This is a genomic window from Mesorhizobium sp. RSR380A (assembly GCF_054719385.1).
In genome coordinates, this window is the sequence record NZ_JBTTIB010000001.1 from 221,372 (window position 1) to 276,619 (window position 55,248).

Below are 55,248 nucleotides of genomic sequence, written 5' to 3' on the forward strand. Positions count from 1 at the left end.
CAAAGGCCCCAGCGTCAGGTACATCCTGGCCGCCACATCGAGCGTCGCGACAAAATCCGTCGCCTTCGACTTCTGCCCGTCCTGCGCGAACTGCCTGGCATAGCTGGTCATGTCCTTGCCGTTCTTGGCGAGCAGCGGCGACAGCGAGGCGCCGAAGAGATGTTCGAGATAGGCCATGCCGGCCTTGAGCACCTCGTCGCCCCAGCCGAGGTCCACCTCCTCGACGGTGGCGCCGAGCGAGCGGAACACATCGCAGGCAGCGAGCGTGTTCTTGCGCACGTCCGCATCCACCTCGAAGGACCCGAGATCCATGGAGAATGCGATCTTCCAACCCTTGATCGGCTTGTAGTCGAGCGGCAGGCGCAGTTTCGGGCGCAGCGTGGCGATGTCGAGCGGGCTCGGCCCGGCCATGACGTTCTGCAGCAGGATCGCATCCCCGACGTTTCGGGCCAAGGGCCCGGTGTGGCAGTAAAAATCGAGATTGAACGGCGGCTCATCGGGATTGCGGCCGTAAGGCGGCTTGAAGCCGACCAGGCCGCAGGCCGAGGCAGGGATGCGGATTGAGCCCGCTATGTCCGAGCCGGTTGCGATCGACGACGTGCCGGAGGCCAGCGTTGCCGCCGAACCGCCCGACGAACCGCCCGGCGTGAAATCCGGGTTCCAGGGGTTGCGCGTGACGCCCCAGCGCTTCGACCAGGTATAACCGGCGCAGCTGAATTCGGGCGTCGCGGTGCGGGCGTGGACGATGCCGCCGGCCTTCATGACACGCTCGTTCATGGTCGAGGTATGGCCGCCAATGGCGTCCTTCGACAGCAGCGAGCCATGCGATGTCGGCTTGCCCTTGATGTAACTCTCATCCTTGATGCCGATCGGCAGGCCCTCGAGCGCGCCGGTTCTGGCGCCCTTGGTGTATTTCGCCTCGGCTTTTCCGGCGAGAGCCATCGCCTCGTCGAAATGCGTGAAGGTAAGGCAATTGATCGTCGCCTTGGTCGCCTCGGCGCGGCGGATGGTGGCCTGCATCAGTTCCACAGGCGACAGTTTCTTCGCCTTGAACAGCCGCAACGCCTCGCTGGCCGGCATGTAGCAAAGGTCGAGATCGGACATCGAAAATCTCCCGCGGCTGCTTTACGGCATCTGGCATTGGCGATGGCAGGGCCGCGATCCGCGGCCCGATGTTTGGTGGTCAGCTTCGGCTGGCGGGGCCGCTATTTCTGCAGATCGGTCCAGATCCTGGTGTAGAGCGCCTGGACGTCTGCGGGACAGGCCGGCATGAATTGGCCCTTGTCGGCAAATTCGGCCGGAACATCCACTTCGGGCGCCCCCTTCATATCGGCCGGCAGGAAGGGCTCGGAGCCCTTGATGCCGTTGGCGTAGTGCGCGAAGGCCGAGATCATCGCTGCATTCTTCGGGTCCATGATGAAATTCTGGAAGAGCTTGGCGTTCTCGACGTTCTTGGCATCCTTGAGCACCGCGACATTGTCCATCCAGATTGGAAAGCCCTCCTTGGGATAGCCGTAGACGATCTTGTCGTTCTCCAGCCGCTCGCGCAGCGATATGCCGTTCCAGTTGACGCCGGCGGCAATGTCGCCCCTGCCGAGACCGTCGACGGCAGCGTAATCGAGCGACAGCCATTTCGCTTTCGCCTCGATGAGCTTGTCATGCACCTTCTTCAAAAGCACCTTGTCGTCGGTGCAGTACTTGCCACCCTCATAGGCGATGGCGAGGAACATGATGTCTCCCATTTCGGGCACGACATTGATCTTACCCACGAGTTCCGGCGGCGGATCGAGGAAAATCGCCGAGGTGTTCGGATCGCCCGCATAGACCGATTTGTTGACCGAGATGCCGGTCGTGCCCCATTGCCACGGCACCGAATATTTGCGGCCGGGGTCGAACGGCACGTCGACCCATCTCGGATCGACGTTTCTAAAGTTCTCCATCGTGTTGGGATCGGTTTCCAAGAGCAGGCCTTCGCTGATCCAGATCGGCATCACGCTAGCCGATGGAACGACGATGTCATAGCCGGAAGCGCCCTGGCGGACCTTGGCCAGAGCCGTATCGTTGGAGTCGTAGTCGGTGACGGTAACCTTGACCTTGTAGGTTTCCTCGAACTTCTTGATCAGGTCCGGGCTGGTGTAGTTGCCCCAATGTAGATTTGGAGTTCGCCCTCGGCGCGGGCAATGCCGGTCATCGCCAGCAGCGACAGGCCGAGCGCCGTGGCGGTCGATTTCAACTGCATGCTTGTGTCTCCCATTGTTGGGACCGGCGGGATTGCGCCTCGAGTCCCTAAGTTCCCTTCGTCCTGGTGATCATTCACCGGCGAATGCCGGCTGACCAACTCGGTATCTCGGGCAACGGTATTAATTACTAAACATACAGTCAATATCTTTTAGCGACACAACTGCATCATCGGCACCGGCAGTGCGCCGGCGAAGCCGACATGATATGGTCAAGGTTGGGCCATTGATGAATTGGGGCAAGCCGTGGCGTGAGCGCCGCAGCCTGCAGGGCTTGGATCACGGTCATGCGCCTTTTTCTGGCGGTCGTGCTGCTGATGACCATGGCGCTCTTCTCCGCTGCGCGCGGCGAAGAGCGGATAGCGCTGGTTGTCGCCAATCCGGCCTCTGAGGGCTCACCGGCAATCGCCAACGCCGACCTCAGTGCCGAACTCGTTGCAGCGACACTACGATCGCTTGGCTTCACCGTCCGGCAGGTGTCGGATGGCGACCGCGCCGATGTCGCGCGCGCCATGCATGATTTCGCCCAATCCCTGGCCAATCCGGACTCCGTCGGCATCTTCTACTATGTCGGCCACACCGCGCAGGCCAACGGCAGGAACTATTTACTGACGCGCGGCACCCGGATCGATTCAAAGGAAACGGTCGACCAGACGGCATTGCCCCTCGATCTGTTCATGCAGGCGCTCGAGGCAACCCCGACATTGAAGGTGGTTCTGCTCGACAATCCCGGCGATGGCCACAACCCTACTTCCGGCGTGATGCAGGGTCTGGCGGCGGTCAATCCCCTCACCCACGCCATCGTCGCTCTGTCGGCCAAACCCGGAACCGTTGCACTGGACGAAGCCCGCCCCGTCACCGTATTTGCCGATGCGCTCACCGCTGCGCTGGTCAAGCGCGGCGCGGACATAGCCATCATCCTCGCCTCGGTCAGGCAAACCACTATCGACAAAACGTCAGGCGCCCAGTGGCCATGGATGTCATATGGCCGCTCGGCAGACGCTGCCTTTGTGCTGACGCCGGACCAAGTGGCCGGCGCGGCACCGGCGCTGCCGCTTGTGCCGGAACCGGCACCGCCGGCGATGGCGAGCGGCGGCTACATCTCCGGGAGTGGCGGTTGGGAGCCTGATGGCAGCGACTACGCCGATGGCAGCGGTCAGGAGCCCTACCCCATGGACGTTGCACCGGGCTCCGGCAGTCCCGATGCCGCGATGGGCGACAGCGCCAAGGAGGCGGCGCTCTACGAGGAATACAAACGCCAGGAACAGCAGCGCCAATTGCAGGAAGAGCAGGCTCGGCAACGATACGAAGAGGAAAAGCAACGTCTTGAAGACGCAGCTGCGGCCGCTGCCCAGAACAATCTCGGCGGGACCTATCCGCAGGATGGCGGAGCCACCGGCGCCGAACCGCCCCCCGATAAGGCAGGGATCCCCCCTGAGGACGGCATGACATCGGCCCCGCCACCCGCGACCGGCGCCGAAAGTCCGCCGGAGGCGCAGGCGCCACCGAAACCAGCGCCGCCGTCCATCGACCAGGCGCAAAGCCCTCCTTCCGGCGGCGCCCTTCCACAACCCGAGACGGGCGCTGTCGAGGTGGTGCGCCATCCAATCATCGATGCGCCGGATGAGATTGTCGCCGGCGAGACGGTGACCGTTTCGATCGCCCTTACCGAAGAGCAATTCACGCCCGAAGTGAAGGTGAAGGCAGCGCCGGGCTCGTCGGTGACGGAAGATGGCGCCCTGGCCATGGCGATGCCGGCGGGAACCGAGCAATGGCCGATCGATATCGATCTGTTCGCCTCCGGCTTCGATCTCACTGACGGCGGCAAATGGAGCCGACGGACGACGCTCTACCGCCAGGGCGACAGCGACTTCGTCCGCTTCGACGTCAAGGCGCGGCCGATCGCCAAGGACAGCAAGCCGGCCCAGTTCATCGCGCGCATCTACAGCGCCGGGAGGTTCCTGGGATCGGCATCGCGGTCGGTTATCATTCGCCGCACCGCGCCTGTCGAGGCAGCCGCTCTGAGCGCCACAGCCGAACGCTCCGCAGCACCTGCCATGCTGATGCTGGCCGCAGCGGCGCCGCAGCCGGCGGTAACTGGCAATGTGACGCTCGGCGGCGCAGCCGGCGATGACGTCCCCGATCTCGACGTGACCATCCTCTATGACGATCCGAGCGGGCTGGGTTCGGGGCAGATCATCATCCATTCGCCGCATCTGGCCGGTCCGGTGACCGATACGTTCTCGACGCCACCTGAGATGGCGGCATGGCTGGACTCCGAATACCGCCGCCTGCTGCAGCTCGGATTGAGCCTGCGCGGCGCCGTTTCGCTGCAGCAGCCTGCCGCAAGCAGCGATACGGGGGCGCAAAAGCGCTTTGTCACGCTCGCCGCCGAAGGTTTTGGCGATGCGCTCTACCGCGACTATGTGCCGAAACCGTTCAAGGACGTGTTCTGGTCGCTGCGCGGCAAAGGCGAACTCCATTCGATCCAGATCACCTCGAACAGCCCGACGCTGCCCTGGGAATTGATCCGCCCGCGCAGCGCCGACGGCGCCGTCGCCGACGGTTTTCTCGGCATGGGCTACCGGCTGGCGCGCTGGGCTCCGCGCAGCAGTGCCTCACAGGTCGACAACCCGCTCGACCGCATGACCTTCACCGGCGTCGCGGCCGTCGCGCCCTCCTATCTCGACAAGCGCTCGCTGCGCTTTCAGCAGGACGAGATCGCGGCGCTGAGCAAGCTTTACGGCTACCGCCGCTTCGATGGCGATTTCACCTCTTTCGAGAAACTGGTCGGTGAAGTCTCGACCGGTTTCATTCATTTCTCCGGTCATGGCGAGGTCAACCAGCCGAGCAGTGGCCGGCCGGTCTTTGCCATCGATCTCGTCGACCAGTCGCTCGACCCCGATACATGGGCCGCGCTGGTCGCGGCCGCGCATGGCAAGGGCAATCCGTTCTACTTTTTCAACGCCTGCGACACCGGCCGTTCGCAGATGCTCGGCGGCTTCGTGCAGGGCTGGGGTCCGGCGGTGCTGGCGGGCGGCGCTTCCGGCTTCATCGGCGGCATGTGGCCAATGACCGACCGCGCGGCAGCGGCCTTCTCGACCGATTTCTATGGCGGCATCAGCACGCGGATCAAGGACGGGCCGGTCTATCTGGCCGAGATCCTGCAGGATGTCCGCAGAGAATTCTACCGGACCGGCGATCCGACCTATCTCGCCTACACATTCTACGGCAACGCCAATCTGAGGATTGTCGGGCAGTAGGCGACGGATCGTCGTTGGCGGATTGGCTTCGCCTACAATGCGTTTTGCGGGCATGGCACGCCGGCGCCGCCGCAGCGTGAGGCCATCGGCCTGGAGCTCATGTCTTCGGACTGCCGCACAAGCTCCGCAAAGAGAAGGGCGAAACTTCCCATCACAAGGAAGACGATAATCAGGCGTGTCACCGGCAATAGACAGGTCTCGACTGGCTAGCCCCCAGCCACCCATCCTCTGTCGGCTAACATGATCGATCAGGCTTTACGAGTGCTTAAGCTCGCACTTAACCATCACATTCGCCGTTCCGGCGACATGAAGCGCGAGCCGCCGATTTCGTTTCGCCGCGGCCGCAACTGGCCCGGACGATGCCTCCCTTTGCAGATGCGCTTGCCCATGCTACCCCACGCAACCGCCGCCGACCGCCATCGGCCGACCGCCATCGGAATGTCATGAGCAAAGCCAATCTCGCCTTCGTCTCCTCCGACACTGCCGATGCCAAGGCGGCGATGGAGAGCCTGTCGGCCCGCTATGGCCAGGCATCCTTCGACGACGCCCAGGTGGTGGTGGCACTGGGTGGCGACGGCTTCCTGCTGCAGACCTTGCGCGACACGATGAGCACGGGAAAGAAGGTCTACGGCATGAACCGTGGCACCATCGGCTTCCTGATGAACGAGTACCGCGTCGGGGGCCTCACCGAGCGCATCGCGGCCGCCGTCGCCGAAACGATCCGCCCGCTGGAAATGCTGGCGTTGACGCATGAGGGCGAGACGGTTTCGGCACTCGCCATCAACGAGGTGGCGCTGTGGCGTCAGTCCTACCAGACGGCAAAGATCCGCATCACCGTCGACGAGCAGGTCCGCATCGAGGAACTGAACTGCGACGGCGTGATGATCGCGACGCCGGCCGGCTCCACCGCGTACAATCTTTCGGCGCACGGGCCGATCCTGCCGCTGGATGCGCCGTTGCTCGCGCTGACCCCGGTCAGCCCGTTCCGGCCGCGCCGTTGGCGGGGTGCCTTGTTGTCAAACAAGGCGACCGTACGCTTCGATATTCTGGAGTCGGAAAAGCGCCCGGTGAACACCGCCGCCGACCACACCGAGGTCAAGGCGGTGGCTTCCGTAACGGTCCGCGAATCGCCGACTGCGACGGCAACGCTGCTGTTTGATCCCAACCATTCGTGGAACGAACGCATTCTCGCCGAGCAGTTTCGCTATTGAGCCGGCGCAAAGAGTGACTACCTAATTAAGCATCGCGATTAAGCTTACGTTTTCACAATCGTGCCAATCCCGCCCGTTTCTGTTGACAAATCGCGGGCTTGCGCCTAATCGCAATACCAATCTTGCAGGCACGCTGTGCTTGCCGCGACGGATGCCGTTGCGCTTCCCCGAACCAGCCAAAGACAGCAACTCTTGTCCTCAGACACCACGACCGCTCTAGAAGCGTTGACCTTTTCAGACCTCGGCCTGTCGCCCAAGGTCCTTTCCGCAGTCACCGATGCGGGCTACACCGTGCCGACGCCGATCCAGGCTGGCGCCATCCCGCATGCCTTGCTCGGCAAGGATATTCTGGGCATAGCACAGACCGGCACCGGCAAGACGGCTTCCTTCGTGCTGCCGATGCTGACCCGCCTCGAAAAAGGCAGGGCCCGTGCCCGCATGCCGCGCACGCTGATCCTCGAGCCGACGCGCGAGCTCGCCGCGCAGGTCGAAGAGAATTTCATCAGATACGGCAAGAACCACAAGCTCAACATCGCGCTGCTGATCGGCGGCGTCTCCTTCGACGAGCAGGACAAGAAGCTGGAGCGCGGCGCCGACGTGCTGATCGCCACGCCCGGCCGTCTGCTCGATCACCGCGAGCGCGGCAAGCTGTTGCTCAACGGCGTCGAGATCCTCGTCATCGACGAGGCCGACCGCATGCTGGACATGGGCTTCATCCCCGACATCGAGCGCATCTGCGAGATGATCCCGTTCACCAGGCAGACGCTGTTCTTCTCAGCGACCATGCCGCCGGAGATCACCAAGCTCACCGAGAAGTTCCTGCATGCGCCGGTGCGCGTCGAGGTTTCCAAGGCGGCATCCGCTGCCACCAACATCATCCAGCGCCTGGTCAAGTCCGGCTCCAAGCCGTGGGACAAGCGCGAGACGCTTCGCAATCTGATAAAGGCCGAAGACGCCGAGCTGAAGAACGCTATCATTTTCTGCAACCGCAAGGTCGAGGTCGCGGAGCTGTTCCGCTCGCTGCTGAAGTATGATTTCGACGCCGGCGCCCTGCATGGCGACATGGACCAGCGCGCCCGCATGCAGATGCTGGCCAATTTCCGCGATGGCAAATTGCGCTATCTCGTGGCGTCCGACGTCGCCGCGCGCGGCCTCGACATTCCCGACGTCAGCCACGTCTTCAACTACGACGTGCCGATCCACGCCGAAGACTATGTCCACCGCATCGGCCGCACCGGCCGCGCCGGACGCTCGGGCAAATCCTTCACCATCGCCACCAAGTCCGACACCAAATACATCGACGCCATCGAGCGGCTGATCGGCAACAAGATCGAGTGGCATGACGGCGACCTGTCGACCGTGGTCGCCAGCGAAGGCGGCGAGGACGAAGCGCCCCGCCGTGGCCGTGGCGCTCCGCGCCGCGCCGGCCGCAAGGACGAGGACCGCAAGGCCCATGATCGCAAGGAGGGTGGCGAGCGCAAGCCGCGCGAACGCCATGCCAAGCGCAGCGACGACGCGCCAGCGGCAGATGCCGCGCGCGAGGAACAGCCGGTGGTAGCCGAGGCCGCGGTCGCCGACATCGGCGAACGGCATCAGCGCAAGGAAGCGATCCGCTCCGAAAACAGCGACCGCAAGGTCTCCGATCGCAACAACGAGAACCGCGCCCCGGAACGCGGCGACACAAGGCCGCAGCGCGCCAGCAACAGCCGCCCTGCCCGCGGCAACAACCGCGGTGAAGACAATGACGGCACCGTCGGCTTCGGCGACGACATGCCGGCCTTCATGAAGATCGTCGCCAAGGTCTGATTCCATGAGCCGCGGCGTCCCGAGGACGCGCGGCTTTCCTGGACGCGATTGGGATGCGAGATCTGGAGCCCGCTCAGGATCAATCAGCGCCATGCGCGGTAATCGCAAGACAGGCTCGATCTGCCCGATCTCTTCCGGCCTGGAGCGCTTCAAATACCCGTCGATGCTACAGGCTTTTGAGTTCCAGGCGGGATGCCAATAAATCCAGAAATGCCCGAACCTTGGCCGAAGATGACCGGCCTTCCTGCCACAAGGCATGGATCGGCACCGGTGCCGGCTCGAATTCCGTCAAAACCAGTTCGACGAGACCGTCGTCGACCAAATGTCTTATCTGCCACAGAGGCGAGAAGCCCAAACCCAGTCCGTGGATTGCGGCGGCATAGACCGAGGTCATCAGATTGGAGCGAAAAGCGCCTGCGACCTTCACGGTCCGGGGTTTCCCGTCGATCTGAAACGTCCATTCACCTGGACGCTCGTTAGCGGTTCTGATGATGCAACTGTGCTCACTCAGCTGGAAGGGATGGGCCGGCCGGTCGCACCGCGCGAAATAGGAAGGCGCGCCGAACACAACGCGCCGCAACGCTCCCAGGCGTTTGGCTTTCAAGTTGGAATCCGGCAAATCGCCGATGCGTATTGCCAGGTCGAGACCTTCGGCGCCAAGATCGGCAAATCCATCGGAAAGTTGAAGATCGACCTCGACCCGGGGAAATGTCCGCATGTATTCCGCGATGACAGGCATCAGGACGTTCGGGCCAAACAGAACCGGCGCCCCGATGCGCAGGACGCCTGCCGGCTCCGATCGTTGATTGATCGCCTGAAGTCTTGCGTCGTTTATTTCGTCGACCGCGGGTTTGATCCGGTTGAAAAAGGCTGCTCCGACTTCACTTGGTGTCGAGCGACGCGTTGTCCTGTGGATCAGCTCGACGCCGACTGATTGCTCCAGTGCCGCCAGGGACCGGCTGACCGACTGCAGCGAGCGGTTCAGCCGATGTGCGGCAGTCGTCAGACTTCCATGCTCGACGATCGCGATGAAAGCCTCGAAATCGTCCATCCGGCTCATGCATTCTCCCGACATTCGACATAATATATCGCAAAAACGGGTAATTGTAACGACAATTGCGACGTCGTACCTCTCTGCAAGTTGTCCCGCGAGGACAGGCTTGATGGAAGGAAATCGTCATGCAAGTAGCCAATCCAACTGTTCTGGTTGTTGGTGCCACAGGCCGAGTTGCGGGACTTGTCGTGCCTGAACTTGTCCGCCGCAATGCCAATGTTCGAGCGCTCGTTCGCGACCCTGCGAATGCCGAAAAGGCCCGGAAGGTGGGGGCATCCGAGGTTGCGACAGGAGATTTGCGAAATCGTCAGAGCCTCGAAAGGGCGGTCGCGGGCGTCGACGGCGTCTTTCACATTGGGCCGGCTTTTGCTCCCGATGAAGCAGCCATGGGCGTTGCCATGGTTGAGGCCGCCACGCGAGCAGGAGTTCGAAAGTTCGTCTTCTCGTCGGTGATCCAGCCTACCAATACGCGACTGAAGAACCATGCCAGCAAGGTGCCTGTCGAGGCTGCTCTCTACTCGACGACGATGGAATATACGATTCTGCACCCTGCCAATTTCATGCAGAACCTCGCAGCGGCCTGGCCGTCCGTCGTTGAACATGGTGTTTTCTCGGAACCGTTTCCAAAGACGGCGAAGCTGGCCCGCGTCGACTACCGCGATGTCGCTGAGGTGGCGGCGATCGCCCTAACCGAAGCGCGATTGTCCTACGCGACCCTCGATCTGTGCGCTGACGGCATGCACAGCCGGGAAGACATCGTTGCGATGATGAGTGAGGAACTTGGCAGACCCATCTCTTCTGGTGAGCCGACATTTGGCGAGTGGGCGGCCGAGGCACGCCTTCCCTACAATGACCGCCAAATGCAGGTGCTGGCCAAAATATACGCCCACTATGCCCACTATGGCCTTGGCGGAAACAGTCTGACATTGCGCGCCGCCCTGGGCCGCGAACCGCGTTCGTTGCGCGGCTTTATTCGAAACCTTGCCCAGCAAACGGCGCAGGCCGCCTGACTGCGCCCAGCCGCGCATACTTCCACTTTTCGAGAAGGAGATAGGTGATGCGACCGTCATCCCACAAGGTTTTGAAATCGAGGAAGCTACCGGCCTCCTACAATGCGCTGGTAATGCCATTCGTACTTTCCATCCTGATGTCGTGCATTGTTTCCGCGGTAGCGACGCTGATCAATGCGGGCTGGACAACCGGTTTCGTGGCGACCTGGCCGTATGCATGGGGAGCATCATGGCTAGTGGGCTTTCCAAGTCTGCTGCTGGTCTTGCCGATCGTGCGCCGTATCGTTGCGGCAATTGTCGATCAGCCGACCTCGTAGGCCTTGATTACGGAGTCCGACATGCCAAACAAGAACGGCCCTTGCGGGCCGCTTTTACCTTCGACTGACGGCTCGCAGCGCCATTGTCGACTTCCGCGACCAGATACCTGTCTTCATGCGGGCAGCCTTCATGCGCGCCGGCCCTCATGCCGATCGTCGTCCGAGCCTGACTCCCGAGCGCTCTCAAATGCAGCCGGCCAGCTTGCACTCTTGGCACGCTCCTATCCTGGCCCGTCCGTCACATCGGGCCGGGCATCATCTTGGTCGGGTTTTCCAGCATCGGAAACTCTGCCTTGCTGCATTTCACGTTCGGGTTGGTCGGACTGAACATGCCGTTCGGATTGTCTCTGAACAGCCAGGCATGAAGGTCGTAGTGGACGAACTCCCTCGGAATGAGCGGATAGTGCCCTTCCATCGGTCCCATGAAGGTCTGGCCAAATAGTTTTGGAGGTTCCTTGGTGTCTGGCGTCAGGGGCACCAGCCATTCCACGCCAACCAATTTCAAGCCTTTCTTGGTCGGCTCGTAGATCAGCACATTGGGGCGCATCGGATCGAGTTTCTGACCGACACTCGGGACGTTGACGAAATGGATGCCCATAGCGCCCTTCGGATAGTCCATTGCGCCCTCGATCCTGTCCCCGCTGTAATAGACGCACCCGACAGTCGACAGATAAAGGTCGCGGACGGCGACCGTGTAGTCTTCATATTTGGCGAGCGATTTCTTCAACGCTTCGATGTCGGCTTTGTTGGCGTCCTCGGCTCGAGCCGTGGCCGCCGCGCACCAAGCAGAGACCAGACCTGTCAAAATGAGGACGCCGCAACGCCCAAGACGAGCTGTTCTTGTCATGCATTCCTCCCAGATTTCCTTATCTGGCCGTGCAGGACCGGGGCCGACTAAGTGACTGCATGGCCGTTTGTATCGCCCCATCCCCTCTGGAACCGCACCAATGCTAATCCCTTCCAAGGCCTCCGGAAAGGGATTATTAGAAATCTCTAATGCGTTAGACCTTTTGGCGGACCACAGGAGCCCAAAAAGAAAGCGGCCCCTTGCGGGGGCCGCCTTCGCATTTCGATGCCGAACAATTCAGGTCAGCGGCGAAAGCTGGATCTCGACGCGCCGGTTCTGCGCACGGCCGGCCGCCGTTCCGTTGGACGCGATCGGACGGGTCTTGCCGAATCCGGTGACGGCGAAGCGGCGCGAATCGACACCTTGGCCTGAGAGATAGTTGGCGACCGCCAATGCGCGGCGCTGCGACAGATCGAAATTGTGTTCGTCGCCACCGGTCGAATCGGTATGGCCGAACACGTCGACCGTGGTCTGCTTGAACTTCTTCAGCACCAGCGCAACCGAGTTCAGCACCTGGTAGAAGCCGGGCTTCACCGCATCCTGGTCGACGTTGAAAGTAATGTCGGACGGCATGTTGAGGATGATCTGGTCGCCGGTGCGGGTGACGCTGACGCCGGTGCCTTCGAGCTGGCGGCGCAGTTCAGCCTCGTTCTGGTCCATGGTCGCGCCGATGGCGCCGCCGGCCAGCGCGCCGATACCGGCGCCGATCAGCGCGTTGCGGCGGTCATTGCCGCCGGCAAGCAGGCCGAGGCCCGCGCCCGCCAGGGCGCCAAGGCCGGCGCCGGCTGCGGTGTTCGAAACCTTCTGCTCCCCGGTGTACGGATCGGTCGTGGTGCAGGCACTCACCAGCACAGCCGTCGCAACGGCGACGAGCACAGTCTTTTTCATAAGGATCGTCCCTCTCCAAAGCGCGGCCTTTGCGGCTCGCGCATATAAGCCCTTCTCCGGTCTTGTAACATGAAATGCGGCGAAAAACCGAGCGGCGAAAGCGGCTTCTCCCCGCTCGCGCCACACTTCCGCTTCGGTGGCTGGTGCTGGCCTACCAGAGGTTCTTGCCGTCAATGACGACCACCTCGACCTTGTCGAGGTCGAAATCGTCGAACAGCCGCGAATTGACTGAGATCTTGGGATTGTCGAAGTCCGGTTTTCCGGTCGACCAGTCCGGCGTTTCGGTGAAGGTGCCGCAGCCGCAAATGGCGCAAAACCCGTGTTTGACGGTCTTCGATCCCCATTGATAGAAGGAAACGTTTTCCGGCGAGCTGGTGAGCTTGAATTGCGACGGAACGTAGTAAGCCCACAGCGAACCGCGCTTGGAGCAGAACGAGCAGGTGCATTGTGTTACCGTCTCGGGCGCCTGCGAAACCTCGAACGTCGTCGCCTTGCAATGACAGCTGGCCTTGATGGTCATGAAAAGCTTTCCTCTCCGTTGCCCGCCACCCATGCGGCAAGGCACCATAAAGGAAGGCTCCTGACAACTGTCTGTCAGCAGGCTCCGGTCGATCGAGCCGAGCGGCGCTCTGGCTGAAGCAGGCCCGTCGTCACCTCCCAATCGTCGTCACCTGCCGATATAGGCGGCCAGTTCGTCCGGCGTCCCGTTTGGGAAAGCCTGTTTCAGAAAATCCAGGAACGCCGACACGCGCGCGCTGAGCAGCCGCCGGGAGGGGTAGAGCGTCCATAGAGAAATTTCGGGGCCGTCAATATCCCCCCAATTCACCAGTGTGCCGTCAGCCAGGTCGTGGGCCACCAACGAAATGGGAAGCCGTCCTGCGCCGATGCCGGCTCGCACCGCATCCCGGACCATGATGAGCGTCGACAAGGCGAGGACCGGCTCGATTCTAAGTGTTGCCCGGCCACCTGGTGTCTTCACCTGCCATGTTTGCCGCTCGCCTGTCCCGCGCGCAACGCCAGGAGCGGCGAGCCCATCGGCCGGGCGAGGAAGGTCCGGGCTCGCCACAACGACCAGGCGGTCGCGGAGAAACGCCCGTCCGACCAGGCTTTCATCGGGATCCGGATTGACCCGGATTACCAGATCGTAGCCTTCCTCGATCATGTCGACATGCCGGTCTTCGGTGGTCACTTCAAGCCTCACCTCAGGATACCTCAGGGCAAATCCCGCGGCGATCCTCCCCATTGCAGTCTGCGAAAAATGCAAAGGCGCGCTGATCCGCAATCTGCCCTTGGGTCTCTGGCCGCCCGAGGCAATCGCCGATGCCGTCTCGTCCAGCTCGGCAAGCAACGCCCCCGTCCGCTCGAAGAGCGCCCGTCCTTCTTCGGTCAGCTTCAGGTTACGCGCACCCCGTTCGAACAGACGCAGATCGAGACTGCTTTCCAATTCGCCAACGCGCCGGGACAATGTTGCCTTGGGCCGGCCGGTGGACCTTGCCGCTTTGCCGAAGCCGCCATGGCGAGCCACGAGGTTAAAATCGGCAAGGGCTAAAAGATCCATGACTGTCCCACCAGTGAGACGACGTGTCTAAAATTGCCGTCTACTGGGCTCTTTGTGAGCCACACATATTGGGGCTGTCAAGCAACCCAACAGGAGAAATTCCATGACCATTCTCGTTACCGGCGCCACCGGCAATATCGGCCGCCAAGTCGTCGAACAGCTCGCCAAGCGCGGCGCCGATGTGCGTGCTCTCGTGCGCGATCCGTCGAAAACCAGTTTTCCGGCAGGCGTATCCGTCGTGCAAGGCGACTTTCTCGATGTCGATTCGCTGCGCAAAGCCATGTCTGGCGTTTCCACGCTGTTCCTCTTGAACGCCGTGGTGCCGGACGAATTCACCCAGGCTTTGATCGCCTTGAATGTCGCCCGATCGGCCGGCATCGAGCGGATCGTCTATCTCTCGGTGATCCACGCTGACGTCTATGTGAACGTGCCGCATTTCGCGGGCAAGTTCGGCGTGGAGCGAATGATCGAACAGATGGACTTCAAAGCTACGATCTTGCGCCCGGCCTACTTCATCCAGAACGATCTGACGGTCGAAGACGTCATCACCGGCTACGGCACCTACCCAATGCCGATCGGCCCCAAGGGTCTCGCCATGATCGATGCCCGCGATATCGCCGAGATCGCCGCTCTTGAGCTGCTGCGTCGCGAACGGTCCAAGGAGCCGCTTGCGTTCGAGAGGATCAACCTCGTCGGTCCGCAGACACTGACCGGGACGGACATTGCCGCAATCTGGTCAGACGTACTCGCCCGCCCGATCAGCTACAGCGGCGACAATACGGAGGGTTTTGAGCAAAATCTCAAGCAGTTCCTGCCCGCCTGGATGGCCTACGACATGCGCCTGATGGGCGAGCGTTTCTTTACCGACGGGATGCTGCCCGAGACCGGCGACGTCGAGCGCCTGACGGCACTTCTGGGTCGCCCACTGCGGCCGTATCGCGACTTCGCCTCAGCACTCGCTGCTTCCGTCTGACGCAAGCGCCTTCAGCACCAAGGCCGGCCTTCCGATGAGAACTGCCAACAGAACTCAGTAGGAACGCGGTGGCACGAACAGGCAGATCGTCTTGCCTGCGTCGAGGCCGGCCTGGTGCGCGCACCAGTGGAAATCGCCGTCGGGTGAGTCCTTGACCCGCTTGTCGCTCATCGGCACGACCTCCCCCGTTCCGGCGATGACATAGCCCTCCGGCTTTTCCAGCACCTCGCCGGTATGGGTGGTACGGCAGTCGTAGTTTGCGCAGCAGGCGAAGGGATAGCTCCAGCCTTGCGGCTTCGCCGCCGTAGGCTTGGCGTCATGGGCGAAGGCGGGTGCGGTCAGCACCGCAGCAAGCATCGCGATTGCAAAGATCGGGGTCACGAACAAGGAAAACAGGAGTCGGCCAGCCGGTTGAACGGCTCTGGCCGATCGGAGAGTGGCAGCAGACATGGAAGCGTTCCTTTCAAACGAGCATCAAGCGTTTCGCTTGCCCGTTCCCGGAACGTGTCTTCCCAGTGGCCGGATCGTCAGGTCGCAGATATGCCGCGTCCGGCCATAAATGCTTTTTCTCTTCCAGCCCTCGGATGCTGGGCTGATTCCTAGGCTGGCGCAAGAAGTTGCTGCGCGAGGCCGCCACATCTACGCCGCTATCTGCAACCGCTGACGAGATCCAAGGCCAGGCTCAACTCCCGGCAGACGGGCATCGAAACAACGGGATTGGCCGAATGTGGTTCCAGCCTATACTTCGCCTGGACCGGCGACCACATGCCCTTCATATTGCGGCAAGTCGTCGGCGATGGTGAACCATGGCGCTTTGGAGCCGACGAAGATGTGCGCGGTCGGCCGGATCGTCGGATCGTCGACCAGCGTGCCCATGGCGACATGGACATGGGCGCCGTCGCGGACCAGCGAATACAGCAACGAGCCGCAGCGGCTGCAATGCGCATCGTGGCCGCTGTCATCGCCGAAATGGATGAGCCCGTGATGCCCTTCGGCAAGGGCAAGTTTCTCGCGCTCGATGCCGGCGAAGGGCTTGAAGGCGGAACCTGTGGTGCGCCGGCAGTTCGAACAATGGCAGATCGCGGCATAGACGAACTCGTCCGCCACTTCATACTGAACCGTGCCGCAAAAGCATTTGCCGGTGAGCCTGCGAGTCATGGTTCCTCCTTCGCTCCCCCGCCAAGGGATGTTCTTATTCAAGAAAGTGGCGGAAGCGCAGGTATCATCCATTCGCAGGCCGGCCTCAGCTGAATATGAACATATCCTAGTCGAGGTCGGCCACGGCTTCACCGGCACCGCCCTCGATGCGCTGCGACAACGAGGCTTCCATGAAGTCGTCGAGGTCGCCGTCGAGCACGCTCGACGGGCTGGTGCTCTCGACGCCGGTGCGCAGGTCCTTCACCAACTGGTAGGGCTGCAGCACATAGGAACGAATCTGGTGACCCCAGCCGATGTCGCTCTTCGACGCTTCTGTGGCATTGGCCACCGCTTCGCGCTTCTTCAGCTCTTCCTCGTAAAGGCGCGAGCGCAGCATTTCCCAGGCCTTCGCCTTGTTCTTGTGCTGCGAGCGTTCGGCCTGGCAGGCAACCGCGATGCCGGTGGCGATATGGGTGATGCGAACCGCCGAGTCCGTGGTGTTGACGTGCTGGCCGCCCGAACCGGATGAGCGGTAGGTGTCGATGCGTACATCCGATTCCGAGACGTCGATCTCGATCCTGTCATCGACGACCGGGTAGACCCAGACGCTGGAGAAGGACGTGTGGCGGCGCGCATTGCTGTCATAGGGTGAAATGCGGACCAGGCGATGAACGCCCGACTCGGTCTTCAGCCAGCCATAGGCATTGTGGCCCTTGATCAGGAGCGTGGCGGACTTGATGCCGGCCTCTTCGCCGTCATGGACTTCCAGCACTTCGACCTTGAAACGGCGACGCTCGGCCCAGCGCGTGTACATGCGCAGAAGCATCGAGGCCCAGTCCTGGCTCTCGGTGCCGCCGGCGCCGGCATGGACTTCGAGATAGGTGTCGTTGGCGTCGGCCTCGCCCGACAGCAGCGTCTCGACCTGGCGGGCCTTGGCCTCGCCCTGCATCGAGCGGAGGGCTGCTTCCGCCTCGGCGATCACGCTCTGGTCGCCCTCTTCCTCACCCAGTTCGATCAGGCCGATATTGTCTTCCAGCGCCTGAGTCAGGCTTTTGACGCCGGCGATCCCGTCTTCGAGGCCTTGGCGCTCGCGCATCAGCTTTTGCGCTTCCAGCGGATCATTCCAGAGGCTGGAATCCTCGGCGCGCACGTTCAGGTATTCAAGCCGCTTTATAGCCTGATCCCAGTCAAAGATGCCTCCTCAGCAGGGTGATCGCCTGCCTGATCTCGTCGACAATATTCTGCGTTTCCGCGCGCATGGCTGGTTGTTCTGTCCTGTTTTCGAAGTGGCGCTTGGGTCGGCGCGATACATAGGCACGGCATTGCTGCCTGTAAAGCGAAATGGGCCGGCTCAACAAGCCAGCCCATTCGACGTAAAAAATCAGGTCGTCAGTAGAGTCCGCCGCCGGGTGCCTGGATGGCTTCCGTTGCCTGCGGCGATAGCGGTCCGCCGGCGCCGTTGGACCCGTCGGCGCCCATGCCGATCACCCAATAGCTGTCGGCTGGGCCGGTGCCAGGCTTGAAGGCTTCGATGATGGTGCCGGGATCGCCCGACGCGGCACGCATGCCGGTCTTGCGGTTGATCGCGACCAGGTTCATGCCTTCCGGCACCTTGAAGTCGACATTCGGCGTGCCGTCCAGCGCAACGCGCATGAAGTCCTTGAAGATAGGTGCCGCCAGACCGCCGCCGGTGGCGCCATGGCCGAGACCGCGCGGCGTGTCGTAACCCATGTAAAGGCCGACGACGAGGTTCGGCGTATAGCCGATGAACCAGGCGTCCTTCTCGTCATTGGTCGTTCCGGTCTTGCCGGCGATGTGGCGGCCAAGCTCGGCGATGGTGGCGCCGGTACCGCGCTGGACGACGCCTTCCATCATCGAGGTGATCTGGTAGGCGGTCATCGGATCGAGCACCTGCTCGGAATTGTCGACCAGTTCCGGTTCGGGCTGGTTGTTCCATTCGGGCGCATTGCAACCTTCGCAGCCGCGCTCGTCCTGCTTGAACACGGTCTTGCCGTAGCGGTCCTGGATGCGGTCGATGAGCGAGGGTTTGATCGACTTGCCGCCATTGGCCATGATCGAATAGGCCGACACCATGCGCATCACCGTCGTCTCGCCGGAACCCAGCGCCATCGGCAGATACGGCGCCAGATGGTCGTAGACGCCGAAACGCTCGGCATATTCCACCACCAGCTTCATTCCCATGTCGTTGGCGAGCCGCACCGTCATCAAATTGCGCGACTTTTCGATACCGGAGCGCAAGGTCGCGGGGCCGGCCACCGTGCCGTCATAGTTCTTCGGCGTCCAGGTCGTGTTGCCGCTCTGGATGGTGATCGGTCCGTCCATGATAACCGAGGCCGGCGTATAGCCATTGTCGAGCGCGGCCGAATAGACGATCGGCTTGAAGGACGATCCCGGCTGGCGCATCGCCTGCGTGGCGCGATTGAACTCCGACTGCGCATAGGAGAAGCCGCCGACCATGGCCAGCACGCGGCCGGTATGTGGATCCATGGCGATCAAGCCGCCCTCCACTTCCGGCACCTGGCGCAACGTGTAGGCGGCTTCCGACCCTTCGTTCTTCTGCACGAAGATGACGTCGCCGGGCTGCAGTACATCGGCCGGAGACTTGGCCTTCACCGTCTTGCCATCGACCACATGGCGCATGGCAAAGCTCATGTCTTCCTTGCTGACGGCGCCTTCGATGCGTTCCTTGACGATATCGCCCGAAATCTGCCGCGTCGGCTGCAGGCCGATGGAAAGGCCGGTCGCCGAGCTGTCGAGCACGACGGCAAGCGACCATTCCGGCACGTCTTCCAGCCCCTTGACGTTGCCCAGCGCCACGCCCCAGTCGCCGGAGGCATCGATGTGCGTCACCGGTCCGCGATAGCCGCGCAGCGTGTCGTATTTGAGCAAGCCGTTCTGCATCGACTTGCGGGCGATGAGCTGAATCTTCGGATCGAGCGTCGTGCGCACCGAAAGGCCGCCCTCATAGAGCGCGTTCTCGCCATAGCGCGAGATGATCTGGCGGCGCACTTCCTCGGTGAAATATTCACCCGCAAACAGATAGGAGCCGTTACGACGCGGCGTCACGCCGAGCGGCTCGGCCTTGGCCTTGTCGCCTTCCTCGCGCGTCACGTAGCCGTTCTCGACCATCTGGTCGATGACCCAGTTGCGGCGCTCGATGGCGCGGTCGGCATGCTTGAAGGGATGGTAGTTGTTGGGCCCCTTCGGCAGCGACGCCAGATAGGCGGCTTCCGCGACCGTGAGTTCGTTGACCGACTTGTCGAAATAGGTCAGTGCCGCGCCCGCAACGCCATAGGCGCCGAAGCCGAAGAAGATTTCGTTGAGATAGAGCTCAAGGATGCGGTCCTTCGAATAAGCCTGCTCGATGCGGAAGGCCAGGATCATCTCCTTGATCTTGCGCTCGTAGGTCTGGTCCGAGGACAAGAGGAAGTTCTTCGCCACCTGCTGGGTGATGGTCGAGGCGCCGACTTGGCGCCTGCCCGAACCCAGATTCTGCAGGTTGACGTAGATGGCGCGGCCAAGCCCGGTGATGTCGATGCCGGGATGGTTGTAGAAATTCTTGTCCTCGGCCGACAGGAACGCCGCCTTGACCCGGTCCGGAACCGCCTGGATCGGCAGATAGAGCCGCCGTTCGCGCGCATATTCGGCCATCAGCGAGCCGTCGGAAGCATGGATGCGGGTCGTCACCGGCGGCTCGTACTTGGCCAGGACCTCGTAGTCGGGCAGGTCTTTCGATAGATGGCTGATGTATATCGCCACGCCCGCGGCGACGATAAGCGCCAGCGTCGTGCCGATACCAAAGAAATAGCCGATAAGACGAATCATGCCCGCTCCAGTCCGAGGTCCGGGAATTTCCTAGACGAAGCCGCCTTTCGCGCAAGCCTTCGCAACTGTCCCGATCCGTGATGGAAAACCCATGTCGCCACCATGTGGGCAAAATACGGCAGTGCCCGGTTTCGGCATCCCCCACCGGAAATAAAAGCGCCTGGTGTTGTCGTCGTGCAACGCTGCCTCCGGTCGTGGGCGGCGGCGACCATCTCAGCCTCCGGTTCCCGTTCCCATCTTGGCGGAGGCAAACAGGGCGACGGCGTTGGTGATGCTCTGCGCCGCCTTGCCGCGCCAGTCGGCGTCGAGCAGTTGCGCCTCATCCTTGGCGTTCGAGAGATAGCCGAGTTCCACCAGCACCGACGGCACATCGGGCGCTTTCAGCACTTTGAAGCCGGCCGAACGCTGCGGATTGTTGATCAGGCCGACGCTGGTGGACAACTGGCCGACCAGAGTGTGGGCAAAGCTCATCGAGAAATTATGCGTCTCGCGGCGGATCAGGTCGATCAGTATGTCGGTGACTTCCTTGTTGTCGTCCTTGATCACCATGCCGGCGAACTGGTCGGAGAGGTTTTCACGGTCGGCAAGCGCTTGCGCTTGCGGATCGGACGCCTTGTCGGAGACGGTATAGACGGTGGCGCCTCTGATACCCTTGACGCTGATCGTGTCGGCATGGATCGAGATCAAAAGGTCAGCCTCGTGCTGCCGGGCGATGCGCACGCGGTCATCGAGCCGCAGGAACTCGTCGGTATCGCGCGTCATGAACACGTCGTAGTTGGCGACGGCGGCGAGCTTGTCGCGCAATTCGGTGGCGAAGGCCAGCGTCACGTTCTTCTCGATGGTGCCGTTGAGGCCTTCGGCGCCACCGTCGATGCCGCCATGGCCGGGATCGATGACGATGGTGAAGCGATGCCCGGGATTGGAGATCGGCCCTGTGCCGACCCTGGAGCCCTTGTCGGTGGAGACGGTCGAGCCAGTGGTCAGCGCCTGGTTGGCAAGGGCTTCGTCGAACTCGCGGTCGGAGGCTGCCGACATGTCGATGGCGATGCGATAGCCTGCGCCGTCCTCGTTCTTGAGCACCTCGAGCTTGTCGACCGAGAACGGCCCCTTGCCGGTCAGGATCAGCCGCGATCCCTCGCCCTGATCGCCATAACGCACCGCTTTGACCAGGCCGCGGGCCTTGGCGTCCTTCGCGCCAATGGCGAATCGGGTGCGCGGCAGGTCCACGACCAGCCGGTTGGGGCCGCGCAGCAGGAACCATTTGATGTCGGGCTCGCGGTCGAAATCGATGACGATGCGCATCTTGGTAGCGTCGCCGGCCATCTTGTAGGCGGTGGCGCCGAGTGGCGCATCGGCGGCGCGTGAAACCGGCGCAAAAGCAAGGCAAAGCGCCAGCAGCAACAGCACACCGGCAGCGCGCAGGAAACGGCCTGCACGGCCATGGCCCTTGTCTGTGATGCCCGCCAGTCCCATTTCTTTGCAGTCGCTCCCGGTTTGGCGCTTGCGCCCGCGTGGTTGGTCGAAATGCCGGTCAGGCCGCAGACTCGATTAACGATTGGTATCCAGAGAAGGTTAACCAAGCCTTTTCATTGAGGATTAAGGCCTGTGCTTCCGTTACGGCACTGCTTTTTGCCGGCATCCGAAATCGGGGTTGCCTTCCACACCGTCAAATCATAAAAGCGATGGTGGATCACTGCAATCCTGGAACCGCTTCTCCCGCAGCTTCCTGCTACAGGTCAGATGAAAGGCGGCTCCTTTCGCTCCAGCGAAAAGGCTTCAGGTGATCGCGACGAATTTCGCAGGTGTGCGCCCGTGGCGGGGGAATCGCCTGCGTGAGGAAAACGGCCGGGTTTGTTCCCGTGCCGGCTCTGTATGAGCAAACAAGCTGGTCCGGTTCGTCCGGGCTTTGGTTCAAAAGGTTCTGCTGGTGACGATGGCTTCAAGCGCAATCATGGAAAGGTCCGCATCAAACCGCGCCATTGTGGCTGCGGGCGGCACCGCCATGGCGCTCAAGCGGCGTCCGGCGGACATTCAGACATCCGGCACCCACATCCCAGACACGCAGCAGCGGGCTTTGCCTCGCAAGCTGCGGCTGACGGCTGCCGGGAGGAAACGAAATAATGCCCAACAAAATGCTGATAGACGCCTCCCACCCGGAGGAAACACGCGTTGTCGTTATCCGCGGTAACCGTATTGAAGAATTCGACTTTGAATCTCAGGACAAGAAGCAGCTCAAAGGAAACATCTATCTCGCCCGCGTAACGCGCGTCGAACCTTCCCTTCAGGCAGCCTTTGTCGAATATGGCGGCAACCGTCACGGTTTCCTCGCCTTCAGTGAAATTCACCCCGACTATTACCAGATCCCGGTCGCCGATCGTCAGGCTTTGCTGCGCGCTGAAGCGCAGGAAGCCGAGGACGAGGAGAACGAGGACAATGACGGCGACGACCGCCAGAGCCGCGATCGCGGCCGGCGCGGCCGCCGGCGCGGCGGCAAGGGTCGTGAGCGAGGCGAACACAAGCGCGACGCCGGCGCCGATGATGAAAACGGCGAACATGGCGATGCCGGCAGCGATGCCGTCTCCGAAGCGCCTGCTTCCGAGCATGCCGCGGCCAATACCGCCGGGCATGACGATCATGCCGGGCATGGCGACAGCGAAGCCTCCGACGCCGAGACATCCGCGACCGAACCGTCGGAAGGCGGCCCGACATCGATCGCGGCAAGCGTCGAAGCGGATGTGATCTCCGAAGCTGTCCCTGCGGCGGAGCCGGGTGACGAAAGGTCGTCCAGCGAGGCAAGTGGCGAAGCCACCTCCGAGGACAATGACCGCGGCATGCTGGAAGAGGTGCAGTCCTCGCATCCGGACGACCACGAGATCGAATCCGTAGGCGCCGAGGATGCGCTGGAAGAGGTGCGCAGCCGCCGCAAGCCGGTGCGCCGCCAGTACAAGATTCAGGAAGTCATCAAGCGCCGGCAGATTCTGCTGGTGCAGGTGGTCAAGGAAGAGCGCGGCAACAAGGGCGCGGCGCTCACCACCTATCTGTCGCTTGCCGGCCGCTATTCCGTGCTGATGCCCAACACCGCACGCGGCGGCGGCATTTCGCGCAAGATCACCAGTGCGGTCGACCGCAAGCGCCTCAAGGAGGTCGTTGCCGATCTCGAAGTGCCGCAGGGCATGGGCGTCATCCTGCGCACCGCCGGCGAAAGCCGCACCAAGGCGGAAATCAAGCGCGACTACGAATATCTGATGCGGCTTTGGGAAAACGTCCGCAATCTGACGCTGCAATCCACCGCCCCTGCCCTCGTCTATGAGGAAGGCAGCCTGATCAAGCGCTCGGTGCGCGACCTCTACAACAAGGATATTGACGAGATTCTTGTCTCCGGCGAGGAAGGCTACCGCGAGGCCAAGGATTTCATGCGCATGCTGATGCCGAGCCACGCCAAGGTGGTTCAGCCGTTCCGCGACACGACGCCGATCTTCGTGCGCAACGGCATCGAGGCGCAGCTCGACCGCATGCTGCAGCCGCAGGTGACGCTGAAGAGCGGCGGCTACATCATCATCAACCAGACCGAGGCGCTGGTCGCCATCGACGTCAATTCGGGCCGCTCCACCAAGGAGCACTCGATCGAGGACACCGCTCTCCACACCAACCTTGAAGCGGCGGAAGAAGTCGCCAGGCAATTGAGGCTGCGCGATCTCGCCGGCCTGATCGTCATCGACTTCATCGACATGGAGGAGAACCGCAACAACCGCTCCGTCGAGAAGCGGCTGAAGGATCACCTCAAGAACGACCGAGCTCGCATCCAGGTCGGCCGCATCTCGCATTTCGGCCTGATGGAGATGTCGCGCCAGCGCATCCGCGCCAGCGTGCTGGAATCGACCATGAAGCCCTGCCCGCATTGCGGCGGCACCGGCCATGTGCGCTCCGATTCGTCGGTGGCGCTGATGGTGGTGAGGGCGATCGAGGAATTCCTGCTCAAGGATTCGCGCAGCCACATCACGGTGCGGACCCCGGCGGCGACCGCTCTCTATGTGCTCAACCACAAGCGCGGCACGCTGGTGGAACTCGAAAGCCGCTTTGGCCTGACCATCACCGTCGAGGCCGATGATACGGTGGGTGTGCAGCACTACGCGATCTTCCGCGGCGCCATTGCCGAAAAGCCGGAAGGCTTTGTCGAAGCGCGAACCTTCCCGGCCTATGTCGAGCCGGAAGAGCCCGAGGACGAGATCGTCATCGAGGAGGAAGACGACGAGGTTGTGGTACAGGCCGAGCAGCCGCGCCAGCCGCAGCCGCAGTCGCAGCAGCAGCAGCCGAGATCGGCTGAGGACGGCGAAGGCCGCGATCGCAAGCGTCGCAAGCGCCGCAGGCGGCGCGGCGGCAAGGATCGCGAACGCGAACATGGCGATCGCGAGCATGGCGCCGAAGGTGCTTCGGTTTCGGCGGCAAGCGACGACTTTGCCGCTGAACCAGGCGGTGACGATGCAACACAGCAAGACGAAGCCCAGGTTGGCGCCGTCGAAACGGTGGAAGCATCAGATGACGCCCAGGGCAAGAAGCGCCGTCGCGGCAAGCGCGGCGGCAAGCGCAATCGTCGCGAAGACGGCACGGAGACCGAAGCCGGCGAAACCGCCTCGGTGGCCGAGGCCGCTGAAGTCGGAACGGCCGCAAGCGAGCCCGTAGCAGCCGTAGCGGTTGAAGAAGCAGCGGCTCCCGCCGCGGCGAACGACGACGCTCCAGCCGAAAAGCCGAAGAAGAAGCGCGCTTCAAGGGCAAAGAAGGCTGTGGTGGAAGTCGCCGATGAGACGGCGGCCGAGGCTGCACCGGAAGCTGCCGTCGAAGCAGCCGCCCCCGCTGCGGCCGATGCCGCCACGGAAACGACCGTCGACGACGAGCCCGCCAAGGCTCGCCCGTCACGGCGCAAAGCCGTGGCCGCGGATACCTCCGCGGTGCCGGTGGTTTCCTCCAGCGTTGCCGACGAGGCAAAGGCCGAGGAAAAGCCGAAGCGCGCCGGCTGGTGGCAGCGGAAGGGCTTTTTCTAAGCTATTCAGCCGATTAAGATAGGTTCCTGACAAAAATCCCGCGCCGTTCAAACCACGGCGCGGGATTTTTTCATGCGCGAATGGCGGAAAGCATCAGGGGGCGAAAATCGACCAGTTCATCATCCTGGCCAGTTTTTCCAAGGCGATCGACCCCAGCTTGGAATTGCCGTTGGCGTTCAAGCCCGGCGACCATACGGCGAGTGAAGCCACACCCGGCACGATCCCCAATATGCCGCCGCCGACGCCGCTTTTGCCGGGAATGCCGACACGGAAGGCGAAATCGCCGGAACCGTCATAGTGGCCGCAGGTCAGCATCATGGCGCCGATGCGCCGCGCCCGCTCGGCAGACACCACGGAGTGCCCGGTTGCCGGGTTTCTGCCGCCATTGGCGAGGAAGCGGCCGGCCAGCGCCAATTGCCGGCAGCTCATGGCGATGGCGCAATGGTGGAAGTACACGCCCAGCGCCAGCTCCGGTGCATGGTGGAGATTGCCGAAGGATTTCATGTAGTTGGCAAGCGCGAAGTTGCGATAGCCGGTGGCGCGTTCGGAAGCCGCGACCTCGCGGTCGATGATGATCGCTTCGTCATCGGCAAGGAACTGGATGAAGCGCAGGATTTCGCCGATCGCCTCGCGCGGCTGGTGGCCGGCAAGCAGTATGTCGGAGACGACGATGGCGCCGGCATTGATGAACGGATTGCGCGGAATGCCGTTCTCATGCTCGAGCTGCACGATCGAGTTGAACGGATTGCCCGACGGCTCGCGTCCGACACGCTGCCACAGCGCGTCGCCGACATTGCCGAGCGCCAACGTGAGCGTAAACACCTTGGAGATGGACTGGATCGAAAACGCCTGGTCGGCGTCGCCGGCGACCAGCACGCGGCCGTCATTGGTCACGGCGGCAATGCCGAATTTCTTCGGATCGACCTTGCCGAGCTGCGGAATGTAGGTGGCGACCTCGCCGCGATCGGAGCGCTCGGCCATCTCGGCGGCGATGTCGGCCAGCGTTTGTTCAAGATCCGGCATGCTCGTCCCCGCTATTTCAGCCAGCGCTCGATGCGCGCCATCGCATCGACCATGTCGTCATGGCTGCCGGCATAGGAAAAGCGCATCGTGCGGTGTCCTGCCAGCGGATCGAAATCGCGACCGGGCGTCGCCGCCACATGCGCTTCGGCCAGCATTTTGCGCGCAAAGGCCATGCTGTCATTGGTATGCCGGGTGACATCGCAGAAAGCGTAGAAGGCACCGTCCATCGGCGCCGCCAAGGGAAATCCGAGTTCCGGAAGGCGCCGCATCAACAGCTCGCGGTTCCAGGCATAGCGCGCCTTCACTGCTTCCAGCTCTTCCGCCGCCTTGAAGGCTTCGATCGCCGCGATCTGCGACAGTTCCGGCGGCGAGATGTAGAGGCTCTGGGCGATGCGTTCGATCGGCCTCACCAGAGCTTCCGGCAGCACCATCCAGCCGATGCGCCATCCGGTCATGCAATAATATTTCGAGAAGGAATTGATCACCGTCACGCCTGAGCCATGGGCCAGCGCCGTGGTGTCGGGCGCGGCATAGGCCAGCCGGTGATAAATTTCGTCCGAAATCACCGCGATGCCGAGTTCTTCGGCTGTCCTCACCAGTGCCGACAACTCGTCGACGGGAATGACCGCACCTGTCGGATTGGCCGGGCTGGCGAACAACACACCCTTCAGCGGTTTTTCCCGGTGCGCCGATTTCAAATGTTCGGCATGAAGATAGGCGTCGCTGCCGAGCTCGATCTCGACGATCTGGATACCGAGCGCGGCCATGATGTTGCGGTAGGCCGGATAGCCGGGTGCTGCGATGGCGACGCGGTCGCCGGGATCGAACATCGCCAGGAATGCCAGATTGAAGGCGGCCGACGATCCCGTGGTCACGGCGATCCGGTTCGGCGCGACATCGATCCCGTAATGGTCGCCATAATGCGTGGCGATCGCCTTGCGCAGATCCGCCAGACCGAGTGTGTCGGTATAGCCGATGCGTCCGATCCTCAGCGCATTTGCGGCTGCTTCCCTCACGCCCACGGGCGCCGGATCGGATGGCTGGCCGACGGCCATGGAGACGACAGGCACGCCCGTCGCCTTCAGCCGGTTGGCTTCGGCCAGAATGTCCATGGCGTGAAACGGCTCGACTTCACCGCGGCGCGACAGCGAAACTACCATTTGACCTCAATCTTTCCGGCCGGCCCGCCGCTCAAAGCCATCAACCGGCGGCAGCGCCGCACAAATGCCCGATTGATGTGAGGATCACAAGTTCGCCTAGTTTCGGTGCCGTGACTTTTCATCGTTCGCGCGCTCGTTTACCAGTGGACCTCATGCTGAGCCGACCCAAATCAACGATGTCCAAATCTTCCATCGGGAAGACAGCGCGCGGCTTCGCGACGCTTTTGCTTGCCGCCGCCGTCGCTGTCACCGGCTCGGTGACGGCCTTCGCGCAGGCGGTGCCGGTCGTGCGCGATGCCGAGATCGAGGCGCTGGTGCGCGACTATGCGCGGCCGATCTTCAAGGCGGCCGGTCTTGCCAATGACGGTGTCGATATCGTTCTGGTCAACGATCAGAGCTTCAACGCCTTCGTTACCGGGCGCCGGCTGTTCATCAACACCGGCGCGCTGATGCAGGCCGAAACGCCCAACGAGATCATCGGCGTCATCGCCCACGAGGCCGGCCACATCGCCGGCGGCCATCAGCAGAAATTGCGCGACCAGCTCGAGCGCGCCAAGACCATGGCCATCATCGCCACGCTGCTTGGCGCCGGCGCCATCGTTGCCGGCGCCACCACCAACAGCCGCGGCCTTGCCGGCGCCGGCATGGGCGTGGCTGCGGGCGGCGGCGAGATGGCGCAGCGCAGCATTCTTGCCTACCAGCGCACCGAAGAGTCGACCGCCGACCGCTCTGCCATCACCTATCTCAATGCCACCGGCCAGTCCGGCATGGGCATGCTGAAGACCTTCGCCCGCTTCCAGAGCGCGCTGTCGCTTTCCGGCACGCAGGTCGATCCCTACCGCATCAGCCACCCGATGCCGCAGGAGCGCATCGCCAATCTCGAAGTGCTGGTCAAGCAGAGCCCTAACGTCGACAAGGTCGATCCGCCGGCACTGCAGCAACGGCACGACATGATGCGCATCAAGATCGCCGCCTATATGGGCGGCCAGGCCGCCGCCACGCGGCTGATCCGCAAGGCCCCGGGCAGCCTCGCCTCGCGCTATGGCGAAGCGCAGATGGCCTATCTCTACGGCAATCTGGGTGCAGCACTGACCAAGGCCAATGCATTGATCAAGGAACAGCCGAAGAACCCCTACTTCCAGGAAATGCGCGGCGACATACTGATGAAGGCCAACAAGCCCAAGGACGCCGCGGACGCCTATGCCAAGGCGGTCAGCCTCGATCCGGTGAGGTCGGGCCTGTTGCCCGTTTCCCTCGGCCAGGCGCTGATGGCCATCGGCACGCCCGACTCGCTGAAGAAGGCGGTGGTGCAGATCAACAACGGTCTCGGGCGCGACAAGGAAAACACGGTCGGATACCGCTATCTCGCCCAGGCCTATGGCGAGCTTGGCAACATTCCGGCGGCGGAACTCGCCACCGCCGAGGGCCACTTTTATTCCGGCGATTACACGAATGCGAAAATTTTCGCCATGCGCGCGCAAAAAGACTTGAAGCGCGGCGAGCCCGGCTGGATTCGGGCGCAGGACATCATAAACTACAACCCTTCAGGCAAACTCAAGAAATGAACCTTCCGGTCGCCCGCGGCGACTAGGATAGACCGGAACCGGTAAAGAGGATGAGACGATGAACAAGGCAATATTGCTCGGCACGACGGGAGTGGCGGCTGCTCTTGCCATGCTCGCTTTCGGGTTCGTCGCCGGCAGTCCGCAGGTGGCCAAGGCCGGCACGGCGCAGACCGTGCAGACCGCCTCTGCCGACACCAAGATCGATCGCACCGAGGTCGAGGGCATTATCCGCGACTATCTCCTGAAGAACCCCGAAGTGCTGCTCGAAGTGCAGGAGGCGCTCGAGGCCAAGCAGAAGGAAGAGCAGCGCATAGCCAGCCTCGGCGTCATCGAGAAGGCCAAGTCCGAGATTTTCAACTCGACCTTCGACGGCGTCGTCGGCAATCCGAAGGGCAAGGTCACCATCGTCGAATTCTACGACTACAATTGCGGCTTCTGCAAACGCGCCATCGACGACATGCAGGCTCTGACAAAGGCCGATCCGGAGCTGCGCTTCGTGCTCAAGGAATTCCCGATCCTCGGGCCGGATTCGCAAAAGGCCAGCGTCGTCTCGATGGCTTTCCATCTGATGCATCCGGAGAAATACGGCGAGTTCCACAACGCCCTGCTCGGCGGCCAGGGCCGCGCCACCGAGGCGGCGGCCATCAAGGTTGCGCTGTCGCTAGGCGCCGATGAGGCGAAATTGCGCGAGAAGATGAAGGACCCGACCATCACCGAGGCCTTCTCAAAGACCTTCGACCTCGCCAACAAGCTGGCCATCACCGGAACGCCGTCCTACGTGGTCGGCAATGAAGTGGTGTTCGGGGCGCTCGGCCAGGAAGTGCTGGCTGAAAAGATCGAGGCGGCGAAAGCCGCACTCTGATCTTGCACGCGAGCCTATTTTTCACGGGCACATTTCCGCCTGTTGTGGACAGTGAAAGATCGCACTTGTGCTCTTTCCGCGGGCGGCTATGCCCATTATAGAAGGCCCTGCGCGCCGGCTTGAGGCCGGCGTCGGAAAAGGTCGGCATTTTTGAAAACGATTTTCGTCCTGAACGGCCCCAACCTGAACGCGCTCGGCAAGCGCGAGCCGGGCATCTATGGCGGCAAGACGCTTGCCTCGATCGCCGACGACTGCAAGCAGGCGGGCGCCGCGCTTGGCCTCGAGATTGATTTTCGCCAGTCGAACCATGAGGGCGACCTCGTCGACTGGATCCAGGAAGCCGGCGACAAGGCAGCCGGCATCGTCATCAATCCGGGTGCCTACAGCCACACCTCGATTGCCATTCACGACGCCATCCGCGCTGTCGCGCCGCTGCCCGTCGCCGAAGTTCACCTCTCCAACATCCACGCGCGGGAACCATTCCGCCACGTCTCCATGGTCGCGCCGGTCGCTGTCGGCATGATCTGCGGGTTCGGACCGCTTGGCTACTCGCTGGCGCTGCAGGCGCTGGCGGCACGCCTATGACCGGCCCACAAACAGAAGGCTCGAAAATGTCGATAAAGAAGACCGGTGTTGACCAGCAACTGATCCGCGATCTGGCGGGCATACTGAACGACACCAATCTCACCGAGATCGAAGTCGAGCTCGGCGACCTGAAGGTGCGCGTATCGCGCCAGGCGCCGGCCGTCCACGCCATCGCCGCCCCGCAGGCCGGTTATGCTCCGGCAGCGCAGCAGCCCGCGGCGGGCGCGGCTGCCGCACCAGCAGTGGCCGACCCGCCCAAGAACGCGGTCCCCTCGCCGATGGTCGGCACCGCCTATCTCGCGCCCTCGCCCGACGCCAAGGCCTTCATCGAAGTCGGCCAGAAGGTCAAGGAAGGCCAGACGCTGCTGATCATCGAAGCGATGAAGACGATGAACCAGATCCCTTCGCCGCGCGCCGGCACGGTGACGGCGATCCTGTTCGAGGACGGCCAGCCGGTCGAGTACGGCATGCCGCTCGTCGTGATCGAGTAGAGCGGGCCGGATGTTCCAGAAGATCCTCATCGCCAACCGCGGCGAAATCGCGCTTCGGGTGCTGCGCGCCTGCAAGGAACTCGGCATCCAGACCGTGGTCGTGCATTCGACCGCCGACGCTGACGCCATGCATGTCAGGCTCGCCGACGAAAGCGTGTGCATCGGTCCGCCGCCGTCGCGCGACAGCTATCTCAACATCCACCAGATCGTCGCAGCCTGCGAGATCACAGGCGCCGATGCCGTGCATCCGGGCTATGGCTTCCTGTCGGAAAACGCCAAGTTCGCCGACATTCTCGCCGCCCACAACATCACCTTCATCGGCCCGTCGGGCGACCATATCCGCATCATGGGCGACAAGATTGAGGCCAAGCGCACCGCAAAGCGGCTCGGCATTCCGGTTGTGCCGGGCTCCGACGGCGCCGTCACCGATCAAAAGGAAGCCAGGCGCATTGCCGCCGAGATCGGCTATCCCGTGATCATCAAGGCATCGGCAGGCGGTGGCGGGCGCGGTATGAAGGTCGCCCTTACCGAAGCCGATCTCGAGATCGCCTTGCAGACAGCGAGCACGGAAGCCGGCGCGGCCTTCGGCGACGATGCCGTCTACATCGAGAAATACTTGGAAAAGCCGCGCCACATCGAGGTGCAGGTATTCGGCGACGGCGCCGGCCGCGGCGTGCATTTCGGCGAGCGCGACTGTTCGCTGCAACGCCGCCACCAGAAAGTCTGGGAAGAGGCGCCCTCGCCGGCCCTCAACGCCGAGGAGCGCGCCCGCATCGGCAATATCTGTGCCAAGGCCATCGCCGACCTCGGCTACTCCGGCGCAGGCACCATCGAATTCCTGTACGAGAATGGCGAGTTCTACTTCATCGAGATGAACACGCGGTTGCAGGTCGAGCATCCGGTGACGGAAGCGATTACCGGCATCGATCTCGTGCACGAACAGATCCGCGTCGCCTCCGGCGGCGGGCTTTCAGTGCGCCAGGAGGACATAAAGTTCAACGGCCACGCCATCGAATGCCGCATCAATGCCGAGGATCCGCGTACCTTCACGCCTTCGCCCGGCACGATCACGCATTTCCACACGCCTGGCGGTCTCGGCATTCGCGTCGATTCCGGTGTCTATTCCGGCTACAAGATCCCGCCCTATTATGACAGCCTGATCGGCAAGCTGATCGTGCACGGCCGCAACCGCGTCGAATGCATGATGCGGCTGCGCCGGGCGCTCGACGAATTCGTCGTTGACGGCATCAAGACGACGCTGCCGCTGTTTCGCGACCTGGTCGGCAATGCCGATATCGCCAATGGCGACTACGACATCCACTGGCTGGAAAAGTATCTGGCCAAAGAGGAATAGCGCCCGAATTGCCGCTATGATGCCGCGATGACCCGCCCTTACGCACCCGGCTATCGCATTCCGACCGACCTCTTGCTCAAGGCCTATGCCTCGGGCGTCTTCCCGATGGCGGAGAGCGCTTCCGACCCGGAAGTGTTCTGGGTGCGGCCGGAGACGCGCGGCATCATCCCGCTCGACGGCTTCCACACGCCGAAGAGCCTGCGGAAGACGATCCGCAAGCACCCGTTCGACATCCGCTTCGATTTCGATTTCGAGGCGACGATCGACGGCTGCGCCGAAAAGCGCGAGGAGCGCCGCTCGACCTGGATCAACGCGCCGATCCGCGAAGCCTATATCGAGCTGCACCGTCTTGGGCACTGCCATTCGGTCGAGGCATGGCGCGAGGAACGGCTGGTCGGCGGCCTCTATGGCGTCTCGCTCGGTCGCGTGTTCTTCGGCGAAAGCATGTTCGCCCGGGAAACCGACGCGTCCAAGACCTGCCTGTATCATCTGGTCGAGCGGCTGAAGGCGCGCGGCTTTGCCCTGCTCGACACGCAATTCACCACCGAGCATCTCAAACGCTTCGGCGCGGTCGACGTGCCGCGCGTCAAATACGAGAAGATGTTGGCCGACGCGCTGAAGGGCGAAGCCGTTTTTTATCCCTGACCGGAGACCGAGCGGCCGAGCCGGCTCGACCGGTGAAAGGGGTCAGCCCTTCGCGGTTTCCATCGGCGTCTGCGAATGGAACATCATCTTCCAGCCGTTGACACGATGAACATAGCCGGTGCTGACCAACGCCGCGTAGGGCTCGCCGTTTTCTCGTGTCGCATGAGCCTCATAGGTCAGCATGATAATGTCGCTGCCGGGCTCGATGATACCCTTGAGGTCGATCTGAAGGTCGCGCCAGCGGTTGGGCTTGGTCGCGGTCTTGGCCAGATCGGCATTGTCCATTGCCTGTGCCATCTCAGGAAATGCTACCAGGCATTCTGTGTCGACATTGGCGGCGTAGTAAGCTTCGTCGCCCGTCCAGAACCCCTTTTCGAGTTCGAGCAGGTCGTCTTTGCTGGCCGTGATCCGTTTGCTGTCCGACATCAGAATATCCTCCAAGCGCATAAATGCGTCATCGTCCATGGCCCAACGCATAGTTGCCACCACGGTTCCGGAGGATCAGTTGGTGTTGGTCGCGTCAGGTTCCGTAGGGTCCGGCTGTTCGGCGGCCGGAGCAGCGGCGGGCTTTGGCTTGGACGTGTCGACCTTGGGCGTCTCGGCATTGGCCGCGTCGGGCGGCGGCACATCCGACTTCTGCTTGCAGCCCTTTAGCCAGACGTCATAGACGGCGTGCTCGACGGCGTTTAGGCCGGGGCTCTCGGCGAACATCCAGCCGGTGAAGATGCGGCGGATCTTGCGGTCGAGCGTGATTTCGTCGACTTCGACGAAGGAATCGGTCTTCGGCTCTTCATTCTCCGGCCGCGAATAGCAGATGCGCGGCGTCACCTGCAAAGCGCCGAACTGCACGGTTTCGTCGATGTAGACATCGAAGGTGATGATACGGCCGGTGATCTTGTCGATGCCGGCAAATTCGGCGACCGGATTGGTGATGCGATCGGAGATTGCGGGTGCTGCCGCAGGCGCCTGCGCCGCGGCAAACGCTGTCGGGAACATGGCGACAGCGCCAATTGCCGCCAGTCCGGCCATCGATGTCAGGCTGAAAATGTTCATGCGGAGATACCGGTGGTTTGGGCCCGGGTGATTCTGTCACGCCCAAGGCTATTCGCCGTTGTCATATCAGCAAGCAGCTAAACGCCAATTGTGGCGACAAAGGACCGGCCGGCGGTCAAGAACCAGGCGTCCACGCATCGTAGTCGCCCGTCACCTGCGGACGGTGCTGATTGGTGAGCACGGAACCCTTCGGGCGATAAGCCGCCGGTGTTCCCGTGAGGTTCGGCTCATGCGCCTTTTCCCATTCGCGCGGCCGATAGTCGTCGCTTGGCGGCGCCACATCGACGCGGTGATGCATCCAGCCGTGCCAGCCCGGAGGGATCGCCGACGCCTCCGAATAATTGGCGTAGATGATCCAGCGGCGGGTGCGGCCTTCCGAATCGACGCCGCCTTCGTAGTAGACATTGCCGGCCCCATCCTGGCCGACCTTGTTGCCGTGGCGCCAGGTGTGAAAACGGGTTCCCAGCGTCTGGCGGTTCCACCAGGTGAAAAACTGCAGAAGGAAAGTTTTCATTCAGATCCTCGCGGGCGCGCGGCGGTGGCTGTTCCCTGCTTATGGCGTCAGGCCTTGGCGAAGGCAAGGGTTTTGCGGCGCCTGCGGCACTGACGGCATGCCGAAACGCTCGGTCATTGGCCGATCCATTTCGCACCTGCGAACCGACGCTTGCCAAGCCGGCTGCGTCTTCCTAAAGCTCTCATCGCCCGGCGCTGCCGCATGACCCCGAAAATCGAAATCGATTTTCGGAAAGGATCATGCGCAAACCAAAGTGCTACAGCGTCCTTTGCGCGTCCACGGGACGCGCGGCGCTGTAGTCAACGCCGGCTGCGGGAGGTGAGGAATGGCCTTAGCTGTCGCCAGGATCAGTGCGGAGACAATACGCGCCCGCAAGGGCGGCGTGCCGGTCGTATGCCTTACCGCTTACACCTATCCCGTCGCCCGCCTGCTCGACGATCATGTCGACCTTCTCCTGGTCGGCGACAGCGTTGCCATGGTGCTGCATGGCCACAAGACCACGCTCGGCGCCTCGCTGGAGATGATGATCGCCCATGGCCAGGCCGTGATGCGCGGTTCGTCAAAGGCCTGCGTGGTGGTCGACATGCCGGCCGGCAGCTACGAGACTTCGGCCGCGCAAGCCCTTGCCTCGGCGCGCCGCATCTCTGAGGAAACCGGCTGCGAGGCGGTGAAGCTGGAAGGCGGCGTCGAAGTCGCCCTCCAGATCGCCGCAATCGTCACGGCCGGCATTCCAGTGATGGGCCATATCGGCTTGCAGCCGCAATCGGTGGAAAAGGACGGTGGCTACAAGATCAAGGGCCGCACGCCGGAGAATGTGGCCGCGCTCATGCGCGACGCCGACGCGGTCGCAAAGGCCGGCGCGTTTTCGCTGGTCATCGAAGGCACGGTCGAGACCGTTGCCGCCGACCTCACCCGGCACATTACCATTCCTACCATCGGCATCGGCGCCAGCCGCGATTGCGACGGCCAGATCCTGGTCATCGACGACATGGTCGGCCTGACGGTCGACCGGGTGCCGAAATTCGTCAAGGAATACGCCGATTTGCGCAGCGCTGTCGCCGATGCCGCGGCGCGTTATGCGGCGGAGGTGCGCAGCCGCACCTTCCCCGGGCCGGGCCACGTCTTTTCAGCCGCGAGCGACAAGGACAAGGCATGAACCGGCCCCCCATCCGCCAGCCGCTCGTCGTCGACACCGTGCCCGGCCTTCGCGCGCAGATCCGCGAATGGCGGCGCGAAGGCCTGAGCGTCGCCATGGTGCCGACCATGGGCGCTTTGCATGACGGCCATATCTCGCTGGTCGGGGCTGCGCTCGCAACGGCCGATCGCTGCGTCGTCTCCATCTTCGTCAACCCGGCCCAGTTCGCCCCCACTGAAGATCTCGACAAGTATCCGCGGCAGCTGGCCCGCGATCTCGACCGGCTGACCGAGGCCGGCGCACAGCTTGCCTTCACGCCTACGGTTTCCGAAATGTATCCGGCAGGCTTTGCGACGAAGATTTCGGTCGGCGGCCCGTCTTCTGGCCTGGAATCGGATTTCAGGCCGACCTTCTTCGAGGGCGTCGCCACGGTCGTGGCCAAGCTCTTTCTGCAAGCCCTGCCCGACTACGCCATCTTCGGCGAAAAAGACTACCAGCAGCTTTGCGTCGTCCGAAAGCTCTGCCGCGATCTTGACCTTCCGGTGGAAATCGTCGGCGCGCCAACCGTGCGCGATGCGCATGGCCTGGCAATGTCGTCGCGCAACGCCTATCTCGACGCCGCCGAGCTCGACGTCGCGCGACAGCTCAATGTCATCTTGCGCCAGACGGCGGCAGCGCTCGCGGCCGGTGCCGATGAAAACGGCGTGACCGGTAAAGCCACTGCCGCGCTTCTCGAGGCAGGCTTCGACAGCGTCGACTATGTCGCCGCGCGCGAGAGCCTGACGCTCACCTCGTGGCGGCGTGACGGCGATGGCCGCCTGCTTGCCGCGGCGTGGCTTGGCAGAACCAGGTTGATCGACAATGTGGAAGTTTACTCATTTATTCCCTGAAAAATTCCAATTCCGTTCACTTCGATTTGTATCGCAGAGCGGCCCGAGCGCTCTTAGACAACGGCTCATCAGGTACGTTCTGGCCAGCCCGTAAGCGCTCACGATACACCGAACGCCGCTGTGAGACGTTTCACAGACGTAACCAAGCCGGCTATGTTGTGTGCGACCCCAGGCAGAGACAGTGTGTGACCTGCCACTACGCTGCAATCCTTACGAGGCTCTACGTGTCTGTCCAGGCCAACATAGTCGGTCGCGCCCTGCCGCAGATCGTCGAGGCAATCTACGATTCGATTGTCGATGTCGGCCGTTGGCCATCGACGCTTGAATCAATCTGCAAATTGGCGCTCGGCCGGCTTGCCATGCTGGCGGTCGTCGATACGGCGAGAAACTCGGCCCGGTTTTCGACTTCCTGCGGCGATCCGGTTCTGCTTGAGCCGCTGCAGCGCGACTACGCCTGCGAGGTGCCCTTTTTCAAGGCGGTGCCGAAGATGGAAGTCGACATACCGTTGACCGTCGACAGCGTCTACGCCCTGCAAGGCCCTGACGCCCGCCAGAACTGGCTCGAAAGCCGCATCGTGCGCGAGTGGGTGGAACCCAACCGTCTCGACGATTTCTTCTGGGTAGCGCTGATGAAGCAGCCGGCGCGCACCGGCACGCTGATGGTGGTTACCGACAAGGACAGGCCCCAGATTTCAGCCAGGGATATCGACCTGATGTCCAGGCTCGCCCCCCATGTCCGGCGTGCGGTGACCATCGGCGACCTGTTCGAGGCCGAGCGGCGCAAGGCCGACATCTTTCGCTCGATCCTTGAGAGCCTCGACCATCCAGTGCTGATCGTCGCCGACGATATGCAGATCATTTTCGCCAATCCGGCAGCCGAAGCCCTGCTCACCGAAACCGCCTCAGTGTCCTCGGTGCGCGGCCAGCTGTCCTTCGCTTATGCCAACGCCAACACCGCCATCGGCCGCGCCGTCCAGCTCGGCACGCGCGACGAATTCGCGCTCGGACCGTCCGGCATCAACATTCCGCTGGTGAAGGCCATGTCTCCGGCGGTGGCGCATGTCATGCCTCTGGCGCGACGCGACATTTCGGCCCGCATGTCGCCGCGCGCCGCCGCGGCCATCTTCATTGCCGCCGCCGGCGCCGCATCAGTGCCGGCGCTGGAAGCGATCGCTGCGCTGTTCGGACTGACCGCAGCGGAAAAGCGTGTCGCCGGCCATGTCGCCGCCGGGCTGACACGGCGTGAAATCGCGGCTGCCAGCGGCGTCTCGGACGGCACCGTCAAATCACAGCTGGCAACCATCTTCGACAAGACCGCCACCGGCGACCAGCGAGAGCTGGAACTCCTGATGCGCGAATTGACGCCGCCGCTGCGCTCGGCCTGAAGCCATACTCGGAGCCAATCATCAAATTTTTCAACTATTTGCCGGTACGCAGGCGTAATCCACAATACCAAGCCGGCATCGTTGCAATTCGGCCAAAATCATGGTGCGGTTCTGCTCCGGTCCGGAGACGGTGCATCGTGCACGACCGGACGTGGAAAACCATTTCCTGGGCGGTCCCCGAACTTGATACCGACACGAATTGAACGGCTGCTGCCTTACCTCTTCCTGCTGGCCCTGCTTTGCATCGCGCTCGCTTTCCGTCCGCTACTGCCGGTCGACGAGACGCGTTATCTCAGCGTCGCCTGGGAGATGTATCTCGGTGGACATGTCTTCGTACCGACGATGAACTTTGCGCCCTATCTGCAGAAGCCGCCGCTGTTGTTCTGGCTCATCGATCTCGTCTGGAACATCTTCGGTGTGAGCCGCGCGGCGGCGATGCTCGTCATCTTCGCTGCCTCGTCGCTGGTCATCTGGCTGACGACACTTCTGGCCAAAACCCTGTTTCCCGAGCGCCCGGAAATCGCCAGTCGCATCCCCTGGCTGGTGGCCGGCAGCACCGTCTTTGTCATCTATTCGACCCTGATCCTGTTCGACATGCTTTTGACGGCCTGTGTGGTCGCCGCACTGCTGGCGTTGCTGGGCTTCGCCAGGACCGGCAACCGCTGGCAGGCGGTGCTGGCGGGTCTCTTCATCGGGCTCGGCGTGCTGGCCAAAGGCCCGGTCGTGCTCATTCACATCGGCGCGCCCGTCCTGCTCTATCCCCTCTGGCGTGACCGGCGAGCCGGCCTTGCCCCTTTGCAGTTCTTTGCCGGAGCCGGCCTGGCAATTCTCGCCGCCCTTGTCCCGGTCGCTATATGGCTGGCGCCCGCGACCATCCTGACCAAGGGCAGTTTCGTCTACGATCTCGTCTGGAACCAGTCGGCAGGTCGGGTTACCGGAAGCCTGCACAATTCGCATGGCCGGCCGTTTTACTTTTACCTGATGCTGTTGCCGCTCATGTTCGTGCCCTGGGCCTTTATCCCCCCGGTGTGGCGGCTGAGGCCGGTTGCCCGGATACGCAGCCTGATCGACACCAAATCCCCGGATCTGCGTGCCCTGCGCCTGCTGTCGTTCTCGTTCATTGCGGTGCTGCTGGTCTTCAGCGCCATATCCGGCAAGCAGCCGCACTATGTCGTGCCGGCACTACCGTTCGCGACCATTCTGCTGGGCTATTTCATGGCCGAGATTTCAGTCGCCAGGCTGAGGGCGACGGCCTTTGTCATGCTTGCCCTTTTCGCCATCGGCCACGCCGCCGCCTCGGCGACCGTGTTCAAACGCTACGATCTCACGCAGCTGGCGAGCTTCATCGACGAACGAAAGGACGCCGACTGGGCCGTCGCTTACGACTATCAGGGCGAGGTCGGTTTCCTTGGGCGAATAGAGAAGCCATTCGAGAACGCCGACAAGCCTGAGGAATGGCTCAAGTCTCACCCCGGCGGCTACGTCATCGAAAAGCAATCGAAAGATCCGGGCACATCCGAACAGATCGCCTTCCGGCAGCCGGTGGAACGCGGCTATCTGGTCGTGCTGAAAGGACAGCACTGAGCGTTTCGTCGGGCGCCTATCCCAGCGGTTTCTCGAAGATCAGCGCCGGCAACCCCGAACCGCCGCCGCAATCGGCGGTGCTGCCGACCGGCAAAAATCCCTTCGAACGGTAGAAGGCGATGGCCGGCACGTTGGCCTCTTCCACCTCGACGCGCAACCTGTTCGCCTCGGGAAAGCTGGCTTCGACCTCGTCCAGCAAGGCCTGGCCGATGCCTTGCCGCTGGCAGGCCGGCAGTACATAGAGCTGGTTCAGCAGCACGATCTTCGCATCCGTCGTTGCGGCGGCAAAAGCCATGCCGCCGATACGCTTGCCGTCATCGGCGACCAGGAATTCCGAGTTCGGCCTTGTCAGCCGCGCCTTGAGCGAGGCGATCGAATGCCAGTCGTAGGTAATTTCGATCACCCGCTGGGCGCCATAGATCGCGTCGTAGGTTGCGTGCCAGGTTTCGACCAGCAGCGCGCGGACAGCGGCAAGGTCACGTTCGCTGGCGGTGCGGACGAACATTGTTCTATTCGATACCGAGCTTGGCCTTGACCAGATCGTTGACCGCCTGCGGGTTGGCCTTGCCGCCGGTGGCTTTCATCACCTGGCCGACGAACCAGCCGGCCATGGTCGGCTTGGCGCGAGCCTGCTCGACCTTGTCGGGGTTGGCGGCGATCACCTCGTCGACCGCTTTCTCGATGGCGCCGGTGTCGGTGACCTGCTTCATGCCGCGGCTTTCGACCAACTGGCGCGGATCGCCGCCCTCGTTCCAGACGATCTCGAACAGATCCTTGGCGATCTTGCCGGAGATGGTGCCTTCCTTGATCAGGTCGATCACGGCACCGAGCTGCTCCGGTGTTACAGGAGCATTTTCAATGCCCTTGCCGGCCTTGTTAAGCTGGCCGAGCAGGTCATTGATGACCCAGTTGGCGGCAAGCTTGCCGTCGCGGCCCGAGGCCACCTGCTCGAAATAGTCGGCGATCGGCTTTTCCGACACCAGGATCGAGGCGTCGTATGTCGACAGGCCAAGTGAGGAGATCAGGCGCGCCTTCTTGTCGTCGGGCAGTTCCGGCAACTCCTTGGCCAGCGCGTCGACATAGGCCTGGTCGAACTCCAGCGGCAAAAGGTCGGGATCGGGGAAGTAGCGGTAGTCATGCGCCTCTTCCTTGCTGCGCATCGAGCGCGTCTCGCCTTTGACGGCGTCGAACAGCCTGGTTTCCTGGTCGATCTTGCCGCCATCCTCGAGGATGGCGATCTGGCGGCGCGCCTCGAACTCGATGGCCTGGCCGATGAAGCGGATCGAGTTGACGTTCTTGATCTCACAGCGCGTACCGAATTCGCCGCCGGGCTTGCGAACGGAGACGTTGACGTCGGCGCGCATCGAACCTTCGTCCATGTTGCCGTCGCAAGTGCCGAGATAGCGCACGATGGTGCGCAGCTTGGTGACATACGCCTTGGCCTCGTCGGCGGAGCGCATGTCGGGCTTGGAGACAATCTCCATCAGCGCCACGCCGGAGCGGTTGAGATCGACATAGGACATGGTGGGATGCTGATCGTGCATCGACTTGCCGGCGTCCTGCTCCAGGTGCAGGCGCTCGATGCCGATCTCGATATCCTCGAACTCGCCCTGCCGGTCGGGACCGACCGAAATGACGATCGTGCCTTCGCCAACGATCGGCTGCTTGAACTGCGATATCTGGTAGCCCTGCGGCAGGTCGGGATAGAAATAGTTTTTCCGGTCGAAAACCGACTTGTGGTTGATCTGCGCCTTCAATCCGAGGCCGGTGCGGATCGCCTGCTTGACGCATTCCTCATTGATGACCGGCAGCATGCCGGGCATGGCCGCGTCGACCAGGCTGACATTGGCGTTGGGCGCCGCGCCGAAAGTCGTCGACGCCCCGGAAAACAGCTTTGCTTCCGAGGTTACCTGCGCATGGACCTCGAGGCCGATGATGATCTCCCAATCGCCGGTAGCGCCGGGAATAAAACGTTTGGCATCGGGCGTGCGGGTATCGATAAGGGTCATGGTGGCCTGCGCTTTTGGCTCGCGAAAACTGCGATTTTCGCGAATTTGGGTATCGGTCTTCGCTAGTGCAAACCGCTTCGCGAGACAAGCGCCCAAAGCAGCGCAGAGCAGTGGGCTGGCCTTTTCAGCCCCTTTCGGCCGCTCGGCAACCGATAGAATGAACGCCGCCGGCCGGTATTCGGACGGCGGTTTCTTCGTCAGGTCAGGCCGTTGCGATATAGGCCCTGATTTCGTCGGCCTCGCGCTCGACATCCTCGATGCGGCGCTTGACCACGTCGCCGATCGACACGATCCCGTCGAGCAGCCCATCCTTTTCCACCGGCAGATGGCGGAAACGGCCTTTGGTCATGATCTCCATCACCTCGTTGACCGTGTGGTTCTCGTTGCAGATCTTCACTTTCGGCGTCATCGCCGAGCGTACCGTTATATCAAGTGCGGCAGCGCCTTCCCTGGCAACGACCCGCACGATGTCACGCTCGGAAAGGATGCCGACGATCTTGCGATCGCCGTTGGTGATGACCAGTGCACCGATCTTGTGGTCGGCCAGGATTCGAATGGCTTCGCTGAGCTTTACATTCGGCCCGAGCGTGAACACGTCATGGCCTTTTCTCTCGAGAATTGCCTTAACCGTCATGGCGTCCTCCTCCTCCTGCTTGGCTAGCCAGCTCCCGCCCTGACCGGCTTCACATAAGAGTGAACATCGTGCGCCGTGATCGGTTGCTTTTCAAGTGTGCCAGTGGGGTGTGCCAGTGGGGTGCGCCAATAGAGTGCGCTAGTGGGGGGTGCGCTGGTCGTCGGGGATCTCCCATTCAGGCGCCCGCCAGCGCCGGTCGAACCAGCGCAATCCGAAGAAGCCTGCGACGAGGCCGCCAATGTGCGCTTCCCAGGCGATCTGGCCGGGTTCTCCGAGCCCGAGACCGTAAAGGCCGGTGGCGAGATTGATGACCATCCAGGCGCCGAGAAAATTGACGACGCCGCGCATGCGCAAAACGACTGCGATCGGCAGCACGGGACCGGCAAAGGCCGCCCTGCCGGAGGAGCGGTCGGTACGGAACCCGAAGCGAGCCGCCGCACCCATCATGCCCGATATCGCCCCGGAAGCGCCGACCAGCGGTGCTTCGCCGTATGGATGGACCGCCCAGAACAGCACCACCGCGGCCAGCCCGGTGGCGGCGAAAAACAAGGCGAACCAGAACCAGCCGAGACGGTTGGCCAGCGGCGACCCGAAGGCGGCCAGCGCAACCATGTTGATGGCAATGTGGGCAACGCCACCATGCATGAAGGCATAGGTGAAAGGACGGGTGAAGAGGAACCAGTCGAAACCGTATTGGCCGGTGTAGAGGACCGGAATGAAGGCGCCGTCGGTGAGCAATGTTATCTGCTGCTCTTCGGTCAGCACATATTGCTGCAGCAGGAAGACGGCAACGCAGATGCCGATCACCGCCAGCACCGCCGGTGGCAGGTTGAACACCGGCTCGCGGCGCGGCGGCGGCGCCTCCGCGGTCTGTTCGGTCTCCAGGGGGCCGGCCGGTTCGCTCATATGCTCTGATCCAGGGATTTGCGTGTCGCGAGCATCTAGGCCATGCCCGGACAAATCACAAACTACGAATCACAAAGCGCGAATCACAAACCGCGAATCAAAAAGAAGCCGTCCAAGGTTTCCCTTGAACGGCTGGTCGAGCCCCCTGCTCCCCTAAAACTATTGACCGAAGTGCTGTTGGTCGTCGCGAAACGACCGCTTCTGGAGTGGTTTTGGTGTGCCATGGCAAGCCTGCGCGCGCAACGTAAACCACTTGTTAACCTTAACGCCCCCGACCCGTGAACAAGTCTTAACGACGCTGGCACGCATCCTGCTCCGGAACGCATGTAGGTCATCGGAGGGCGCCCTTTCTGTTCACCGATGGGACCATCAGACGGCAGAATGCGCGGAGTTTAATAGCATGAACCAGAACGGATCAATCGCGCTGTTCCATTATTGGAATCGCCTGCGTGGTGGACGTCCTGCCCCAAAGCGTTCGGAGATCGAACCTGCCGACATCAAGGCGCTTTTGGCCGACACCTTCATCCTGGAAAGGGATACGCGTGGCGAAGCGGTGTTCCGGCTTGCCGGCACCAGGCTTTGCGCCGGCTACGGCCGCGAGCTCAAGGGTTTTTCGTTCCCCTCGCTATGGCGTGAGAAGGACCAGCGGCTGGTGTCGCGCCTCATTCACGGCGTTTTCGAGCAGAAATCCGTGGTGTCGATCACTTATGAGGGATTCAGCCGCAACGGCCGTTCCAACCACTTCGAACTGCTTGCGCTGCCGCTCGATGGCGGCCTCGAGAACCCGCGCTGCCTCGGTGTCATCAGCGCCGTGGAAAAGCCGTTCTGGCTGGGCGCCGACCCGATCACCGATGCGCTGATCGATGCCATCCGCGTCATCGATCCCGACAAGGACCCGATGTTCCTGAAAAACCGGCCGGAAATATCCGTTCCGTCGTTGGCTCCCGAACTCGAAGCGCCGGAGACCATCTCGGCGCTCGGTCGGTCGCGCCGTATCCGCCACCTCGTCGTGTTCGACGGCGGGCGCGAGCAATAGTCTCCAAGCCGGCGCTAATCTTAACTATCGGGGGCCCACTTTTCCCCTTTGTTAACCTGCTTGGCTGTAGTTTTTGCCGAGATTCCACGCACGACGCGGGAATGCCAACGGGGTGTAGGCAGTCATGAGGTCAGCGGCGGTCGAATACGCACCGTCCCGCGCCGAAAGGCGTAATTTTCAGCGCGTCCGGGTCAAGATCTACGGGCGCTTCATGCTGGAGGACCGCACCGAGCACCCCTGCCAGGTCGTCGATATGTCGCCGGGCAATGTCGCGCTGCGCACCGAGCGCGTCGGCATGCCGGGCGAAAAAATCATTGCCTATATCGATCATATCGGCCGCATCGAGGGCGTGGTGACGCGCACTTCGCAGGACGGCTTTGCCATGACCGTCATTGCCTCGGATCGCAAGAAGGACAAACTGGCCGCGCAGTTGACCTGGCTCGCCAACAAGCATGAACTCGACCTGCCGGAAGACCGCCGCCACGAACGCGTGGCGCCGCGCAACCCGACAAGCGTGCTGCAGCTCACCGATGGGCGGCAGTACCAGTGCCGCATCATCGACCTGTCGCTGTCGGGCGCGGCGGTCGAGATCGACGTCAAGCCGGCGCTCGGCATCCAGGTGATGCTGGGCACCATGCGTGGCCAGGTGGTGCGTCATTTCGAGGATGGCGTCGCCATCGAATTCGCCGTCATCCAGCGCCCGGAAACGCTCGATTCCGAGTTCAACGCTCCGCGCGCCTGAACGATCGGCAACAGGCAGCAAAGACGAACCCGCCCTGCGCGGCCGGTTTTTGTTGCCGGCGTTCCGCCTGCCTCTGCAGCTTGTAGCGGCACTCGCAAATCCACGGCTCCACCCGGAATCCGCGCCTCCGACACCGCGGTTTTACGCCGAGACCCTGAACGATTTTATATTAAAATAGATCAAATTTTACGCTTATTCTATTGGGGTTTTACTCAATGTCTACTTCGGGTTTTTGCGTCAAATAAATCCAACGCTGTCATTGTCTCCTCAAACGGGGAGACTGACGAATGGCAAAGACGTGGGGCAAGCTGTTGCTCTTGGCAATGGCGATGCAGCTTCCCGCTTGGGGAACGGCGCAAGCAGCAGGACCGGCCTACATGCACACTGGCGGCCGCACGACACAGCCGGTCGGTCACTACGAATTCTGCCAGAAGCTGCCGCAGGAATGCGCTCAGCGCACGCCGAAGCAGACACCGGTCGAACTGACCCGCAAGCTGTGGGCGGCGATCGTCGACGTCAACAATTCTGTCAACACCCGGATCGTGCCGCGCACCGACATGGAAATGTGGGGCAAGGAAGAGGTCTGGTCCTATCCCGACAGCGGCTTCGGCGACTGCGAGGATTATGCGCTGGAGAAGCGCCGCGAATTGATGGCGCTTGGCGTTCCCGCCGGCAATCTCTTGATGACCGTGGCGCGCCAACAAAATGGCGACGGCCATGCGGTGCTGACCGTGCGCACCAGCCTCGGCGAGTTCATCCTCGATAATCTGGAGTCCAAGGTGCTGTCCTGGACCGACACCGACTACACCTACCTGAAGCGCCAGTCCGACCAGAATTCCGGCGTGTGGGTGACGATCAACGACGGCCGCGCCGACGCGGTCGCCAGCGTCCGCTAGGACGCCATTACAGAGGTCAAGCACATCGAATAATGCGACGTGCCTAACGAGAAAGCCCGGTCGAGTCCCCACCCTCCCCGTCCCCAACGACCGGGTTTTAAGGAGCCGGCCCCGTCCCCGGGCCGGCTCCACCATTTCAGACCATGATCCCGAACCGAAGGACCGCGTCAGCGAAAGCGAGAAACGATTTTTGCTGCGCTGACCCGCCGTTCGGGAAAGATCATCGTCAAACAGGAATAGAGTTCAGGCCTTCTTCAGCCCGGCCTTGAAGCGCTTGCCGTTGGCGACATAGTGCGCGGCCGAGGCGCGCAGCCTGGCGACCGCGGCATCGTCCAGCGTCCTGATCACCCGCGCGGGCGAGCCGACGATCAGGCAATTGTCGGGGAACTCCTTGCCTTCGGTGACCAGTGCGCCGGCGCCGACCAGGCAATTCCTGCCGATCCTGGCGCCGTTGAGCACGATGGTGCCCATGCCGATCAGGCTGTTGTCGCCGATCGTGCAGCCATGCAGCAAGGCGCGGTGGCCGATGGTGCAGCCTTGCCCTATCGTCAGCGGAAAGCCGGGATCGGTGTGCATCACCGTATGCTCCTGGACATTGCTGTCGGCACCGACGACGATCGGCTCATTGTCACCGCGGATGACTGCGCCAAACCAGAAGCCGGCATTGCGACCGACGCTGATGTCGCCGATCAAGGTCGCATCGGGCGCGATCCAGTTGCTGTCGGCATCCTCGAAACGGGGCGATTTTCCGTCGATTGCATAGGTCGGCATTTCCAGTCTCCGATTCGTCGCAGGCCGGGATAAACCCTAAAACAATCCGAGCAAAACCGCGTAGCGGTTTCCCCAGCAATTGCCTCAAGGCAAATACCGCGCCAGCGATTCCACCAAAAGCTGAAGCGCACCAGGAGAGCTGATGCCCCAGGAGGCAATGGCGATCAGCACGATGCCCAGCGCCAGCGCCCAGGCGATCACCGTGCAGCCGCAGGACACCAGCATCAGCATCGAAATGCGGCCTTCGCGCCGCGCATCGAGCGCATCGTTGGCGAGCATGAACGGACCGGCGCAAGCGGTCGCGGCCAGCGAGCGCAGGATGTACGCCGGCGACACATAAGGCTCGGCAAAGGCAAGCCGGCGGCCCGCCGCCAGTTCCATCACGGACCCGGTAAGCCCGCAGGCAGTGAGGCCGACTGCAGAAGCGAAGAGAACGGGCAGCAGCAGGCTCATCTTTACCTTCCGTTTACCATGAAATCGCACAGTCGCGTCCAGCGCAGCAAGAGCCATGCCGCGGCATGTGTGCCGCCCAGGACAGAGGGCGGCGACTATGGGGATTGCGATGAAGCAGGCAGCGACCGCAGAAGAGTTCAACGTCGTCGATTCCGTGCTGATGAAGCGGGTGTTCTATGCTTTTGCCGCATTGGCGCTGCTGTCGCTGGCGATCAGCCTTGGCGGAAAATGGTTCGGCCGCTCGATCGCCATGGCCGGCTACACCGACGACACCACGGTCCACAGGGTAGTGATCGGCAACAATGTCATTGCCGTGCCGGCCAACGCCATCCGCTTCCTGCAGGCGCGGCGCGACGGCATCGCTTCGCGCCTCGACCTCTATCTGCGCTATCCCCAGATGGACGGCTACAGCGAAGCCGCCCGCGACGATTTCAACCACACGGGGGCCGCCAAAAACATCATCTTCCTGTCGTTTGAACCGCAGATGATGTCGCGCGACATGAGCGGCCGTTTCGCGCCGATCTATAGCGCGCTCATCAGCCAGCCCGGCGCGCCCGGCCCCGGCGGCACGACGATTTACGGTTTTACGGAAAAATCAGGCTATCTCAACGAGGTGCTCGCGGTCGCCGGCCGGGCCGGCAAGGACCCGTTCGTCGCCCGCTGCCTGAGCGGACCGAGCGCCGAGGAATCGCTGGCGCCCTGCGAGCGGGACATCCAGGTCGGCGACAGCCTCAGCCTGACCTACCGCTTTCCCCGGGAGTTGCTGGGCAACTGGCCGGCGCTTGACGCCGCTATCGTCGCCGAGGCCACGCGCGTCTTAAAGACCGCACGGTAGCGGCCCTCTGCTTTTGTCATACACGGGCGCGAAGCCGCGCGGACCCGAGGATCCGTTCCATGCCCTTAAGGCAGCGAAGCGGTGCAGAATTACTGTTGGGAAGCAGCAGAGGCAGTTCTGGACCGCCACATTCCTGAGCCGAGGGCCGGAATGTATCCCAGCGTCTCAGCGACGCCGCTGTGCGGCTGCTTCTCCCCGGGATGACGATGGCGCAGCTGGCTGCCGCCAATCGCCGAAGTCCGTAGCCGTCTGGGCTCAGGCCAGATCGATGTCGAGGATCGCCATCGAGAAATTATAGTCGCCGTCGTCCTCGTCCTTGAAGACGATGCCGAGGAACTCGTCGCCGACATAGACCTCGGCCGAATCTTCCTTGCGCGGCCGCGCCTTCACCTCGAGTTTGGGATTCTGGAAGACGCGCTTGAAATAGGCGTCCAGCTTTCTGATTTCGTCCGGCTTCAAAAGTCTTCTCCGATCGTCGGGCTTGCTCGTTGGAACGCGCTTCTGGCACGTCGACAATGGCGATGTAAAGGCAAGCCGGCTGGATAGAACGCGAACCCTGGGGCCGGATGATTTCAGGTCGAATCCAAATCCGCCTCTAAATCAAGGAGGTAGAGCATGATGTCGTCCGAAAACCGCCTCACACTTTTCGGCATCATGCTTCAGAGGCAACGGCGCCGGCAACCGGACTTCAGTCCGGCGCGCCGGGTGTTGCAAATCAGATGTCGAAGCTGACGACCTGGTCCATCGATTGCGACGGCAAAAGCTGGTCCATCTGGCGCGAAGGCTGGTCGCAGCCGGTCTCGCCGACGACGCGGGCCGGTACGCCGGCAACCGTCTTGTTGTGCGGCACCGGCGACAGCACGACCGAGCCTGCCGCGATCTTCGAGCAATGGCCGATCTCGATATTGCCGAGAATCTTGGCGCCGGCGCCGATCAGTACGCCGTAACGGATCTTGGGGTGGCGGTCGCCGCCGGCCTTGCCCGTGCCGCCCAGCGTCACGCCGTGCAGGATCGACACATCGTCCTCGATCACCGCCGTCTCGCCGACGACGAGGCCGGTGGCGTGGTCGATGAAGATGCCCTTACCGATGCGGGCGGCCGGGTTGATGTCGGTCTGGAACACCGAGGACGAGCGGCTCTGCAGATAGAGCGCGAAATCCTTGCGGCCCTGATTCCACAGCCAATGTGCCAGCCTGTGCGTCTGGATGGCATGGAAACCCTTGAAATAGAGCACCGGCATGATGAAGCGGTCGCAGGCCGGATCGCGGTCGTAATAGGCCTGGATGTCGACACGCACGATCGACGACCATTCCTTGTCGTCGGCCAGCATCGACTTGAACGTCTGGCGGATGAGGTCGGAGCCGATGTCCTGATGCGCGAGCCGCTCGGCGAGCCGATGGATGACAGCTTCCTCCAGGCTCTCCTGGTTGAGGATGGTCGAATAGAGGAACGCCGCCAGAAGCGGGTCGCGGTTGACCGCTTCCATCGCCTCGTCGCGGACCGAACGCCAGATCGGATCGACCGGCTGCACCTTTGTGGGGCGGGAAATGCTGATGCTGTTCATCGACGTCTTGTCCTGCGTCCTGGCCGCTTGCCTATTCTCCGGCGGCACATATAAGCCAGATCATAGCACGATTGAACTCAATTTTCCTTAGTGCTCGGTGAAATGGATTTGGTTCACGGAAATTCAAGCCGCCATGGAAAACGAACCCTTGATCGACGCTCCGCTGAAACGCGCGCTCTCCGCGCTCTATCAAGCTCCGGATCGCCACTATCACAACCTCGCCCATATCGAGGCGTTGCTGGCGCTGGCGGACGAATATCGAGCATCGCTGCATGATTCCGGCGCCGTCGAAGCCGCAATCTGGTTCCATGACGCCATATATGACAGCCGCGCCAAGGACAACGAGGCCAGGAGTGCAGCACTTGCGCAGGACAAACTTGCCGCCCGCACCGATCCGGAGCGCCTCGGCCGCATCGCGGCGATGATCGTCGCCACTGCCACGCATGAACTGCCCAGCCTTCAACCACGGGGCCTTGCCGATGAGAACGCCCTCCGCGACGCAGCGCTTTTCCTCGACATGGACCTGGCGATACTGGGTGCGTCAGCCGACGCTTTCGACGCCTATGAACAAGCGGTCCGACGCGAATATGGCTGGGTCGAGGAGCCGATGTGGCGCGCCGGCCGCGGCGCGATTCTCAAGACTTTCCTCGCGCGCCAGCATATTTTTCACACGCAGGAATTCCGCCACAGGTTCGAGCCCCAGGCCAGGCAAAACCTGGCGCGGTCGCTCGAAACGCTCAAACCCTAATCCGGAAAGGTCTCCATGCGCTGGGCATAGGCTTTGAACCGGCGCGCCGGTAAACCGCTTGCGCGCCAGGGTGATCGAAGGTGTCGGTATGAAGCCAGATCCTTTGCGGCGCCCGCGACCAGATGGCGCGAAGCGCCTGGTCGAGCAGGAACGGGCCAAGCCTGCGACCCTGGAAGGCGGGAGCCAGCCCGAAATGAACCAGCTCGAACTCAGGCTGGCCGACGCCGTTGAATTCGCACAGGCCAGCGGCCACGCCCTCGACGCGCAGCACGTGGATATGTGTCGAGGGCAGCGCCAGCAGGCGCTCGAGGTCTTCCGCCGGCATGCGCAGCCGCTGGTCCCATTGCACGGGCTCGCCGACCGCGTGGTAGAGGCTGATATAGTCGGCCACATCAAGTGTTTCACGCGCCACCGTGGCGCCCGATAGCGGGCAGTCGAAAGCCGGCGCCGAATTCGGTTCGCGCATGTCCATATAGGTGACGAGAAGGTCAACCAAAGCGGCACCGCCTCCGGCTGCAAGCCAGACGAAGATCGATCACCTGAAGGCGCCAACGGACTTGGTGGCCGCCCAAACAAAGAACAGGCCGATCACCAACGACAGCCCGTTGAGGATGATACCGACGATGCCGAGGACACGATTGTCGTTTGAACGTCCCAGTGCCATCAAGCCAAAAACCACGCCGGTGATGTGCGCCAGCGGCGCCGCAACGAGAAACACCAGCAGAAAAACCCCGCCGAGGACGTTTTGAGCGGCCAGCGACGCCTCGCCTGGCATCAGCGCCAGCGTGACCACCGCCGCAAAATCCATTGCGAACGCCAGCAGGGCCAGGATCACCGAGCGTTTGCCCAAGCTGCTCCGCCCCGCCACGCCGGGCATTGCTATCGTGCTTCTTCCCCATCCGGCCATTACTCGTCCCCGATCAGGTGAAAGCGCCGATCGTCGATGCCATTGCCACAAGCAGCAGGAAGCCAACCGCCAGGGAGCCGCCGTTGAGCAGGATGCCGACGACCCCAAGCACGCGGCTATCGTTCGAACGCACCAGCGCGATCAGCCCGAAAATCAATCCGGCAATATGCGCCAACGGCCCTGCCAGCAGGAAAACCGCCATGAAGAAAGCCGTGGCGATGTTCTGGGCACGCTCGGATGCGTGGGCCGGCAGCGCCACCATTGTGGTCAGCGCTATCACACCGGCACCGAAGGCGAGCAGCGCCAGGATGACGGAACGCTTGCCGAACATGCTTGTCACGACGGCGCCCGGCAGAGCGTCGGCGCTTCTTCCCCATTGAGCCATTGTTTGCCACCCCTCGCCGGCCGCCCAATCCATTTCGCCCGAAAAATCGCTTACCGGTTAAAGCGGATTTTCGGCATAAAACTCCAAAACCCGCTGCTTGAAGGTCTTGTCGCCCACAGCCAGCATATGGTCGCGGCCGTCTATGTGAAACACCTTGGCGTTCGGCATCAGCGCGGCGAGCTCGTCGGGCGAGCCGCCGATATCGTCTGTCGTCCCGACCGCAATCAGCGTCGGTTGGGCGATGCGCGTCATGTCGTGTTCGCTGAGCAGTTCGCGCGACGTGGCGATGCAGGCCGCCAATGCCCGGCGGTCGCTGCGTGTCTGATCCGCAAAGGCGCGAAACGAGCGACCGCGCGGATGGCTGGTGGCGGCCGGATCGTCGGCCAGCAGCGCCTCGGCGATCGGATCCCAGTCGCCGACGCCGTCGACCATGCCGATGCCGAGGCCGCCGAAGACCAGCGTCGCCACCTTGTCGGGATCGGACAGCGCCAGAAACGCGGAAATGCGCGCGCCCATCGAGTAGCCCATGACATGCGCGCGCCTGACACCGAGATGGTTAAGCAGGGCCGCCGCATCCGAGGCCATTTTGGCTGGTGTGTAGTCGGCCTCGTCATAGCTCTTCGACGACGAGCCGTGGCCGCGATTGTCGAAGGCGATGGCGCGGTAGCCGGCGTCGTTCAGCGTCTTGAACCAGCCGGGCGAGACCCAGTTGACATAGTGGCTGGAGGCAAAGCCGTGGATCATCAGCACCGGATCGCCCGGCCCCGACGCCGGCTGGCGGTCGAGGAAGGCGAAGTCGAACCCGTCATGGGAGAAGAATTGCATCGGGAGCGGCTCAGCCGGCGCCGGGCGTGGGCGCGTTGCCCTTGTCCGATGGCGGCATGCCGGGGCCGGACACCGTGCCGACGGCCGGATGGCGCAGCAGATCGCCATAGTCGATGCCGTTTTTGGCGGCGGTGCCGGCCTTGAGCTCCAGCACGAAGCGCACTGGCACACCCGGCGAGATGACTGCATCGGACAATGGAGTGCCGTGCTTGACGGCCCGGACCTTGCCGTCCTGTCCAACAAAGATCAGGTCGAGCGGCATCGGCGTGTTGTGCATCCAGAAGCCGACCTGCTTCTGCATCTCGAAGACGAACAGCATGCCATGATTGTCGGCCATATCCTGGCGATACATCAGGCCGGCCTCGCGTTCCGAGTCGGTGTCGGCGACTTCGATCGAAAAGGATTTATCGCCCCCTTTCGTCGCCACGACCAAGGGTGTCGGATCGACGGGAAGGATCATCGCCTGACCGCCGGCGATCGTCTGCTGGGATGCGGTCGGCTGCCCGGAATAGAAGTAAGCGCCTGCGGCTACCGCAACGATGACGCAGAGCGCGCCCGCTGTCAGCCAGTTCCTGTACGCCATTGGAAATCCTCGACCAAAGACCATGATCCCTAAAAGTGGTCTCAGGTATTCGGATAAGATCGTGGTGAAACCAAGAAAACCGCCGTCCTGACTTCCTCAGGAAGGCTCGCGTCCTAATGCGCGACCGGCAAGGTGCCCATATCAGGGTGAATCTCGGCAGCCATGAGGCCCTTGTCACCGCGTCCGAAACGCACCAGCACGACCTGTCCGGGCCTGAGCTCGGTGATGCCATAGCGGCGCAGCGTCTCCATATGGACGAAGATATCCTCGGTGCCCTCGCCGCGCGTCAGAAAGCCGAAGCCCTTGGTGCGGTTGAACCACTTAACCAGCGCCCGCTCGAGCCCGCTTTCCGGCGTCACCGCCACATGGGTGCGCTGTTCCTGCATCTCGGCCGGATGGACCGCGGTGGCGGTGTCCATGGACAGCACCCGGAAGGCCTGCAAACCACGGTCGCCATGCTTGACAAGGCACACGACACGCGCGCCCTCCAATGCCGTCTGAAAACCGTCCTTTCGAAGGCAGGTGACATGGAGGAGGATGTCGCCCGAGGAACCGTCATCGGGTAGTATGAAACCGTAGCCCTTGGCCACGTCGAACCATTTGATGGCGCCGGCGATTTCGACAAGGTCGGCGCTATCGCCGCCACTGTCGCGCTTCAGGGCGTCGTCAAGGTTCTCATCCCGCCTCGTGAAAGAGGCCTTATCCCCCATAAGAACGCCCCCTTTTTTTCAAGAAAACCGCAAGTGATTCTTGACATTAGATTAACACCGCCGCTTCCGGGGTGTGCAAGACCTGCCGTGCCTTTTTTCACGGTTGAATACAGGAATAGCTGACTTGTTGTTTGCCGGCGTCGCTGCCGGCTGCAATGGCGATCCGTCAAGGCCGTCAACCGGTCGGCAATTTGCATCGGATTTTGCCGAAATCGGCAACCACTTGTGGTCGGACGCTTTTGTCAGAGCAACCTGATTTTCCAAAAACCGGTGATCACTTTTCCAGTCCGATGCTCGTTGCCCTCCGACGGGGTGGACCTTATGTTGCCTCGCAACCCAAACATCCCCGAGGAAATCCCATGCGCTACCTCCACACAATGGTCCGTGTCGCCGACGTCGATGTCTCGCTCGATTTCTACTGCAACAAGCTCGGCCTGAAGGAAGTGCGCCGCTACGAAAACGAGCAGGGCCGCTTCACGCTGATCTTCCTCGCCGCCTCCGAGGATGTAGAAAGCGGCATCACTGAGAAGGCGCCGCTGATCGAACTGACCTACAATTGGGATCCGGAGGAGTACAAGGGCGGCCGCAATTTCGGCCATCTCGCCTATGAGGTCGACGACATCTACGCCACCTGCCAGCATCTGATGGACAATGGCGTCGTCATCAACCGGCCGCCGCGCGACGGCAACATGGCCTTCGTCAAGTCGCCGGACGGCATCTCCTTCGAACTGCTGCAGAAGGGCCCGGCCAAACCCAAGGCCGAGCCGTGGGCATCGATGCCGAACACCGGCACCTGGTAGCGATCACGCCATCTTGAGCGAGGCGGCCGCGCCGACAAGCCGGCCGCCTTTGCCATTTCGACCAACGGCACCTATTTACCTGCCTGTCGCGCCAGCCAAGCAAAGCCAGTGCCTCATCCAGGAGAATTCATTTATGCCGACCAGCCGTGCCGATGTCACCACCGCATATGCCAGCCGCTATTTGCAGCAGCTGTGCAAGCACTGGGCGCACAAATTTCCCGTCGTGTTCGATCCAAACCACGGCACCATCGATCTGTCGCTCGGCCGCACGGTTCTCGATGCCGATGCGGCAGCGCTGCATATCACGGTGTCGACGGAGGAAAGCGGATCGCTGGAGCGCATGGAGAGCGTTGTTGCCGATCACATCAAGCGCTTTGCCTTCCGCGAGGAACTGACTTTCGAGTGGAAGCAGGCTCCGGCGACCTGATCTGCTGTCAGCCGCAACGCCGAACGCCGGAAGCTGCCAGCCCCGGGCGACGTTATGGCGTCACTTGGTTGCGACGCCATCTGAACCGTCGGAACGACGGATCGATCAGAACTTGTAGTTCAGGCCGATCTTGATCGTATGGGCGTCGATCTTCACCTTTGCGTCGTTGCCCTCGATATCTGTCAAACGGACCTTACCGAAGTCGAAGTACTGGTATTCCAGCTTCGTGGTCCATTTGTCGGCGAAGGCCCATTCGACACCGCCACCGATCGTATAGCCGAAGCGGCCTCCGCTCTTCGATGCGCTGCTGTCCGGGTCGGGCACCCCGTCAAAATCGAAAGTATCGCCATAACTCAATTTGTAGTGAGTCGCCGCCGCGCCGCCCTTGGCGTAGATCACCAGCCTGTCGGTGGCGTAGCCCAGACGTGCCGTCAGATCGCCATAGACGCCCAGTTTCGCCGATCCGAAATTGTCGGGCTCTTCGACGATAGTCCTGTCGCCATCGAGGCCGAGATAGCCCAGATCGGCTTCGACGCCATAGACGAATGCTCCAGACTGCCAGTTGTAACCGGCCTGAACGCCGCC

General features: G+C 62.4%; 55 protein-coding genes and 1 pseudogene (2 of these 56 only partly in view). 24 read left to right on the forward strand and 32 right to left on the reverse strand.

Features of this window, described 5'->3' with window-relative positions; genetic code table 11:
* Window positions 1-1,104, reverse strand: the 5' portion of a protein-coding gene (locus ACYG9Z_RS01195) for an amidase (RefSeq protein WP_023695353.1). 324 nt of this gene lie to the left of the window's left edge; the window shows 1,104 of its 1,428 coding nt (coding positions 1-1,104); its start codon is at window positions 1,102-1,104; its stop codon lies beyond the left edge, outside the window.
* Window positions 1,105-1,205: 101 nt separating this feature from the next.
* Window positions 1,206-2,239 (reverse strand): annotated as a pseudogene (locus ACYG9Z_RS01200) (extracellular solute-binding protein).
* A gap of 285 nt (window positions 2,240-2,524) precedes the next feature.
* Between ACYG9Z_RS01200 and ACYG9Z_RS01205 the strand changes: the two are divergent.
* The 3 genes from ACYG9Z_RS01205 (at window position 2,525) to ACYG9Z_RS01215 (ending at window position 8,517) form a co-directional block, all read left to right on the forward strand.
* The gene (locus ACYG9Z_RS01205) at window positions 2,525-5,500 is read left to right on the forward strand and encodes a caspase family protein (RefSeq protein WP_023751488.1); all 2,976 of its coding nucleotides are present in this window, start codon (window positions 2,525-2,527) and stop codon (window positions 5,498-5,500) included.
* Window positions 5,501-5,943: 443 nt separating this feature from the next.
* Window positions 5,944-6,711 (forward strand): NAD kinase, encoded by a 768-nt coding sequence (locus ACYG9Z_RS01210; protein ID WP_023681482.1) that lies wholly within the window; start codon window positions 5,944-5,946, stop codon window positions 6,709-6,711.
* 192 nt (window positions 6,712-6,903) lie between these two features.
* Window positions 6,904-8,517: a DEAD/DEAH box helicase gene (locus ACYG9Z_RS01215; protein WP_031196539.1), complete on the forward strand. Its 1,614-nt coding sequence runs from the start codon at window positions 6,904-6,906 to the stop codon at window positions 8,515-8,517.
* Window positions 8,518-8,683: 166 nt separating this feature from the next.
* Here ACYG9Z_RS01215 and ACYG9Z_RS01220 read toward each other — a convergent pair whose 3' ends face one another.
* On the reverse strand, window positions 8,684-9,577 hold the full coding sequence (locus ACYG9Z_RS01220) for a LysR family transcriptional regulator (RefSeq protein WP_023691233.1): 894 nt from the start codon (window positions 9,575-9,577) through the stop codon (window positions 8,684-8,686).
* A 119-nt stretch (window positions 9,578-9,696) separates the two neighbouring features.
* On the opposite strand from ACYG9Z_RS01220, the gene ACYG9Z_RS01225 reads away from it, so the two are divergent.
* Both ACYG9Z_RS01225 and ACYG9Z_RS01230 read left to right on the forward strand, forming a co-directional pair.
* Window positions 9,697-10,581: an NmrA/HSCARG family protein gene (locus tag ACYG9Z_RS01225; protein ID WP_023751489.1), complete on the forward strand. Its 885-nt coding sequence runs from the start codon at window positions 9,697-9,699 to the stop codon at window positions 10,579-10,581.
* A gap of 47 nt (window positions 10,582-10,628) precedes the next feature.
* A complete protein-coding gene (locus tag ACYG9Z_RS01230; protein WP_023667468.1) occupies window positions 10,629-10,898 on the forward strand; it encodes a DUF2798 domain-containing protein in 270 nt (89 codons plus the stop codon).
* Window positions 10,899-11,136: 238 nt separating this feature from the next.
* Here ACYG9Z_RS01230 and ACYG9Z_RS01235 read toward each other — a convergent pair whose 3' ends face one another.
* The 4 genes from ACYG9Z_RS01235 to ACYG9Z_RS01250 form a co-directional block, all read right to left on the reverse strand.
* A complete protein-coding gene (locus ACYG9Z_RS01235) occupies window positions 11,137-11,745 on the reverse strand; it encodes a hypothetical protein (RefSeq protein WP_023691231.1) in 609 nt (202 codons plus the stop codon).
* A 237-nt stretch (window positions 11,746-11,982) separates the two neighbouring features.
* On the reverse strand, window positions 11,983-12,633 hold the full coding sequence (locus ACYG9Z_RS01240; RefSeq protein WP_023667470.1) for an OmpA family lipoprotein: 651 nt from the start codon (window positions 12,631-12,633) through the stop codon (window positions 11,983-11,985).
* Window positions 12,634-12,784: 151 nt separating this feature from the next.
* Window positions 12,785-13,153 carry a GFA family protein gene (locus ACYG9Z_RS01245; protein WP_023667471.1) on the reverse strand — a complete coding sequence of 123 codons (369 nt, stop codon included), beginning with the start codon at window positions 13,151-13,153 and terminating at the stop codon, window positions 12,785-12,787.
* 147 nt (window positions 13,154-13,300) lie between these two features.
* A complete protein-coding gene (locus tag ACYG9Z_RS01250; RefSeq protein ID WP_023681487.1) occupies window positions 13,301-14,191 on the reverse strand; it encodes a LysR family transcriptional regulator in 891 nt (296 codons plus the stop codon).
* A gap of 103 nt (window positions 14,192-14,294) precedes the next feature.
* Between ACYG9Z_RS01250 and ACYG9Z_RS01255 the strand changes: the two genes are divergently transcribed.
* Window positions 14,295-15,164, forward strand: coding sequence for an NmrA/HSCARG family protein (locus tag ACYG9Z_RS01255; RefSeq protein WP_023667473.1), 870 nt, complete (start codon window positions 14,295-14,297; stop codon window positions 15,162-15,164).
* A gap of 54 nt (window positions 15,165-15,218) precedes the next feature.
* On the opposite strand, the gene ACYG9Z_RS01260 is transcribed toward ACYG9Z_RS01255, so the two are convergent.
* The 5 genes from ACYG9Z_RS01260 to ACYG9Z_RS01280 all read right to left on the reverse strand — a co-directional run bounded on the left by ACYG9Z_RS01260 (window position 15,219) and on the right by ACYG9Z_RS01280 (window position 21,620).
* A complete protein-coding gene (locus ACYG9Z_RS01260; RefSeq protein ID WP_023667474.1) occupies window positions 15,219-15,614 on the reverse strand; it encodes a hypothetical protein in 396 nt (131 codons plus the stop codon).
* 288 nt (window positions 15,615-15,902) lie between these two features.
* Window positions 15,903-16,322 carry a GFA family protein gene (locus ACYG9Z_RS01265; RefSeq protein ID WP_023751490.1) on the reverse strand — a complete coding sequence of 140 codons (420 nt, stop codon included), beginning with the start codon at window positions 16,320-16,322 and terminating at the stop codon, window positions 15,903-15,905.
* Window positions 16,323-16,428: 106 nt separating this feature from the next.
* Window positions 16,429-17,560, reverse strand: a protein-coding gene (prfB, locus tag ACYG9Z_RS01270) for a peptide chain release factor 2 (protein ID WP_155922402.1) whose coding sequence is annotated in 2 segments (ribosomal slippage) — window positions 16,429-17,493 and window positions 17,495-17,560 — 1,131 coding nt in all. Because the reading frame shifts where the segments join, the coding sequence is not laid out codon by codon here.
* A 130-nt stretch (window positions 17,561-17,690) separates the two neighbouring features.
* The gene (locus ACYG9Z_RS01275) at window positions 17,691-20,147 is read right to left on the reverse strand and encodes a penicillin-binding protein 1A (RefSeq protein WP_023725771.1); all 2,457 of its coding nucleotides are present in this window, start codon (window positions 20,145-20,147) and stop codon (window positions 17,691-17,693) included.
* A 213-nt stretch (window positions 20,148-20,360) separates the two neighbouring features.
* Entirely contained in the window at window positions 20,361-21,620 is a 1,260-nt protein-coding gene (locus ACYG9Z_RS01280) for an N-acetylmuramoyl-L-alanine amidase (protein WP_023738932.1), read from the reverse strand.
* Between the two features lie 647 nt (window positions 21,621-22,267).
* Here ACYG9Z_RS01280 and ACYG9Z_RS01285 point away from each other — a divergent pair.
* On the forward strand, window positions 22,268-25,186 hold the full coding sequence (locus ACYG9Z_RS01285) for an Rne/Rng family ribonuclease (RefSeq protein ID WP_460222870.1): 2,919 nt from the start codon (window positions 22,268-22,270) through the stop codon (window positions 25,184-25,186).
* A 93-nt stretch (window positions 25,187-25,279) separates the two neighbouring features.
* Here ACYG9Z_RS01285 and ACYG9Z_RS01290 read toward each other — a convergent pair whose 3' ends face one another.
* A complete protein-coding gene (locus ACYG9Z_RS01290; protein WP_023715789.1) occupies window positions 25,280-26,209 on the reverse strand; it encodes a glutaminase in 930 nt (309 codons plus the stop codon).
* 11 nt (window positions 26,210-26,220) lie between these two features.
* Window positions 26,221-27,369, reverse strand: coding sequence for a pyridoxal phosphate-dependent aminotransferase (locus ACYG9Z_RS01295; RefSeq protein WP_023715790.1), 1,149 nt, complete (start codon window positions 27,367-27,369; stop codon window positions 26,221-26,223).
* A 152-nt stretch (window positions 27,370-27,521) separates the two neighbouring features.
* Here ACYG9Z_RS01295 and ACYG9Z_RS01300 point away from each other — a divergent pair, with 152 nt between their 5' ends.
* The 6 genes from ACYG9Z_RS01300 to aat all read left to right on the forward strand — a co-directional run bounded on the left by ACYG9Z_RS01300 (window position 27,522) and on the right by aat (window position 32,871).
* Entirely contained in the window at window positions 27,522-28,934 is a 1,413-nt protein-coding gene (locus ACYG9Z_RS01300; RefSeq protein ID WP_023691221.1) for a M48 family metalloprotease, read from the forward strand.
* A 58-nt stretch (window positions 28,935-28,992) separates the two neighbouring features.
* On the forward strand, window positions 28,993-29,796 hold the full coding sequence (locus tag ACYG9Z_RS01305; RefSeq protein ID WP_023667484.1) for a DsbA family protein: 804 nt from the start codon (window positions 28,993-28,995) through the stop codon (window positions 29,794-29,796).
* Window positions 29,797-29,946: 150 nt separating this feature from the next.
* Complete coding sequence (gene aroQ / locus ACYG9Z_RS01310) at window positions 29,947-30,381, forward strand: type II 3-dehydroquinate dehydratase (RefSeq protein ID WP_023751491.1); 435 nt, start codon at window positions 29,947-29,949, stop codon at window positions 30,379-30,381.
* 26 nt (window positions 30,382-30,407) lie between these two features.
* Window positions 30,408-30,872 carry an acetyl-CoA carboxylase biotin carboxyl carrier protein gene (gene accB, locus ACYG9Z_RS01315; RefSeq protein WP_023751492.1) on the forward strand — a complete coding sequence of 155 codons (465 nt, stop codon included), beginning with the start codon at window positions 30,408-30,410 and terminating at the stop codon, window positions 30,870-30,872.
* Window positions 30,873-30,882: 10 nt separating this feature from the next.
* On the forward strand, window positions 30,883-32,226 hold the full coding sequence (gene accC, locus ACYG9Z_RS01320; protein WP_023681497.1) for an acetyl-CoA carboxylase biotin carboxylase subunit: 1,344 nt from the start codon (window positions 30,883-30,885) through the stop codon (window positions 32,224-32,226).
* Window positions 32,227-32,253: 27 nt separating this feature from the next.
* The gene (gene aat, locus ACYG9Z_RS01325) at window positions 32,254-32,871 is read left to right on the forward strand and encodes a leucyl/phenylalanyl-tRNA--protein transferase (protein ID WP_023681498.1); all 618 of its coding nucleotides are present in this window, start codon (window positions 32,254-32,256) and stop codon (window positions 32,869-32,871) included.
* A gap of 42 nt (window positions 32,872-32,913) precedes the next feature.
* Here aat and ACYG9Z_RS01330 read toward each other — a convergent pair whose 3' ends face one another.
* The 3 genes from ACYG9Z_RS01330 to ACYG9Z_RS01340 all read right to left on the reverse strand — a co-directional run bounded on the left by ACYG9Z_RS01330 (window position 32,914) and on the right by ACYG9Z_RS01340 (window position 34,438).
* Entirely contained in the window at window positions 32,914-33,297 is a 384-nt protein-coding gene (locus ACYG9Z_RS01330) for a hypothetical protein (RefSeq protein ID WP_023667489.1), read from the reverse strand.
* Window positions 33,298-33,372: 75 nt separating this feature from the next.
* Window positions 33,373-33,924: a DUF2155 domain-containing protein gene (locus ACYG9Z_RS01335; RefSeq protein WP_023681499.1), complete on the reverse strand. Its 552-nt coding sequence runs from the start codon at window positions 33,922-33,924 to the stop codon at window positions 33,373-33,375.
* A 115-nt stretch (window positions 33,925-34,039) separates the two neighbouring features.
* Window positions 34,040-34,438, reverse strand: coding sequence for an NADH:ubiquinone oxidoreductase subunit NDUFA12 (locus tag ACYG9Z_RS01340; protein WP_023710575.1), 399 nt, complete (start codon window positions 34,436-34,438; stop codon window positions 34,040-34,042).
* A gap of 325 nt (window positions 34,439-34,763) precedes the next feature.
* On the opposite strand from ACYG9Z_RS01340, the gene panB reads away from it, so the two are divergent.
* The 4 genes from panB (at window position 34,764) to ACYG9Z_RS01360 (ending at window position 39,432) form a co-directional block, all read left to right on the forward strand.
* Entirely contained in the window at window positions 34,764-35,594 is an 831-nt protein-coding gene (gene panB / locus ACYG9Z_RS01345; protein WP_023681501.1) for a 3-methyl-2-oxobutanoate hydroxymethyltransferase, read from the forward strand.
* Window positions 35,591-36,463: a pantoate--beta-alanine ligase gene (gene panC / locus ACYG9Z_RS01350; protein ID WP_444849040.1), complete on the forward strand. Its 873-nt coding sequence runs from the start codon at window positions 35,591-35,593 to the stop codon at window positions 36,461-36,463. Before panB ends, panC begins: the two co-directional genes overlap by 4 nt.
* A gap of 224 nt (window positions 36,464-36,687) precedes the next feature.
* Complete coding sequence (locus ACYG9Z_RS01355; protein ID WP_023738939.1) at window positions 36,688-37,848, forward strand: helix-turn-helix transcriptional regulator; 1,161 nt, start codon at window positions 36,688-36,690, stop codon at window positions 37,846-37,848.
* Window positions 37,849-38,031: 183 nt separating this feature from the next.
* Window positions 38,032-39,432: an ArnT family glycosyltransferase gene (locus tag ACYG9Z_RS01360; protein WP_050485847.1), complete on the forward strand. Its 1,401-nt coding sequence runs from the start codon at window positions 38,032-38,034 to the stop codon at window positions 39,430-39,432.
* Window positions 39,433-39,448: 16 nt separating this feature from the next.
* Here the strand turns inward: ACYG9Z_RS01360 and ACYG9Z_RS01365 are convergent, their stop codons facing one another.
* The 4 genes from ACYG9Z_RS01365 to ACYG9Z_RS01380 form a co-directional block, all read right to left on the reverse strand.
* A complete protein-coding gene (locus ACYG9Z_RS01365; RefSeq protein ID WP_023751493.1) occupies window positions 39,449-39,937 on the reverse strand; it encodes a GNAT family N-acetyltransferase in 489 nt (162 codons plus the stop codon).
* 4 nt (window positions 39,938-39,941) lie between these two features.
* A complete protein-coding gene (gene gatB / locus ACYG9Z_RS01370; protein ID WP_023688375.1) occupies window positions 39,942-41,441 on the reverse strand; it encodes an Asp-tRNA(Asn)/Glu-tRNA(Gln) amidotransferase subunit GatB in 1,500 nt (499 codons plus the stop codon).
* A gap of 202 nt (window positions 41,442-41,643) precedes the next feature.
* Window positions 41,644-42,075, reverse strand: a complete 432-nt coding sequence (locus tag ACYG9Z_RS01375) for a CBS domain-containing protein (protein ID WP_023667498.1) — start codon at window positions 42,073-42,075, stop codon at window positions 41,644-41,646.
* 138 nt (window positions 42,076-42,213) lie between these two features.
* Window positions 42,214-42,981, reverse strand: a complete 768-nt coding sequence (locus tag ACYG9Z_RS01380; RefSeq protein WP_023706620.1) for a rhomboid family intramembrane serine protease — start codon at window positions 42,979-42,981, stop codon at window positions 42,214-42,216.
* A 400-nt stretch (window positions 42,982-43,381) separates the two neighbouring features.
* Here ACYG9Z_RS01380 and ACYG9Z_RS01385 point away from each other — a divergent pair, with 400 nt between their 5' ends.
* From ACYG9Z_RS01385 to ACYG9Z_RS01395, 3 genes are all read left to right on the forward strand, one after another.
* On the forward strand, window positions 43,382-44,017 hold the full coding sequence (locus ACYG9Z_RS01385) for a PAS domain-containing protein (RefSeq protein ID WP_023751494.1): 636 nt from the start codon (window positions 43,382-43,384) through the stop codon (window positions 44,015-44,017).
* A 124-nt stretch (window positions 44,018-44,141) separates the two neighbouring features.
* Window positions 44,142-44,759: a PilZ domain-containing protein gene (locus ACYG9Z_RS01390; protein WP_023667501.1), complete on the forward strand. Its 618-nt coding sequence runs from the start codon at window positions 44,142-44,144 to the stop codon at window positions 44,757-44,759.
* Window positions 44,760-45,046: 287 nt separating this feature from the next.
* A complete protein-coding gene (locus ACYG9Z_RS01395; protein WP_023710582.1) occupies window positions 45,047-45,655 on the forward strand; it encodes a transglutaminase-like cysteine peptidase in 609 nt (202 codons plus the stop codon).
* Between the two features lie 243 nt (window positions 45,656-45,898).
* Here ACYG9Z_RS01395 and ACYG9Z_RS01400 read toward each other — a convergent pair whose 3' ends face one another.
* Together ACYG9Z_RS01400 and ACYG9Z_RS01405 are read right to left on the reverse strand one after the other, a co-directional pair.
* On the reverse strand, window positions 45,899-46,426 hold the full coding sequence (locus tag ACYG9Z_RS01400) for a gamma carbonic anhydrase family protein (protein WP_023710583.1): 528 nt from the start codon (window positions 46,424-46,426) through the stop codon (window positions 45,899-45,901).
* A gap of 84 nt (window positions 46,427-46,510) precedes the next feature.
* Complete coding sequence (locus ACYG9Z_RS01405) at window positions 46,511-46,879, reverse strand: DUF6949 family protein (RefSeq protein ID WP_023751495.1); 369 nt, start codon at window positions 46,877-46,879, stop codon at window positions 46,511-46,513.
* Window positions 46,880-46,988: 109 nt separating this feature from the next.
* Here ACYG9Z_RS01405 and ACYG9Z_RS01410 point away from each other — a divergent pair, with 109 nt between their 5' ends.
* Window positions 46,989-47,714 (forward strand): hypothetical protein, encoded by a 726-nt coding sequence (locus tag ACYG9Z_RS01410; RefSeq protein ID WP_023667505.1) that lies wholly within the window; start codon window positions 46,989-46,991, stop codon window positions 47,712-47,714.
* A 255-nt stretch (window positions 47,715-47,969) separates the two neighbouring features.
* Here the strand turns inward: ACYG9Z_RS01410 and ACYG9Z_RS01415 are convergent, their stop codons facing one another.
* A complete protein-coding gene (locus tag ACYG9Z_RS01415; RefSeq protein WP_006200852.1) occupies window positions 47,970-48,173 on the reverse strand; it encodes a DUF3126 family protein in 204 nt (67 codons plus the stop codon).
* Window positions 48,174-48,429: 256 nt separating this feature from the next.
* Entirely contained in the window at window positions 48,430-49,278 is an 849-nt protein-coding gene (gene cysE / locus ACYG9Z_RS01420; protein ID WP_023695384.1) for a serine O-acetyltransferase, read from the reverse strand.
* A gap of 133 nt (window positions 49,279-49,411) precedes the next feature.
* On the opposite strand from cysE, the gene ACYG9Z_RS01425 reads away from it, so the two are divergent.
* Window positions 49,412-50,026, forward strand: coding sequence for an HD domain-containing protein (locus tag ACYG9Z_RS01425; RefSeq protein WP_023751496.1), 615 nt, complete (start codon window positions 49,412-49,414; stop codon window positions 50,024-50,026).
* Here the strand turns inward: ACYG9Z_RS01425 and ACYG9Z_RS01430 are convergent.
* The 6 genes from ACYG9Z_RS01430 to ACYG9Z_RS01455 all read right to left on the reverse strand — a co-directional run bounded on the left by ACYG9Z_RS01430 (window position 50,016) and on the right by ACYG9Z_RS01455 (window position 53,436).
* Complete coding sequence (locus tag ACYG9Z_RS01430) at window positions 50,016-50,522, reverse strand: GNAT family N-acetyltransferase (protein WP_023751497.1); 507 nt, start codon at window positions 50,520-50,522, stop codon at window positions 50,016-50,018. The genes ACYG9Z_RS01425 and ACYG9Z_RS01430 overlap by 11 nt on opposite strands.
* A gap of 39 nt (window positions 50,523-50,561) precedes the next feature.
* Window positions 50,562-50,876, reverse strand: a complete 315-nt coding sequence (locus ACYG9Z_RS01435) for a hypothetical protein (RefSeq protein WP_023667509.1) — start codon at window positions 50,874-50,876, stop codon at window positions 50,562-50,564.
* 70 nt (window positions 50,877-50,946) lie between these two features.
* Window positions 50,947-51,318, reverse strand: a complete 372-nt coding sequence (locus ACYG9Z_RS01440; protein ID WP_023751498.1) for a hypothetical protein — start codon at window positions 51,316-51,318, stop codon at window positions 50,947-50,949.
* Between the two features lie 57 nt (window positions 51,319-51,375).
* The gene (locus ACYG9Z_RS01445) at window positions 51,376-52,143 is read right to left on the reverse strand and encodes an alpha/beta fold hydrolase (protein ID WP_023751499.1); all 768 of its coding nucleotides are present in this window, start codon (window positions 52,141-52,143) and stop codon (window positions 51,376-51,378) included.
* A gap of 10 nt (window positions 52,144-52,153) precedes the next feature.
* Window positions 52,154-52,726, reverse strand: coding sequence for a DUF192 domain-containing protein (locus ACYG9Z_RS01450; RefSeq protein ID WP_023681518.1), 573 nt, complete (start codon window positions 52,724-52,726; stop codon window positions 52,154-52,156).
* Between the two features lie 113 nt (window positions 52,727-52,839).
* Window positions 52,840-53,436 carry a cold-shock protein gene (locus ACYG9Z_RS01455; protein ID WP_027050415.1) on the reverse strand — a complete coding sequence of 199 codons (597 nt, stop codon included), beginning with the start codon at window positions 53,434-53,436 and terminating at the stop codon, window positions 52,840-52,842.
* Between the two features lie 359 nt (window positions 53,437-53,795).
* Here ACYG9Z_RS01455 and ACYG9Z_RS01460 point away from each other — a divergent pair, with 359 nt between their 5' ends.
* Complete coding sequence (locus ACYG9Z_RS01460; protein ID WP_023681520.1) at window positions 53,796-54,236, forward strand: VOC family protein; 441 nt, start codon at window positions 53,796-53,798, stop codon at window positions 54,234-54,236.
* Between the two features lie 133 nt (window positions 54,237-54,369).
* On the forward strand, window positions 54,370-54,663 hold the full coding sequence (locus tag ACYG9Z_RS01465; protein WP_023744840.1) for a DUF2218 domain-containing protein: 294 nt from the start codon (window positions 54,370-54,372) through the stop codon (window positions 54,661-54,663).
* Between the two features lie 105 nt (window positions 54,664-54,768).
* Here the strand turns inward: ACYG9Z_RS01465 and ACYG9Z_RS01470 are convergent, their stop codons facing one another.
* Window positions 54,769-55,248, reverse strand: the 3' portion of a protein-coding gene (locus ACYG9Z_RS01470; RefSeq protein WP_023691203.1) for an outer membrane protein. Its footprint extends 225 nt past the window's final position; the window shows 480 of its 705 coding nt (coding positions 226-705); its start codon lies beyond the right edge, outside the window; its stop codon occupies window positions 54,769-54,771.

What these genes read in the sequence shown, in the direction of transcription:
- ACYG9Z_RS01205 (WP_023751488.1), top strand. Translation starts at nt 2,525, where the DNA reads ATGCGCCTTTTTCTGGCGGTCGTGCTGCTGATGACCATGGCGCTCTTC.
- ACYG9Z_RS01210 (WP_023681482.1), top strand. Translation starts at nt 5,944, where the DNA reads ATGAGCAAAGCCAATCTCGCCTTCGTCTCCTCCGACACTGCCGATGCC.
- ACYG9Z_RS01220 (WP_023691233.1), bottom strand. Translation starts at nt 9,577, where the DNA reads ATGAGCCGGATGGACGATTTCGAGGCTTTCATCGCGATCGTCGAGCAT.
- ACYG9Z_RS01225 (WP_023751489.1), top strand. Translation starts at nt 9,697, where the DNA reads ATGCAAGTAGCCAATCCAACTGTTCTGGTTGTTGGTGCCACAGGCCGA.
- ACYG9Z_RS01230 (WP_023667468.1), top strand. Translation starts at nt 10,629, where the DNA reads ATGCGACCGTCATCCCACAAGGTTTTGAAATCGAGGAAGCTACCGGCC.
- ACYG9Z_RS01235 (WP_023691231.1), bottom strand. Translation starts at nt 11,745, where the DNA reads ATGACAAGAACAGCTCGTCTTGGGCGTTGCGGCGTCCTCATTTTGACA.
- ACYG9Z_RS01240 (WP_023667470.1), bottom strand. Translation starts at nt 12,633, where the DNA reads ATGAAAAAGACTGTGCTCGTCGCCGTTGCGACGGCTGTGCTGGTGAGT.
- ACYG9Z_RS01245 (WP_023667471.1), bottom strand. Translation starts at nt 13,153, where the DNA reads ATGACCATCAAGGCCAGCTGTCATTGCAAGGCGACGACGTTCGAGGTT.
- ACYG9Z_RS01250 (WP_023681487.1), bottom strand. Translation starts at nt 14,191, where the DNA reads ATGGATCTTTTAGCCCTTGCCGATTTTAACCTCGTGGCTCGCCATGGC.
- ACYG9Z_RS01255 (WP_023667473.1), top strand. Translation starts at nt 14,295, where the DNA reads ATGACCATTCTCGTTACCGGCGCCACCGGCAATATCGGCCGCCAAGTC.
- ACYG9Z_RS01260 (WP_023667474.1), bottom strand. Translation starts at nt 15,614, where the DNA reads ATGTCTGCTGCCACTCTCCGATCGGCCAGAGCCGTTCAACCGGCTGGC.
- ACYG9Z_RS01265 (WP_023751490.1), bottom strand. Translation starts at nt 16,322, where the DNA reads ATGACTCGCAGGCTCACCGGCAAATGCTTTTGCGGCACGGTTCAGTAT.
- ACYG9Z_RS01275 (WP_023725771.1), bottom strand. Translation starts at nt 20,147, where the DNA reads ATGATTCGTCTTATCGGCTATTTCTTTGGTATCGGCACGACGCTGGCG.
- ACYG9Z_RS01280 (WP_023738932.1), bottom strand. Translation starts at nt 21,620, where the DNA reads ATGGGACTGGCGGGCATCACAGACAAGGGCCATGGCCGTGCAGGCCGT.
- ACYG9Z_RS01285 (WP_460222870.1), top strand. Translation starts at nt 22,268, where the DNA reads ATGCCCAACAAAATGCTGATAGACGCCTCCCACCCGGAGGAAACACGC.
- ACYG9Z_RS01290 (WP_023715789.1), bottom strand. Translation starts at nt 26,209, where the DNA reads ATGCCGGATCTTGAACAAACGCTGGCCGACATCGCCGCCGAGATGGCC.
- ACYG9Z_RS01295 (WP_023715790.1), bottom strand. Translation starts at nt 27,369, where the DNA reads ATGGTAGTTTCGCTGTCGCGCCGCGGTGAAGTCGAGCCGTTTCACGCC.
- ACYG9Z_RS01300 (WP_023691221.1), top strand. Translation starts at nt 27,522, where the DNA reads ATGCTGAGCCGACCCAAATCAACGATGTCCAAATCTTCCATCGGGAAG.
- ACYG9Z_RS01305 (WP_023667484.1), top strand. Translation starts at nt 28,993, where the DNA reads ATGAACAAGGCAATATTGCTCGGCACGACGGGAGTGGCGGCTGCTCTT.
- accB (WP_023751492.1), top strand. Translation starts at nt 30,408, where the DNA reads ATGTCGATAAAGAAGACCGGTGTTGACCAGCAACTGATCCGCGATCTG.
- accC (WP_023681497.1), top strand. Translation starts at nt 30,883, where the DNA reads ATGTTCCAGAAGATCCTCATCGCCAACCGCGGCGAAATCGCGCTTCGG.
- aat (WP_023681498.1), top strand. Translation starts at nt 32,254, where the DNA reads ATGACCCGCCCTTACGCACCCGGCTATCGCATTCCGACCGACCTCTTG.
- ACYG9Z_RS01330 (WP_023667489.1), bottom strand. Translation starts at nt 33,297, where the DNA reads ATGTCGGACAGCAAACGGATCACGGCCAGCAAAGACGACCTGCTCGAA.
- ACYG9Z_RS01335 (WP_023681499.1), bottom strand. Translation starts at nt 33,924, where the DNA reads ATGAACATTTTCAGCCTGACATCGATGGCCGGACTGGCGGCAATTGGC.
- ACYG9Z_RS01340 (WP_023710575.1), bottom strand. Translation starts at nt 34,438, where the DNA reads ATGAAAACTTTCCTTCTGCAGTTTTTCACCTGGTGGAACCGCCAGACG.
- panB (WP_023681501.1), top strand. Translation starts at nt 34,764, where the DNA reads ATGGCCTTAGCTGTCGCCAGGATCAGTGCGGAGACAATACGCGCCCGC.
- panC (WP_444849040.1), top strand. Translation starts at nt 35,591, where the DNA reads ATGAACCGGCCCCCCATCCGCCAGCCGCTCGTCGTCGACACCGTGCCC.
- ACYG9Z_RS01365 (WP_023751493.1), bottom strand. Translation starts at nt 39,937, where the DNA reads ATGTTCGTCCGCACCGCCAGCGAACGTGACCTTGCCGCTGTCCGCGCG.
- gatB (WP_023688375.1), bottom strand. Translation starts at nt 41,441, where the DNA reads ATGACCCTTATCGATACCCGCACGCCCGATGCCAAACGTTTTATTCCC.
- ACYG9Z_RS01375 (WP_023667498.1), bottom strand. Translation starts at nt 42,075, where the DNA reads ATGACGGTTAAGGCAATTCTCGAGAGAAAAGGCCATGACGTGTTCACG.
- ACYG9Z_RS01380 (WP_023706620.1), bottom strand. Translation starts at nt 42,981, where the DNA reads ATGAGCGAACCGGCCGGCCCCCTGGAGACCGAACAGACCGCGGAGGCG.
- ACYG9Z_RS01385 (WP_023751494.1), top strand. Translation starts at nt 43,382, where the DNA reads ATGAACCAGAACGGATCAATCGCGCTGTTCCATTATTGGAATCGCCTG.
- ACYG9Z_RS01390 (WP_023667501.1), top strand. Translation starts at nt 44,142, where the DNA reads ATGAGGTCAGCGGCGGTCGAATACGCACCGTCCCGCGCCGAAAGGCGT.
- ACYG9Z_RS01395 (WP_023710582.1), top strand. Translation starts at nt 45,047, where the DNA reads ATGGCAAAGACGTGGGGCAAGCTGTTGCTCTTGGCAATGGCGATGCAG.
- ACYG9Z_RS01400 (WP_023710583.1), bottom strand. Translation starts at nt 46,426, where the DNA reads ATGCCGACCTATGCAATCGACGGAAAATCGCCCCGTTTCGAGGATGCC.
- ACYG9Z_RS01405 (WP_023751495.1), bottom strand. Translation starts at nt 46,879, where the DNA reads ATGAGCCTGCTGCTGCCCGTTCTCTTCGCTTCTGCAGTCGGCCTCACT.
- ACYG9Z_RS01410 (WP_023667505.1), top strand. Translation starts at nt 46,989, where the DNA reads ATGAAGCAGGCAGCGACCGCAGAAGAGTTCAACGTCGTCGATTCCGTG.
- cysE (WP_023695384.1), bottom strand. Translation starts at nt 49,278, where the DNA reads ATGAACAGCATCAGCATTTCCCGCCCCACAAAGGTGCAGCCGGTCGAT.
- ACYG9Z_RS01425 (WP_023751496.1), top strand. Translation starts at nt 49,412, where the DNA reads ATGGAAAACGAACCCTTGATCGACGCTCCGCTGAAACGCGCGCTCTCC.
- ACYG9Z_RS01440 (WP_023751498.1), bottom strand. Translation starts at nt 51,318, where the DNA reads ATGGCTCAATGGGGAAGAAGCGCCGACGCTCTGCCGGGCGCCGTCGTG.
- ACYG9Z_RS01445 (WP_023751499.1), bottom strand. Translation starts at nt 52,143, where the DNA reads ATGCAATTCTTCTCCCATGACGGGTTCGACTTCGCCTTCCTCGACCGC.
- ACYG9Z_RS01450 (WP_023681518.1), bottom strand. Translation starts at nt 52,726, where the DNA reads ATGGCGTACAGGAACTGGCTGACAGCGGGCGCGCTCTGCGTCATCGTT.
- ACYG9Z_RS01455 (WP_027050415.1), bottom strand. Translation starts at nt 53,436, where the DNA reads ATGGGGGATAAGGCCTCTTTCACGAGGCGGGATGAGAACCTTGACGAC.
- ACYG9Z_RS01460 (WP_023681520.1), top strand. Translation starts at nt 53,796, where the DNA reads ATGCGCTACCTCCACACAATGGTCCGTGTCGCCGACGTCGATGTCTCG.
- ACYG9Z_RS01465 (WP_023744840.1), top strand. Translation starts at nt 54,370, where the DNA reads ATGCCGACCAGCCGTGCCGATGTCACCACCGCATATGCCAGCCGCTAT.